The 57,671-nt window shown below is 51.5% G+C and carries 51 protein-coding genes, 7 tRNA genes and 3 pseudogenes (2 of these 61 only partly in view); 19 read left to right on the top strand and 42 right to left on the bottom strand.

The features are described from left to right. On the bottom strand, nucleotides 1–1,569 hold the 5' portion of the coding sequence (leuS, locus tag C3D30_RS05560) for a leucine--tRNA ligase (protein WP_105284732.1). 1,014 nt of this gene lie to the left of the window's left edge; 1,569 of the gene's 2,583 nt are visible here — the first part of the coding sequence; the start codon lies at nucleotides 1,567–1,569; its stop codon lies off the left edge, out of view. A gap of 234 nt (nucleotides 1,570–1,803) precedes the next feature. On the opposite strand from leuS, the gene C3D30_RS05565 reads away from it, so the two are divergent. Beyond that, entirely contained in the window at nucleotides 1,804–2,286 is a 483-nt protein-coding gene (locus C3D30_RS05565; RefSeq protein WP_001044880.1) for a zinc ribbon-containing protein, read from the top strand. 74 nt (nucleotides 2,287–2,360) lie between these two features. Here C3D30_RS05565 and C3D30_RS05570 read toward each other — a convergent pair. Further along, nucleotides 2,361–2,606: pseudogene (locus C3D30_RS05570) on the bottom strand (hypothetical protein); the annotation flags it as partial. A 4-nt stretch (nucleotides 2,607–2,610) separates the two neighbouring features. Here C3D30_RS05570 and C3D30_RS05575 point away from each other — a divergent pair. After that, nucleotides 2,611–2,880: pseudogene (locus C3D30_RS05575) on the top strand (J domain-containing protein); the annotation flags it as partial. Nucleotides 2,881–2,889: 9 nt separating this feature from the next. Here the strand turns inward: C3D30_RS05575 and C3D30_RS05580 are convergent. After that, complete coding sequence (locus C3D30_RS05580; RefSeq protein ID WP_016159093.1) at nucleotides 2,890–3,444, bottom strand: tetratricopeptide repeat protein; 555 nt, start codon at nucleotides 3,442–3,444, stop codon at nucleotides 2,890–2,892. 101 nt (nucleotides 3,445–3,545) lie between these two features. Here C3D30_RS05580 and C3D30_RS05585 point away from each other — a divergent pair, with 101 nt between their 5' ends. Together C3D30_RS05585 and C3D30_RS05590 are read left to right on the top strand one after the other, a co-directional pair. Continuing rightward, a complete protein-coding gene (locus C3D30_RS05585; RefSeq protein ID WP_105286576.1) occupies nucleotides 3,546–4,253 on the top strand; it encodes a DUF1266 domain-containing protein in 708 nt (235 codons plus the stop codon). Then, on the top strand, nucleotides 4,250–5,701 hold the full coding sequence (locus C3D30_RS05590) for a molecular chaperone DnaJ (RefSeq protein WP_105286577.1): 1,452 nt from the start codon (nucleotides 4,250–4,252) through the stop codon (nucleotides 5,699–5,701). The genes C3D30_RS05585 and C3D30_RS05590 overlap by 4 nt, the downstream gene beginning before the upstream one ends. Nucleotides 5,702–5,810: 109 nt before the next feature. Here the strand turns inward: C3D30_RS05590 and hscC are convergent, their stop codons facing one another. The 11 genes from hscC to miaB all read right to left on the bottom strand — a co-directional run bounded on the left by hscC (nucleotide 5,811) and on the right by miaB (nucleotide 17,844). Beyond that, nucleotides 5,811–7,481: a molecular chaperone HscC gene (gene hscC, locus C3D30_RS05595; protein WP_105286578.1), complete on the bottom strand. Its 1,671-nt coding sequence runs from the start codon at nucleotides 7,479–7,481 to the stop codon at nucleotides 5,811–5,813. Between the two features lie 83 nt (nucleotides 7,482–7,564). Then, nucleotides 7,565–8,500, bottom strand: a complete 936-nt coding sequence (gene rihA, locus C3D30_RS05600; protein ID WP_016231628.1) for a pyrimidine-specific ribonucleoside hydrolase RihA — start codon at nucleotides 8,498–8,500, stop codon at nucleotides 7,565–7,567. Between the two features lie 117 nt (nucleotides 8,501–8,617). Next, nucleotides 8,618–9,343, bottom strand: coding sequence for a glutamate/aspartate ABC transporter ATP-binding protein GltL (gene gltL / locus C3D30_RS05605; protein WP_000631384.1), 726 nt, complete (start codon nucleotides 9,341–9,343; stop codon nucleotides 8,618–8,620). Next, nucleotides 9,343–10,017 carry a glutamate/aspartate ABC transporter permease GltK gene (gene gltK / locus C3D30_RS05610; protein ID WP_000272811.1) on the bottom strand — a complete coding sequence of 225 codons (675 nt, stop codon included), beginning with the start codon at nucleotides 10,015–10,017 and terminating at the stop codon, nucleotides 9,343–9,345. The genes gltL and gltK overlap by 1 nt, the downstream gene beginning before the upstream one ends. Then, complete coding sequence (gltJ, locus tag C3D30_RS05615; RefSeq protein ID WP_000020950.1) at nucleotides 10,017–10,757, bottom strand: glutamate/aspartate ABC transporter permease GltJ; 741 nt, start codon at nucleotides 10,755–10,757, stop codon at nucleotides 10,017–10,019. Before gltJ ends, gltK begins: the two co-directional genes overlap by 1 nt. Before the next feature lie 169 nt (nucleotides 10,758–10,926). Continuing rightward, the gene (gene gltI, locus C3D30_RS05620; RefSeq protein WP_016159089.1) at nucleotides 10,927–11,835 is read right to left on the bottom strand and encodes a glutamate/aspartate ABC transporter substrate-binding protein GltI; all 909 of its coding nucleotides are present in this window, start codon (nucleotides 11,833–11,835) and stop codon (nucleotides 10,927–10,929) included. A gap of 396 nt (nucleotides 11,836–12,231) precedes the next feature. After that, nucleotides 12,232–13,770 (bottom strand): apolipoprotein N-acyltransferase, encoded by a 1,539-nt coding sequence (lnt, locus tag C3D30_RS05625; protein WP_105286579.1) that lies wholly within the window; start codon nucleotides 13,768–13,770, stop codon nucleotides 12,232–12,234. Nucleotides 13,771–13,794: 24 nt separating this feature from the next. Beyond that, a complete protein-coding gene (corC, locus tag C3D30_RS05630) occupies nucleotides 13,795–14,673 on the bottom strand; it encodes a CNNM family magnesium/cobalt transport protein CorC (RefSeq protein WP_001278605.1) in 879 nt (292 codons plus the stop codon). An 89-nt stretch (nucleotides 14,674–14,762) separates the two neighbouring features. Then, nucleotides 14,763–15,230 carry an rRNA maturation RNase YbeY gene (ybeY, locus tag C3D30_RS05635; protein ID WP_000084457.1) on the bottom strand — a complete coding sequence of 156 codons (468 nt, stop codon included), beginning with the start codon at nucleotides 15,228–15,230 and terminating at the stop codon, nucleotides 14,763–14,765. After that, nucleotides 15,227–16,267, bottom strand: a complete 1,041-nt coding sequence (locus C3D30_RS05640; protein WP_001018040.1) for a PhoH family protein — start codon at nucleotides 16,265–16,267, stop codon at nucleotides 15,227–15,229. The genes ybeY and C3D30_RS05640 overlap by 4 nt, the downstream gene beginning before the upstream one ends. A gap of 152 nt (nucleotides 16,268–16,419) precedes the next feature. After that, nucleotides 16,420–17,844, bottom strand: coding sequence for a tRNA (N6-isopentenyl adenosine(37)-C2)-methylthiotransferase MiaB (miaB, locus tag C3D30_RS05645; RefSeq protein ID WP_000162741.1), 1,425 nt, complete (start codon nucleotides 17,842–17,844; stop codon nucleotides 16,420–16,422). A gap of 145 nt (nucleotides 17,845–17,989) precedes the next feature. Here miaB and ubiF point away from each other — a divergent pair, with 145 nt between their 5' ends. Beyond that, nucleotides 17,990–19,165, top strand: coding sequence for a 3-demethoxyubiquinol 3-hydroxylase (ubiF, locus tag C3D30_RS05650; protein WP_105286580.1), 1,176 nt, complete (start codon nucleotides 17,990–17,992; stop codon nucleotides 19,163–19,165). 222 nt (nucleotides 19,166–19,387) lie between these two features. Here ubiF and C3D30_RS05655 read toward each other — a convergent pair. The 7 genes from C3D30_RS05655 to C3D30_RS05685 all read right to left on the bottom strand — a co-directional run bounded on the left by C3D30_RS05655 (nucleotide 19,388) and on the right by C3D30_RS05685 (nucleotide 20,091). Beyond that, nucleotides 19,388–19,462 (bottom strand) — tRNA-Gln (locus C3D30_RS05655). Nucleotides 19,463–19,499: 37 nt separating this feature from the next. Then, nucleotides 19,500–19,574 (bottom strand) — tRNA-Gln (locus C3D30_RS05660). Nucleotides 19,575–19,620: 46 nt separating this feature from the next. Next, nucleotides 19,621–19,697: transfer RNA gene (locus tag C3D30_RS05665), tRNA-Met, on the bottom strand. 15 nt (nucleotides 19,698–19,712) lie between these two features. Further along, nucleotides 19,713–19,787, bottom strand: a tRNA-Gln gene (locus C3D30_RS05670). Between the two features lie 34 nt (nucleotides 19,788–19,821). Then, a tRNA-Gln gene (locus tag C3D30_RS05675) sits at nucleotides 19,822–19,896 on the bottom strand. Between the two features lie 23 nt (nucleotides 19,897–19,919). Beyond that, nucleotides 19,920–20,004, bottom strand: a tRNA-Leu gene (locus C3D30_RS05680). A 10-nt stretch (nucleotides 20,005–20,014) separates the two neighbouring features. Further along, a tRNA-Met gene (locus C3D30_RS05685) sits at nucleotides 20,015–20,091 on the bottom strand. Nucleotides 20,092–20,411: 320 nt separating this feature from the next. Here C3D30_RS05685 and C3D30_RS20290 point away from each other — a divergent pair. After that, nucleotides 20,412–20,849 (top strand): hypothetical protein, encoded by a 438-nt coding sequence (locus tag C3D30_RS20290; protein ID WP_123058515.1) that lies wholly within the window; start codon nucleotides 20,412–20,414, stop codon nucleotides 20,847–20,849. Between the two features lie 41 nt (nucleotides 20,850–20,890). On the opposite strand, the gene asnB is transcribed toward C3D30_RS20290, so the two are convergent. The 5 genes from asnB to nagB all read right to left on the bottom strand — a co-directional run bounded on the left by asnB (nucleotide 20,891) and on the right by nagB (nucleotide 26,851). Then, entirely contained in the window at nucleotides 20,891–22,555 is a 1,665-nt protein-coding gene (asnB, locus tag C3D30_RS05695) for an asparagine synthase B (RefSeq protein ID WP_000337055.1), read from the bottom strand. A 256-nt stretch (nucleotides 22,556–22,811) separates the two neighbouring features. Next, nucleotides 22,812–23,564, bottom strand: coding sequence for a ribonucleotide monophosphatase NagD (gene nagD / locus C3D30_RS05705; RefSeq protein WP_000153129.1), 753 nt, complete (start codon nucleotides 23,562–23,564; stop codon nucleotides 22,812–22,814). Between the two features lie 47 nt (nucleotides 23,565–23,611). Then, nucleotides 23,612–24,832 carry a DNA-binding transcriptional regulator NagC gene (nagC, locus tag C3D30_RS05710; protein ID WP_000187570.1) on the bottom strand — a complete coding sequence of 407 codons (1,221 nt, stop codon included), beginning with the start codon at nucleotides 24,830–24,832 and terminating at the stop codon, nucleotides 23,612–23,614. 8 nt (nucleotides 24,833–24,840) lie between these two features. Further along, nucleotides 24,841–25,989 (bottom strand): N-acetylglucosamine-6-phosphate deacetylase, encoded by a 1,149-nt coding sequence (gene nagA, locus C3D30_RS05715; protein ID WP_000271177.1) that lies wholly within the window; start codon nucleotides 25,987–25,989, stop codon nucleotides 24,841–24,843. A 61-nt stretch (nucleotides 25,990–26,050) separates the two neighbouring features. Further along, nucleotides 26,051–26,851 (bottom strand): glucosamine-6-phosphate deaminase, encoded by an 801-nt coding sequence (nagB, locus tag C3D30_RS05720; protein WP_001237072.1) that lies wholly within the window; start codon nucleotides 26,849–26,851, stop codon nucleotides 26,051–26,053. 331 nt (nucleotides 26,852–27,182) lie between these two features. Between nagB and nagE the strand changes: the two genes are divergently transcribed. The 4 genes from nagE to C3D30_RS05740 all read left to right on the top strand — a co-directional run bounded on the left by nagE (nucleotide 27,183) and on the right by C3D30_RS05740 (nucleotide 33,408). Further along, the gene (nagE, locus tag C3D30_RS05725; RefSeq protein WP_105286581.1) at nucleotides 27,183–29,129 is read left to right on the top strand and encodes a PTS N-acetyl glucosamine transporter subunit IIABC; all 1,947 of its coding nucleotides are present in this window, start codon (nucleotides 27,183–27,185) and stop codon (nucleotides 29,127–29,129) included. Nucleotides 29,130–29,382: 253 nt separating this feature from the next. After that, on the top strand, nucleotides 29,383–31,047 hold the full coding sequence (gene glnS, locus C3D30_RS05730) for a glutamine--tRNA ligase (protein ID WP_001287167.1): 1,665 nt from the start codon (nucleotides 29,383–29,385) through the stop codon (nucleotides 31,045–31,047). Between the two features lie 578 nt (nucleotides 31,048–31,625). After that, on the top strand, nucleotides 31,626–33,032 hold the full coding sequence (chiP, locus tag C3D30_RS05735) for a chitoporin ChiP (RefSeq protein WP_001201181.1): 1,407 nt from the start codon (nucleotides 31,626–31,628) through the stop codon (nucleotides 33,030–33,032). A 49-nt stretch (nucleotides 33,033–33,081) separates the two neighbouring features. Continuing rightward, entirely contained in the window at nucleotides 33,082–33,408 is a 327-nt protein-coding gene (locus C3D30_RS05740; protein WP_000733592.1) for a ChiQ/YbfN family lipoprotein, read from the top strand. Nucleotides 33,409–33,491: 83 nt separating this feature from the next. Here the strand turns inward: C3D30_RS05740 and fur are convergent, their stop codons facing one another. From fur to ybfF, 5 genes are all read right to left on the bottom strand, one after another. Next, nucleotides 33,492–33,938, bottom strand: coding sequence for a ferric iron uptake transcriptional regulator (fur, locus tag C3D30_RS05745; RefSeq protein ID WP_000131706.1), 447 nt, complete (start codon nucleotides 33,936–33,938; stop codon nucleotides 33,492–33,494). After that, on the bottom strand, nucleotides 33,931–34,017 hold the full coding sequence (gene uof / locus C3D30_RS05750) for a fur leader peptide (protein WP_001406816.1): 87 nt from the start codon (nucleotides 34,015–34,017) through the stop codon (nucleotides 33,931–33,933). Before uof ends, fur begins: the two co-directional genes overlap by 8 nt. A 209-nt stretch (nucleotides 34,018–34,226) precedes the next feature. Next, nucleotides 34,227–34,757, bottom strand: coding sequence for a flavodoxin FldA (fldA, locus tag C3D30_RS05755; protein WP_001018618.1), 531 nt, complete (start codon nucleotides 34,755–34,757; stop codon nucleotides 34,227–34,229). A 139-nt stretch (nucleotides 34,758–34,896) separates the two neighbouring features. Beyond that, nucleotides 34,897–35,190 (bottom strand): LexA regulated protein, encoded by a 294-nt coding sequence (ybfE, locus tag C3D30_RS05760; RefSeq protein ID WP_024165168.1) that lies wholly within the window; start codon nucleotides 35,188–35,190, stop codon nucleotides 34,897–34,899. Between the two features lie 139 nt (nucleotides 35,191–35,329). Continuing rightward, nucleotides 35,330–36,094 (bottom strand): esterase, encoded by a 765-nt coding sequence (gene ybfF / locus C3D30_RS05765; RefSeq protein WP_105286582.1) that lies wholly within the window; start codon nucleotides 36,092–36,094, stop codon nucleotides 35,330–35,332. A gap of 184 nt (nucleotides 36,095–36,278) precedes the next feature. On the opposite strand from ybfF, the gene seqA reads away from it, so the two are divergent. Then, on the top strand, nucleotides 36,279–36,824 hold the full coding sequence (gene seqA / locus C3D30_RS05770) for a replication initiation negative regulator SeqA (protein WP_001515978.1): 546 nt from the start codon (nucleotides 36,279–36,281) through the stop codon (nucleotides 36,822–36,824). Between the two features lie 28 nt (nucleotides 36,825–36,852). Next, nucleotides 36,853–38,493: a phosphoglucomutase (alpha-D-glucose-1,6-bisphosphate-dependent) gene (gene pgm / locus C3D30_RS05775; RefSeq protein WP_001297249.1), complete on the top strand. Its 1,641-nt coding sequence runs from the start codon at nucleotides 36,853–36,855 to the stop codon at nucleotides 38,491–38,493. A 222-nt stretch (nucleotides 38,494–38,715) separates the two neighbouring features. Here the strand turns inward: pgm and potE are convergent, their stop codons facing one another. The 10 genes and pseudogenes from potE to kdpF form a co-directional block, all read right to left on the bottom strand. Next, nucleotides 38,716–40,035 carry a putrescine-ornithine antiporter gene (potE, locus tag C3D30_RS05780; RefSeq protein ID WP_000075810.1) on the bottom strand — a complete coding sequence of 440 codons (1,320 nt, stop codon included), beginning with the start codon at nucleotides 40,033–40,035 and terminating at the stop codon, nucleotides 38,716–38,718. Next, nucleotides 40,032–42,230: an ornithine decarboxylase SpeF gene (speF, locus tag C3D30_RS05785; protein ID WP_105286652.1), complete on the bottom strand. Its 2,199-nt coding sequence runs from the start codon at nucleotides 42,228–42,230 to the stop codon at nucleotides 40,032–40,034. Before speF ends, potE begins: the two co-directional genes overlap by 4 nt. Before the next feature lie 303 nt (nucleotides 42,231–42,533). Beyond that, complete coding sequence (speFL, locus tag C3D30_RS20295) at nucleotides 42,534–42,638, bottom strand: leader peptide SpeFL (protein ID WP_107164369.1); 105 nt, start codon at nucleotides 42,636–42,638, stop codon at nucleotides 42,534–42,536. Further along, a pseudogene (locus tag C3D30_RS20820) lies at nucleotides 42,605–42,724 on the bottom strand (TonB-dependent receptor). Before C3D30_RS20820 ends, speFL begins: the two are co-directional and overlap by 34 nt. A gap of 187 nt (nucleotides 42,725–42,911) precedes the next feature. After that, the gene (gene kdpE / locus C3D30_RS05795) at nucleotides 42,912–43,589 is read right to left on the bottom strand and encodes a two-component system response regulator KdpE (RefSeq protein WP_000186091.1); all 678 of its coding nucleotides are present in this window, start codon (nucleotides 43,587–43,589) and stop codon (nucleotides 42,912–42,914) included. Next, complete coding sequence (gene kdpD, locus C3D30_RS05800) at nucleotides 43,586–46,270, bottom strand: two-component system sensor histidine kinase KdpD (RefSeq protein ID WP_105286583.1); 2,685 nt, start codon at nucleotides 46,268–46,270, stop codon at nucleotides 43,586–43,588. Before kdpD ends, kdpE begins: the two co-directional genes overlap by 4 nt. Further along, nucleotides 46,263–46,835 (bottom strand): K(+)-transporting ATPase subunit C, encoded by a 573-nt coding sequence (kdpC, locus tag C3D30_RS05805; RefSeq protein ID WP_105286584.1) that lies wholly within the window; start codon nucleotides 46,833–46,835, stop codon nucleotides 46,263–46,265. The genes kdpD and kdpC overlap by 8 nt, the downstream gene beginning before the upstream one ends. 8 nt (nucleotides 46,836–46,843) lie before the next feature. Beyond that, nucleotides 46,844–48,892, bottom strand: coding sequence for a potassium-transporting ATPase subunit KdpB (gene kdpB / locus C3D30_RS05810; protein WP_016231631.1), 2,049 nt, complete (start codon nucleotides 48,890–48,892; stop codon nucleotides 46,844–46,846). A 22-nt stretch (nucleotides 48,893–48,914) separates the two neighbouring features. Further along, the gene (kdpA, locus tag C3D30_RS05815; RefSeq protein WP_105286585.1) at nucleotides 48,915–50,588 is read right to left on the bottom strand and encodes a potassium-transporting ATPase subunit KdpA; all 1,674 of its coding nucleotides are present in this window, start codon (nucleotides 50,586–50,588) and stop codon (nucleotides 48,915–48,917) included. Next, entirely contained in the window at nucleotides 50,588–50,677 is a 90-nt protein-coding gene (gene kdpF, locus C3D30_RS05820) for a K(+)-transporting ATPase subunit F (protein WP_001272653.1), read from the bottom strand. Before kdpF ends, kdpA begins: the two co-directional genes overlap by 1 nt. Before the next feature lie 312 nt (nucleotides 50,678–50,989). Here kdpF and C3D30_RS05825 point away from each other — a divergent pair, with 312 nt between their 5' ends. From C3D30_RS05825 to phrB, 3 genes are all read left to right on the top strand, one after another. Continuing rightward, nucleotides 50,990–51,196: a YbfA family protein gene (locus tag C3D30_RS05825; protein WP_105286586.1), complete on the top strand. Its 207-nt coding sequence runs from the start codon at nucleotides 50,990–50,992 to the stop codon at nucleotides 51,194–51,196. Nucleotides 51,197–51,297: 101 nt separating this feature from the next. Beyond that, a complete protein-coding gene (locus C3D30_RS05830) occupies nucleotides 51,298–51,807 on the top strand; it encodes a YbgA family protein (RefSeq protein WP_001075791.1) in 510 nt (169 codons plus the stop codon). Beyond that, nucleotides 51,804–53,222: a deoxyribodipyrimidine photo-lyase gene (phrB, locus tag C3D30_RS05835; protein WP_105286587.1), complete on the top strand. Its 1,419-nt coding sequence runs from the start codon at nucleotides 51,804–51,806 to the stop codon at nucleotides 53,220–53,222. The genes C3D30_RS05830 and phrB overlap by 4 nt, the downstream gene beginning before the upstream one ends. A gap of 129 nt (nucleotides 53,223–53,351) precedes the next feature. Here phrB and dtpD read toward each other — a convergent pair whose 3' ends face one another. Next, a complete protein-coding gene (gene dtpD, locus C3D30_RS05840) occupies nucleotides 53,352–54,833 on the bottom strand; it encodes a dipeptide permease DtpD (protein ID WP_001032671.1) in 1,482 nt (493 codons plus the stop codon). A gap of 270 nt (nucleotides 54,834–55,103) precedes the next feature. Here dtpD and ybgI point away from each other — a divergent pair, with 270 nt between their 5' ends. The 4 genes in view from ybgI to pxpA are tightly spaced (at most 22 nt apart) and all read left to right on the top strand, a layout consistent with a single transcriptional unit that may run on beyond the window. Next, nucleotides 55,104–55,847 (top strand): radiation resistance protein YbgI, encoded by a 744-nt coding sequence (ybgI, locus tag C3D30_RS05845; protein WP_105286588.1) that lies wholly within the window; start codon nucleotides 55,104–55,106, stop codon nucleotides 55,845–55,847. Between the two features lie 22 nt (nucleotides 55,848–55,869). After that, entirely contained in the window at nucleotides 55,870–56,526 is a 657-nt protein-coding gene (gene pxpB, locus C3D30_RS05850; protein WP_105286589.1) for a 5-oxoprolinase subunit PxpB, read from the top strand. Then, the gene (pxpC, locus tag C3D30_RS05855) at nucleotides 56,520–57,452 is read left to right on the top strand and encodes a 5-oxoprolinase subunit PxpC (RefSeq protein ID WP_105286590.1); all 933 of its coding nucleotides are present in this window, start codon (nucleotides 56,520–56,522) and stop codon (nucleotides 57,450–57,452) included. Before pxpB ends, pxpC begins: the two co-directional genes overlap by 7 nt. Further along, nucleotides 57,442–57,671, top strand: the 5' end (the start) of a protein-coding gene (pxpA, locus tag C3D30_RS05860; RefSeq protein WP_105284760.1) for a 5-oxoprolinase subunit PxpA. 505 nt of this gene lie beyond the right edge of the window; only the first 230 of its 735 coding nucleotides appear in the window; its start codon is at nucleotides 57,442–57,444; its stop codon lies off the right edge, out of view. The genes pxpC and pxpA overlap by 11 nt, the downstream gene beginning before the upstream one ends.

Below are 57,671 nucleotides of genomic sequence, written 5' to 3' on the forward strand. Positions count from 1 at the left end.
CGGCAGCCAGTAGTTAGCCGCTTTGGAATCCAGCATACCCTCTTTGTACTCTGGGCAAGTGTAGCGCGCATAGTACCAGGAGGACTCCATAAAGGTGTCGAAAGTATCGGTTTCACGCAGCGCCGGCATACCGTTAACGGTGGTTTTCGCCCACTCAGGATCTGCTTTGATCGGGCTGGTAATACCGTCCATTACCACATCTTCCGGCAGGATCACCGGCAGTTGGTCGTCCGGGGTAGGCATCACCGTGCCGTCTTCCAGCGTCACCATCGGAATCGGCGCACCCCAGTAACGTTGACGGGAAACACCCCAGTCGCGCAGGCGATAGTTTACTTTACGCTCGCCAACACCCATTGCCGTCAGTTTGTCGGCAATGGCGTTAAAGGCTGCTTCATGGTCAAGACCGTTGAACTCGCCAGAGTTGAACAGCACGCCTTTTTCCGTCAGCGCCTGCTGGGAGAGATCCGGTTCAGAACCGTCAGCCGCCAGGATAACCGGCTTGATGTTCAGGCCGTATTTAGAGGCAAACTCGTAGTCGCGCTGGTCGTGACCCGGAACCGCCATTACTGCGCCAGTGCCGTACTCCATCAATACGAAGTTTGCTGCCCAAACCGGAATTTCTTCGCCCGTTAATGGGTGAACCGCTTTAAAGCCAGTATCGACACCTTTTTTCTCCATCGTTGCCATTTCAGCTTCAGCAACTTTGGTGTTACGACATTCGTCAACGAAAGCCGCCAGTTCAGGATTATTTCCTGCCGCTTTCTGCGCCAGCGGGTGACCCGCCGCTACCGCCAGATAAGTACAACCCATAAAGGTGTCCGGGCGGGTAGTGTAAACGGTCAGCGTGTTGTCATAGTCGTTAACGTTGAAGGTGATTTCCACGCCTTCGGAACGACCGATCCAGTTACGCTGCATGGTTTTAACGGTGTCTGGCCAGTGATCCAGTTTATCCAGATCGTTGAGCAGTTCGTCAGCGTAAGCGGTGATTTTGATAAACCACTGCGGGATCTCTTTACGTTCAACTTTGGTATCGCAGCGCCAGCAGCAGCCGTCAATAACCTGTTCGTTAGCCAGTACGGTCTGGTCGTTCGGACACCAGTTGACCGCAGAAGTCTTCTTATATACCAGACCTTTTTTATACAGCTCGGTGAAGAATTTCTGTTCCCAACGGTAGTATTCCGGCGTACAGGTCGCCAGCTCGCGGCTCCAGTCATAACCAAAGCCCAGCATTTTGAGCTGGTTTTTCATATACGCGATGTTGTCGTACGTCCACGGTGCCGGTGCGGTGTTGTTTTTCACCGCCGCGCCCTCCGCAGGCAGACCAAACGCGTCCCAGCCGATCGGCTGCAGGACGTTTTTGCCCAGCATACGCTGGTAGCGGGCGATCACGTCACCGATGGTGTAGTTACGTACGTGGCCCATGTGTAGTCGACCAGAAGGATAGGGAAGCATAGACAGGCAGTAATACTTCTCTTTGCTCTCGTCTTCGGTTACTTCAAATGTGCGCTTCTCATCCCAGTGAAGCTGTACTTTGGATTCTATCTCTTCCGGGCGGTATTGCTCTTGCATGGCAGCCAGTGGTCCTGTTTTCAATACGGCTACAAATGTAGCGTTGAGGTGGTTTTTCAGATCCGCATAGCATAGCCCAAACGTCCGCGTCAAAACAGCCTTTCGCGCACTCGACGTTGAAATGATGCCCGGATTATTCATACATTAATTTACAGAGTTTGTGGGCGTATTAGCAAAGCAAGGAACAAAGAACGTCTATTATTATAGTCAGTTAACGACCCGGGAGATGAAACGATGAACAAGGTTGCTCAATATTACCGTGAACTGGTCGCGTCACTGAGCGAACGCCTGCGCAATGGCGAACGTGATATCGACGCACTGGTGGAACAGGCGCGCGAGCGCGTAATAAAAACAGGGGAGTTAACGCGAACCGAGGTCGATGAGTTGACGCGAGCTGTCAGGCGTGACCTGGAAGAGTTCGCCATGAGCTATGAAGAGAGCCTGAAAGAAGAGTCTGACAGTGTTTTTATGCGGGTGATTAAAGAAAGCCTCTGGCAGGAACTGGCGGACATCACCGATAAAACGCAGCTTGAATGGCGCGAAGTTTTCCAGGATCTCAACCATCACGGGGTTTATCACAGCGGAGAAGTGGTAGGGCTGGGGAATCTGGTCTGCGAGAAATGTCACTTCCATCTCCCGATCTACACGCCGGAAGTCCTAACGCTATGCCCGAAATGTGGTCATGACCAGTTCCAGAGACGCCCGTTCGAGCCGTAATAGTCTGATTTCGCACAGCAATAAAGATAATTGGGGTCGAATGAAAATCGTCCGGCCCTTATTTGTTTTTATCTCTACAGTAAATCTTCAACCTCACGGATTTCTTGATCGACATCTCTTGTACCGGATGACTGAACCTTACGGTATAAGTCGAGAGCCTGTCGGAGATCGGCGGATCTTCCTTCGCCATAGTGGTACATAATGGCCAGGCTATACCAGGCGGTGGCATCATTGAATTCAGCGGCTTTCGTAAACCATTCAAAGGCAGCTTTCAGATACCAGTACATCGCTTGCTTATAGTTCTGCTCTACCCCTTCGCCTGGTGCTGGCGAACCAACTACGGAAGAATCATTAATGCCGATTGTGAGTCGTCTTGATGTGGAAGATCGTTGTCCGCTGGAAGCATTAATTATTCGGCGATTATTAATTCAGTCGGCGAATTTTGCCGGGCAGAAAATCGTCGAACCAGCGCCACAACCCCAGCCAATGCCCGCTGATGATGGTGGTCCTGGTTGCCTCGGGGTTATTAAAATTATCTTCTACATTTTTATCTTTGCCGGTTTGATAGGGAAAATACTCCATCTACTGGGTTGAAACTCAACCTTAATGTGCGGGAAGTTCAGCCAGTAATCTTTCCGCATTTTTATAATGTTGATCCGCTGCCAGTTTTAGCCATTTGCGTGCTTCATAATTGTTGATGTTAATTCCAGTGCCGTTTCTGTAGATCAAACCCAAAGTGTATTGAGCATGGGCATATCCTTTTTCCGCAGCTTGTTTATACCACTGGATTGCCATTCGACTATCGGGCTTTACACCCAATCCTTTCAGGTAGATCCACCCTAGTTTGCTCTGCGCGCGCGGATTTTCCTGTTCTGCCGATTGCTCATACCAGTATCTCGCCATCGTGTAATCCAGAGGCTTACCATTGCTGCCATGAAGATAAAATCCGCCAAGGCTATATTGTGACGTCGAGTGACCATGAATGGCGGAAAGCTCCGTTGCTGCCGTGGTAAACGGAAGACTGCCCGGTGCGCTTAAATAATCAAAGACATAATTCGCCATAGCTTTATCGCGCAAGGTCGTTTTCTTAGGTTGGCTAATACAAGTGATTGCCGCAACTATAAATATTGCGAATATAAAATATATTTTTTTGTTCATTTATCAATGCTTCGATTTTCTTTTTATTTTGAAAGCGTCAAGTTTATACTCATCATTAATAAAAAAGTAGTCAGTTAATGTACTTAAAGGATTGTTAATAAATGGATAAGGAAGAACAACACCTTCTATTTGCGCTTTCTACGCCAATGGAAATTCTTAATCAGGGATGCAAGCCCGCACATGACTCGCCAAAAATGTATACCGGAATAAAAGAATTTGATCTCTCATCATCCTGGGGAATAAATAATCGTGATGATTTAATTCAGACTATTTACCAGATGACTGATGATGGTCACGCAAATAATTTAGCTGGTTTATATCTGGCATGGCATCGATCTTCCCCTGATGAGTGGAAAACATTAATTTCTGGCGGCTCCGAACGCGGGTTGATTTATACCCAATTTGTTGCCGAAACAGCCCTGTGTTGTGGGGAAGCAGGAATCAAAGCCTGGGATTATGTTCGTATGGGCTTTTTATCGCGCGTCGGTGTACTCAACAAGTGGCTGACGGAAGACGAGAGTTTATGGCTGCAATCGCGCGTTTATGTACGAGCCCACCATTACTATCACAGCTGGATGCACTATTTTTCCGCCTATTCGTTAGGACGTCTCTACTGGCAATCCTCTCAGTGTGAAGACAACGCTTCGCTACGCGAGGCGCTAACCCTGTACAAATACGATAGCGCCGGGAGCCGGATGTTTGAAGAGCTGGTGGCAGGAAGCGATCGTTTCTATGCCACGCTTCCCTGGCGGCCGTTAACTGTCCAACCAGAATGTCCGGCAACGCTTAAGGATGTGAGCGACCTATGAAAACATGTTGGCAAATTCTCGAAATTGAAAGCACGACGCAAACAGAGATTATCCGTCAGGCTTATCTTGCTCGCTTACCGTTGTGTCACCCCGAAACCGATCCGCAGGGGTTTAAAGCATTACGCCAGGCCTATGAAGAGGCGCTGCGACTGGCGGTAAATCCTGTAGAAGAATCAGTTGATGGAAAGAGTAACGCCGCTGTTGAACATGAAGCACTGGGCGCATTAAGGGCATTACTGGATTCGGAAAGTGATCGTTTTCAGCCCTCCGCTTGGCAGAAATTTATTCAGCAATTAAATACCTGGAACATGGAAGAGGTGGATCAATTACGCTGGCCGCTGTGTGCAATCGCTATAGAAGCGCGATATCTTTCATTAAATTGTGCTTCTTTGCTGGCAGAGCGTTTGAACTGGCATTCGTTTAATGACAGCGAAGGAATGGATGAGGAAGAACGGGAGGCTTTTCTTGAGGCCATTCAGGCTGGTGATTGTTTCGATTTCCTTAGCCTTCTGGAATATCCCGTTGCGTTGCAGAACCAGACTGTTGAGTATTACTTCGCGCTGGAACGTTGCTGCCGTTACCATCCTGACTATGTCACTGCGTTTTTGGCGATGGAAGGTCCGTGGTTCATTCCTGATGATGCAAAGTTACATCGCAAACTGTTGCGCTGGTACAGCTCGGTGCAAACAGGTATGGCGGAACTCATTCCTGTTGCCCAACAATGGCAAACGGAAGAACCAGAAAGCGAAGATGCCCGGTATTACCAGTGTGCACAACGTTTGTACTGCGGCGAGGGGGAAAGCCTGCTTGCCGATCTCTGCGCGAACTGGGAAAGTTACCCATCTACACAAGCTGATAATTTGTTGTTGCAGTGGAGCAAGCGTCATTGCCCGGATTATTTCGCGTTATTAGTGATGGTTATCGAAGCGCGGAGCATGGTAGATGCGCAAGGTCAACCGCTGAAATATGTTCCTGGTGAGAGTGCCCGGACGCGGCTGTTATGGGCGGAAATTTTACATAGCGGAAAATTATCGCCGTTAGGTCAATCGTTTGTTGAGTCGTTATTCTTCAAGCGCAAAGCATGGGCGTGGTGGAAATCGAGAGTCGGTAGCGAGACAGATCAAGATTCACCATTACTGGATCTGTATCGGGTGGCGGAACAGGTTGTGCTGGAAGCGTTTCCGAAACAAGAGATGCTGGCCCGTCTGAACGCGCGGCTGGAACGCGGAGATGCTCATCCATTAGAGGCCATTATCACCCGAATGTTGTTGACGAAAGTGAAACTCGAGCCGGTGGATGAAGATGTCGATGAGCCAATACCTGAAAAACATGAAGAGAAGAATGATGAGGTTGAAAAACCACAGAGCATTTCCAGCATTATCAAAATCAGCTTAACGGTGCTGGTGATAGGTTATGCACTCGGCAAAATTGCGATGTTGTTTAGTTAGATGCGATGCTGCGCATCTTATCCTTCAATGTCGGATGCGATGCTGACGCATCTTATCCGACCTACGAGTAGGCGGGATAAGGCGTTTACGCCGCATCCGGCAGTCGTGTTCAGGGGATCTCAATTGCCAGATAATCGCTCGCCCGCTGACGAACTTCATCGACGCGGGCCATATCGTTTGACTGCAACGCCGCATCAAAATCGGTGATCACCCGACCAATATCTTCTCGCTCGTCACCCAGCGCCCGCGCCCACAACTCTTCCAGTTTGGCTTTAAAGGTGCGATTGATGAGCATATCGCGCGGATAAATTTTCAATGCGGATAACCGCGCCCGACTCTCTTCAATCTGCTGCGCGCTCAATGTTACCGGGCTGTGGTTAATGACTCTGGACTTAACGCTACCGTCTTCCAGAAGTACGTCAACTTCAAGCAAGCCGTTGATATCATAGCTAAATCTAATATCTATAGACTGGTAATCCCCGTTTTTTTTCAACGGCACATCGAAGGATTCCACCAGAATGTTATTTTTAACTTTGTGGTTTTCTCCCTGATAGACGTTAACCGTAATTGAATCCTGTTCCGGGTGCATGGTCGAGTAAGTTTCTACACGCGACACAGGCACAGTGGTGTTTCGTTCAATAATCGGCGAGAAAATGCCGGAAACGCCCTGGCGGTTAACTTCAACGCCCAACGAGTAAGGGCAAATATCAGTGAGGATCACCTCTTCAATATCTTCGCTACGTAAGCGGCAGGCGGCCTGGATTGCTGCGCCTAGCGCGACAATGGTGCTCGGGTCGTAACTTTGATACGGTAATTTGCCAAACAGACGCACGGCGATTCGCTGTACCAGCGGCATTTGCGACGCGCCGCCAACAAGTACCAGGCTGTCGATTTGGCTCGGTTTCAGACGCGCATCGCGCAATGCTTGTTCGATTGGCACACGCAAGCGGTTGAGCAGCGGCAACCACAAATCTTCCAGTTCGTTCTCGTAAAATTCGCACTCACGCGTTTCTTCCTGATACTGCCAGCTAATTTGCAGCGGTAATTGATTGCCACATTTTGCCGCTTCCACGCTGGTGTACAGGGCTGCCAGTTCACTTTCGTTGAGCATGTTTTTAGCCACTGTGGCGCGTTTTAAAACTTTATCCACCAGCATATGAGTAAAATCTTCGCCACCAAGAACGTTGTCGCCAGCGGAGGCGTGAACTTCAATCACCGGCGTGGCGTATTCGAGCACCGTGACGTCAAACGTGCCGCCACCGAGATCAAAAACCAGCGAGCGGGTGTTTTGCTGCGTATGCAGGCCATAAGCCATCGCGGCTGCCGTGGGTTCATTAATTAAGCGTACCGCATTTAACCCTGCCAACTCTGCTGCTAAACGGGTATGTTTGCGTTGTTCATCACTGAAATAAGCCGGAACGGAGATCACCACATCTTTAATTGTGCGTTGCAGAAATTCTTCGGCATCTTCTTTTAATGAACGTAATACCAAAGAAGACAATTCCGGCGCGTTAAATGTGCCATTGCCTAAGCGCCAGTTGGTATTACTGCCCATTGCACGTTTAAATAACGCAGCGGTTTTATCAGGATGTGAAGTACGCCGTGATACAGCCGGTTTTCCGACCAGAATATGATTATTTTCATCCATGCTAATTATAGATGGTGTTAAATATTCACCGAATTTATTTGGAATTAATTGCGCGGCACCGTCTTTCCAGACGGCAATTAAACTATTGGTAGTACCGAGATCGATACCAATGGCGAGTTCTGCATTATCCATTGCATTTATATCTTGAAGGAAAAAGAGAGCGTCAGAGTAAGACCACCACATTTTTACATGGTGATCTTAATCAATGACGTGTATTAAGCGTAAAATTTCAGACGATCTGCCAGTAAATCAACAAAGCCCTGACGATCAACATCGACCATGACGGTGGCATTCGGTTTATTGCCGGTCAGATAGTAATAATCAACAACTGTCATGCCCTGGGTATATTTCCCTTGCGTTTCGACGCCAACCCAGCGTTCAACGGTGGTGAACAGTTCAGGTTTCAGCAGCCAGGCGATGGTGCATGGGTCATGCAGCGGTGCGCCAACAAATCCCCATTTTTCATCTTTATGATATTCGAGGAAGAAATCCAGCAGTTCGGCGACGATGGTTGAAATCGGGTTGCCAATCGCGCGGAAACGCTCGGTGTCCTCAACGTGAATTTGCGCTTTGTGAGTGACATCCAGACCTGCCATTACCACAGGAATTCCAGACTGGAAGACAATTTCTGCCGCTTCCGGGTCAACGTAAATATTAAATTCAGCCGCAGGCGTCCAGTTACCAAGCCCCATTGCGCCGCCCATAATCACGATACGGGCAATTTTGCTATGCAGTTCCGGATGGCTATTGAGCAGCAAGGCGACGTTAGTTTGCGGCCCGGTAGAAACAATGGTGACGGGGTCCACACTTTCACGCAGCGTTTTCGCCATCAGCTCCACCGCCGTGCAGTTTTGCGGTGCGAATGCGGGTTCCGGTAATGCCGGGCCGTCCAGTCCACTTTCGCCGTGCACGTTGTCTGCGATAATCAACTCACGCATTAACGGTTTCACCGCGCCGCCTGCCACCGGAATATCGGTGCGATTAAGCAGGGTCAGCATACGCAGAACATTACGTAATGTTTTTTCTGGTGTCTGGTTTCCGGCGGAAGAAGTAATCGCTTTGACATCAAGCTCTGGTGAGGCGAGGGCGAGAACTATTGCGATAGCGTCATCATGACCTGGGTCGCAATCTAACAGAATTGGCAGTGCCATTGTTGCTCCTTGTTGTGTGCTTCTTTGCGACAAGGGTAACGCCAGGATGTAACAGATACGAGAGGCGAAATGATAAAGCGTGAGATGGCGCGCACTTGGCTATGCGCGCCAGAGTGATTAATGCAGTATTTTCGCGAGGAAGTCTTTTGCACGGTCCGATTTCGGATCATCAAAGAAAGCGTCTTTCGGCGAATCTTCGACAATTTTACCTTCATCCATAAAGATCACCCGATTCGCCACTTTGCGGGCAAAGCCCATTTCGTGGGTCACCACCATCATGGTCATCCCCTCGTTCGCCAGTTCCACCATCACGTCCAGCACTTCGTTGATCATCTCCGGATCGAGCGCCGATGTCGGTTCGTCGAACAGCATGGCGATGGGGTCCATACATAACGCGCGAGCGATTGCCACACGCTGCTGCTGACCACCGGAAAGCTGCGCCGGAAACTTATTGGCGTGAGCAGAAAGCCCGACTCGCTCCAGCAGTTTCAGTGCTTTTTCACGAGCCGGCGCTTTATCGCGTTTAAGTACTTTCACCTGCGCCAGCGTCAGGTTTTCGATAATCGACAGATGGGGGAACAGCTCGAAGTGCTGGAACACCATTCCGACGCGGGAACGCAGCTTTGCCAGATCGGTTTTCTTATCGTTAACCACGATGCCATCAACGGTGATTTCGCCTTGCTGCACCGGTTCGAGGCCGTTGACGGTTTTTATCAGCGTTGATTTACCGGAACCAGACGGGCCGCAAACCACCACTACTTCACCTTTTTTCACTTCGGTTGAGCAGTCGGTCAGCACCTGAAAGTGACCATACCATTTTGAAACATTTTTCAGGGTAATCATTATGCTGTCCTTCTTTTCAAGTAGCTGACCAACAACGATGCGCTAAGGCTAATAACGAAATAAACAAATCCGGCAAACAGGATCATCTCGACCTGCGTACCATCACGCTCACCAATGGTTGAGGCGGTACGGAAGAAATCGGCCAGAGATAACACATACACCAGCGAGGTATCCTGGAACAGAACGATGCCCTGAGTGAGCAGCAGCGGCACCATTGCACGAAACGCCTGCGGCAGAATAATCAGTTTCATCGACTGCCAGTGAGTCATCCCCAACGCCAGCGCGGCGCTCGACTGACCACGGGAAATACTTTGAATACCGGCACGGATAATCTCTGAATAGTAGGCCGCTTCAAACATCGAAAACGCCACCATCGCCGAAATTAAGCGGATATCGGTTTTGGGCGATAACCCCAGCACGTTTTGCAGAAAACCCGGCACAATCAGGTAAAACCATAGCAAAACCATGACTAAAGGAATTGAGCGGAATACGTTAACGTAGGCTTTGGCAAACCAGGCAATCGGCGCAAAGCTGGACAGGCGCATCACTGCCAGCATGGTGCCCCACAAAATACCAATCACGACTGCCGTGACAGTGATTTTCAGGGTGATCACCAGCCCATCCAGCAGATACGGCAGGGAAGGAACGATTGAACTCCAGTCAAACTCGTACATTACTTGCCTCCCATGTTGCCGGGCAGGCGAACTTTACGTTCAACCAGTGTCATCACCAGCATGATAACCGCGTTAATCAACACATACGCCAGCGTAATAGCAGTGAACGATTCCCAGGCGTGAGCGGAGTAATCGAGCAATTTACCGGCCTGCGCCGCCATATCCACCAGCCCGATGGTCGAGGCGATGGCGGAGTTTTTCACCAGGTTCATCATCTCGGACGTCATCGGCGGGACGATAACGCGATAAGCGTTAGGCAGTAGTACGTAGCGGTAAGCCTGCGGTAGCGTCAGACCCATTGCCAGCGCGGCATTTTTTTGCCCACGCGGTAACGACTGGATCGCGGCGCGTACCTGTTCGCAAACACGGGCGGCGGTAAACAGCCCCAGGCAAAGCATGGAGGAGAGGAAAAACTGAATATTAGGATCCAGCTCCGCCTTAAACCACATGCCAATTTTCTCCGGCAGTAGCTCCGGGATCACCAGATACCAGGTAAAGAACTGCACAATCAGTGGCACGTTGCGGAACAGTTCGACATACAACGTACCCAGACCGGAGAGAAAACGGTTAGGAACGGTACGCAAAATGCCGAATAACGAGCCGACGAGGAAAGCGATAATCCAGGCGCAGATCGACAGAGCGATCGTCACCTGAAAGCCGCTCCAGATCCAGCCGAGATAGGTGGTGTTGCCGAACGGGGCTTGTTGTAAAAAAATACCCCAGTTCCAGTCTATAGACATAAATCTACTCCAGAAAAAAGAGGGTAGCAGCGTTAACTGCTACCCTCGAAGATTGTTACCCAGCGTATTGCGGTTTTCAGGCCCGATGGGGAACGACCATCAGGCGTATAGTCTGTCCGTGCTACGTAACAATCGAGAGGGCTGGAATTTCCGCCCCTGGTTCTTGTAATTAGTTCAGTGCCTTGTCATTCGGTTCTTTGAACAGAGCTTTCATTTCGTCTGACAGTTCGAAATTCATGTTCAGGTTTTTCGGCGGAATTGGATTTTTGAACCACTTATCAAACCATTTTTCCGCTTCACCGGAGGTCTGCACCTGAGCGATAGTGTCATCCATCAGCTTTTTGAACTGCGGATCGTCTTTACGCAACATGCAGCCGTAAGCTTCCTGAGACTGCGGTTTGCCGACGATTTCCCAGTTGTCTGGTTTCTTCGCTTTCGCACGTTCACCGGCCAGCAGGGCATCGTCCATCATAAAGGCAACGGCACGACCGCTTTCCAGGGTGCGGAAAGAGTCACCGTGATCTTTGGCGCTGATGATGCGCATATTCATTTTTTGCTCTTCATTCAGTTTGTTGAGCAAAACTTCAGAGGTGGTGCCGGAAGTGACGACTACGGCTTTATCTTTCAGATCGGCAAAATCTTTAACATCGCCGCCTTTTTTGGTCAGCAGGCGCGTACCGACCACGAAAATGGTGTCAGAGAAAGCCGCCTGTTTCTGGCGTTCGAGGTTGTTGGTGGTTGAACCGCATTCAAAATCGAAAGTGCCGTTTTGCAGCAGCGGAATACGATTTTGTGAGGTGATCGGAATTAGTTTCACCTGTAAGTCCGGTTTGTTGAGTTTCTTTTTCACTGCTTCAACGATGGCGTTGGAGTAATCCTGTGAGTAACCCACCACTTTTTGCTGATTGTCGTAATAAGAGAAAGGTACTGAAGATTCACGGTGACCGACGACAATCACGCCGTTTTTGGCGATTTTGTCCAGCGTACTGCCCGCTGCCGGGGCAGCGTCTTCTGCCTGTGCCAGTCCTGCAGAAAGCGCCAGGGCCAGGATTGCTGTGGCAGGTTTACGTAATTGCATATCCAACTCCTTTATCTCCTGCGTTAAAAACGCATGGATACCCGTTGTGAGTGTTTGTGTTGTTATCATCTGCAACTTTATTGTGCAGTGTTGTGCTTGTTAGGTAACATTTAGTTTGGCTAAATGTAAAGATATTGCTGTTTTATTGTTTGTTTTTGCGAGATGTACCGCACCATTCCGAAGCAAAATTCTTAAAATGCACTCTTTTGGTGCTGCCCGTGGATTGCTGTGGTGCAACCGGGTTGTACTGACGCCGGTTCAAGGTTTGCCTTGTATAACAAAGCAATAGATGTGCCAAAGTTGGAGGGACGTATTTTGTCATCCGGATAACGCATTGACGCTGCATCCGGTGAATGTGCCGAAATACGGGATGTATTCCGGCACGATAAGAAGGGATTATTTACGTCGTTGACGCAGACTCATCAGCACAGCGGCAAAACCAAACAGTGCTGTCAGTACCCACAGCGGCCAGTTGCCGGTACGTGCGTACGGTGTGAGTCCGGTGGTTGGCGTCACGTGAGTGGTCAACACCTCGCGGGTGAATTGCGGGATCATCGCCTGAATCTCACCTTGCGGACCAATTACCGCCGTAATGCCGTTGTTGGTGCTACGCAGCAGCGGGCGCGCCAGCTCCAGCGCACGCATTCGCGCCATCTGGAAGTGCTGCCACGGACCAATAGACTTACCAAACCACGCATCGTTTGAGATGGTCAGCAGATAGTCGGTATCCGGGCGGAAGTTATCGCGCACCTGCTCGCCGAGAATGATCTCGTAGCAAATAGCCGCAGTAAGCTCAATACCATTTACCGACAGCGGCGGCTGGATATATGGCCCACGGCTGAACGACGACATCGGCAGATCAAAGAACGGTGCTAACGGACGCAGAATCGATTCCAGCGGGACAAACTCGCCAAACGGCACCAGATGGTTTTTGTTATAGCGATCGGCTGATTCGTAGCTGTACGGCGCACCTTTACCCAGCGTAATGATGGTGTTGTAGGTATCGTAGCGGTTCTGCTTATTGAGGCGCGCGTCGACAATCCCGGTTACCAGCGAACTACCTTTATCGCGCAACTCACTGTCCAGTGCTTTGAGGAACGGTTGCTGATTAATTTCCAGATCGGTTATCGCCGACTCCGGCCAGATAATCAGTGAAGATTTGCCCATCAGCGGCGCCGTCGCGTTGTAATAAATTTTCAGCGTATTAAGAAGCTGGCTTTCATCCCATTTCAGCGATTGCGGAATATCGCCCTGAACCATCGAAACCTGAATGGTTTTCTCCGGTTGCGGGGTAAACCACTGGATGTAACGCAGCGGGAAGGGAAGGGCAAACAGCACGACGGCCACTACCAGCGGACGCCAGTTGCGTTTGAACAACGCCAGTGCCAGCAGACCGCTAACCATCATCAGCAGGAAGTTAATGGCTTCCACGCCCATTATCGGTGCCAGTCCTTTTACCGGGCCGTCAATCTGGCTATAGCCGAACTGTAACCACGGGAAGCCGGTCAGCACCCAACCGCGCAGAAACTCGGTCACTTGCCAGAGAGCAGGGGCGGCAATCGCCACGCGCAGCCAGGTTGTTTTTGGCCACAGACGCGACAGCACGCCAGCAAATAGTCCGGTATACAGCGACAAATACGCCGCCAGCAGCACCACCAGGAAGATGTTAACCGGGCCAGGCATTCCACCAAAGGTCGCGATGCTGACATAGACCCAGTTAATACCGCTACCAAAGAGACCAAATCCCCAGCAAAAGCCAATAGCGGCAGACTGGAGTGGACGGCGGTTAAAAGTCAGCGCCTGAAGCCCCATCAGCGAAATAATCGCCGCAGGCCAGACATCGTAAGGAGAGAAGGCCAGCGTTCCGCAGGCACCGAATAATAACGCCAGCAGCAGGCGAATGCGCTGGCGTTCAATTAATGAGGCAAAAGCCATGTAGTTATCTATCCAGTTTCGGTTTTATTCATCCAGCTTCGGCTGGGGTGAGTCATCCGGGATTTTGACATGAACCTGAATAATACGCCGACTATCGGCCATCGCCACTTTGAACTGGTAACCGTCGATGTCGATGGTTTCGCCACGCGCCGGGAGATGTCCAAACGCCTGCATCACCAGACCACCGATAGTGTCGACCTCTTCATCGCTGAAGTGGGTGCCGAACGCTTCGTTGAAATCTTCAATAGAAGCCAGCGCGCGCACGGTCCAGGTATGACGACTCAGCTGACGGAAGTCGATATCATCTTCTTCGTCATACTCGTCTTCAATCTCACCAACAATCAGTTCCAGGATGTCTTCAATGGTCACCAGACCGGAAACACCACCGAATTCGTCAATGACGATCGCCATGTGGTAACGCTGAGAGCGAAACTCTTTCAGCATCCGGTCTACGCGCTTACTTTCAGGAACGACAACCGCCTGACGTAACACTTTGTCCATGCTGAAGGCTTCAGCATCGCTACGCATAAACGGCAGCAAGTCTTTCGCCATCAGAATCCCTTCAATGTGATCTTTGTCTTCGCTAATCACCGGGAAACGTGAGTGGGCGGACTCGATGATGACATCAAGGCATTCGTCCAGCGTCTGGTTGCGTTTCAGGGTAATCATCTGGGAGCGGGGGATCATGATGTCGCGAACGCGTTGGTCTGCGATGTCCATTACCCCTTCGAGCATATCGCGCGTATCTTCGTCGATAAGGTCGTTCTGCCCGGAATCACGGATCAGCGCCAGCAGTTCGTCACGGTTTTTCGGTTCACCGTGGAAAAGTTGGCTGAGTAACAGGGAGAAAAATCCCTTCTTGTTGCTTATCGTGTCACTACTGTGTGAATTGTCGTCGCTCATGGCGTCGTATGGGTTCTCATGTTAGTTAATCAAAACGCCGTCGTTAATCGCCAACGGCGGGGACGTTTGCCAGTCAAATGCCTGGCAAATTACTCTTTCTCGGCAATGTACGGATCCTCATAGCCCAGAGCAAGCATAATCTCTGTTTCGAGGGCTTCCATCTCTTCTGCTTCGTCATCTTCGATGTGATCGTAACCTAACAAATGCAGACTGCCGTGCACCACCATATGCGCCCAGTGCGCCTCCAGTGGTTTGCCTTGCTCCTGTGCTTCCTTCTCAACCACCTGACGGCAGATAACCAGATCGCCCAGTAGCGACATCTCCATGCCAGGCGGCACTTCAAACGGGAAGGAGAGCACGTTGGTCGGCTTATCCTTACCGCGATAGGTCAGATTCAGACTGTGGCTTTCGGCGGTATCGACCAGGCGAATAGTCACTTCCGATTCTTCCTGAAACTGCGGGATCACCGCATTCAGCCATGTTTGAAACTGGCTCTCTTCCGGCAACCCGGAATTATCTTCACATGCCAGTTGTAAATCGAGGATCACCTGACTCATTTTTGTTCCTGTTCTTCGCGCTTGCGTTCTGCCGCCAGCGCCGCTTTTCGTTTTTGTTCGGCTTCTTCCCAGGCTTCATAGGCGTTAACGATACGCGCCACCACCGGGTGACGAACCACGTCTTCGCTGTGGAAGAAGTTAAAGCTGATCTCTTCGACATCGGCCAGCACTTCGATGGCATGACGCAAACCTGATTTAGTATTACGCGGCAGGTCGATCTGTGTGACGTCGCCGGTGATAACCGCTTTTGAGTTAAAACCGATACGGGTCAGGAACATCTTCATCTGTTCGATGGTAGTGTTCTGGCTCTCATCGAGAATGATAAATGCGTCGTTCAGCGTACGACCACGCATATAGGCCAGCGGTGCGACTTCAATAACGTTGCGCTCAATCAGCTTCTCGACTTTCTCAAAGCCAAGCATTTCGAACAGCGCGTCGTACAGCGGACGCAGATACGGGTCCACTTTCTGACTTAAATCGCCAGGCAGGAAGCCCAGCTTCTCACCGGCTTCTACTGCCGGACGAGTCAGCAGAATACGGCGAATTTCCTGACGCTCCAGGGCATCAACTGCCGCAGCCACTGCCAGGTAGGTTTTACCCGTACCCGCCGGGCCAACGCCGAAGGTAATGTCATGGTCGAGAATATTGGCGATGTACTGCGCCTGGTTTGGCGTGCGCGGCTTAATTACGCCGCGTTTGGTTTTGATATTGACCGCTTTGCCGTACTCCGGCACGCTCTCCGCGCTTTGCTCCAGTACCCGCGCTTCTTTAATCGCAAGGTGGATCTGTTCCGGTTCGATATCCTGAATCTGACCGCGCATCGGGGCAGTATCGACATACAGGCTACGCAGAATGTCTGCCGCAGCGGTGACGCAAATCGGACGGCCGGTCAGTTTAAAGTGGTTATCGCGGCGATTGATCTCGATGCCGAGACGGCGTTCGAGTTGCTTGATGTTGTCATCAAACGGGCCGCACAGGCTCAACAGACGCGCATTGTCTGCTGGCTCCAGGGTGATTTCGCGAGTGTCTATGTTCAAACCGTTCCTCTTATCTGTATGCCGCCGGAAGCTGAACATTCACCGGCCTATAAGGAAATTATTCACGCCACAGGAAAAAGGCGCAAGCATTGCGATAAAGATGGGGATAAAGAGAGAGAAAACAAGGCCCACCGGAACGGCGGGCCTGAGAATTACGGCTGATAATAACCCACGCCCAGGTCATTTTCTTTGCGGGTACGGGCAATCACTGATTCCGGGGTTTCTGCCACGCGCAGACCCATTTCCTCTTCGGTACGTACCACTTTACCGCGCAGGGAGTTCGGGTAGACGTCGGTAATTTCTACATCAACGAATTTACCGATCATATCCGGCGTGCCTTCGAAGTTAACCACGCGGTTATTTTCAGTACGACCAGAAAGCTCCATGATGCTCTTACGCGATGTCCCTTCTACCAGAATACGCTGGGTGGTGCCGAGCATCCGGCGGCTCCATGCCATCGCCTGCTGATTAATGCGCTCTTGCAGAATATACAGACGCTGCTTCTTCTCTTCTTCCGGAACATCATCAACCATATCGGCGGCTGGCGTACCCGGACGTGCGGAGAAGATAAAGCTGTAGCTCATGTCGAAATTGACGTCGGCAATCAGCTTCATCGTTTTCTCGAAGTCTTCGGTGGTTTCGCCAGGGAAGCCAACGATGAAGTCAGAACTGATCTGAATATCGGGACGCGCCGCACGCAGTTTACGGATGATCGCTTTGTACTCCAGCGCCGTGTGGGTACGCCCCATCAGGTTCAGAATGCGATCGGAACCGCTCTGTACCGGCAGGTGCAGGAAACTCACCAACTCCGGCGTGTCGCGATACACTTCGATAATATCGTCGGTGAATTCGATCGGATGGCTGGTGGTAAAGCGAATACGATCGATCCCGTCGATCGCAGCAACCAGACGCAGCAGATCGGCAAACGATCCGGTGGTGCCGTCGTAGTTTTCACCACGCCAGGCGTTCACGTTCTGACCGAGCAGGTTGACTTCACGCACGCCCTGCGCGGCAAGCTGGGCAATCTCAAACAGAATATCGTCGGACGGACGGCTTACCTCTTCACCACGGGTGTAAGGCACCACGCAGTAGGTGCAATATTTATTGCAGCCTTCCATGATGGAGACAAACGCGGTCGGCCCTTCGGCACGCGGTTCCGGCAGACGGTCAAACTTCTCGATTTCCGGGAAGCTGATATCTACAACCGGGCTGCGGTCGCCGCGCACGGAGTTAATCATCTCCGGCAGGCGGTGCAGCGTTTGCGGCCCAAAAATAATATCGACATAGTGGGCGCGCTGGCGAATGTGCTCGCCTTCTTGCGATGCCACGCAGCCGCCGACGCCGATAATCAGGTCTGGATTCTTCTCTTTTAACAGTTTCCAGCGACCCAACTGATGGAAGACTTTTTCCTGAGCCTTCTCGCGGATTGAGCAGGTGTTCAGCAGCAGCACATCCGCTTCTTCCGCCACGTCGGTCAGTTGATAGCCGTGGGTGGCATCCAGCAGATCGGCCATCTTCGATGAATCGTACTCGTTCATCTGACAGCCCCAGGTTTTAATATGGAGTTTTTTGGTCATCGACTTGCTCTTGCGAAATAGTAGCCAGGAATGCAGGGCGCATAGTGTAATGCTTTGCTGCCGTTGTGACCAGTATGAGCGTTATCAGCCCTTGGGGGTAAAAATCCTGTAAACTTAAAGCATATTGCTAACAGGATGATTGACCATGACAAATCAACCAACGGAAATTGCCATTGTCGGCGGAGGAATGGTCGGTGGCGCACTGGCGCTGGGACTGGCACAGCACGGATTTACGGTAACGGTGATCGAGCACGCAGAACCTGCACCGTTTGTCGCTGACAGCCAACCGGACGTTCGGATCTCAGCGATCAGCGCGGCTTCGGTATCATTGCTTAAAGGTTTAGGCGTCTGGGATGCGGTACAGGCCATGCGTTGCCATCCTTACCGCAGACTGGAAACGTGGGAGTGGGAAACGGCGCATGTGGTGTTTGACGCCGCTGAACTTAAGCTACCGTTGCTTGGCTATATGGTGGAAAACACGGTCCTGCAACAGGCGCTGTGGCAGGCGCTGGAAGCGCATCCGAAAGTAACGCTACGTGTGCCAGCCTCGCTGATTGCGCTGCATCGCCATAATGATCTTCAGGAGCTGGAACTGAAGGGCGGCGACGTGATCCGCGCGAAGCTGGTCATTGGTGCTGATGGCGCAAATTCGCAGGTGCGGCAGATGGCGGGAATCGGTGTTCATGCCTGGCAGTATGCGCAGTCGTGTATGTTGATTAGCGTACAGTGCGAGAACGATCCCGGCGACAGCACCTGGCAGCAGTTTACCCCGGACGGCCCACGCGCGTTTCTGCCGCTGTTTGATAACTGGGCGTCGCTGGTGTGGTATGACTCTCCGGCGCGCATTCGCCAGTTGCAGAATATGAATATGGTGCAGTTGCAGGCGGAGATAGCGAAACATTTCCCGTCGCGTCTGGGTTATGTGACGCCGCTTGCCGCAGGCGCTTTTCCGCTGACGCGCCGTCATGCATTGCAGTATGTTCAGCCGGGGCTGGCGCTGGTGGGCGATGCCGCGCACACCATCCATCCGCTGGCGGGGCAGGGGGTGAATCTTGGTTATCGTGATGTCGATGCCCTGATTGACGTTCTGGTAAACGCGCGCAGTCATGGTGAAGCATGGGCCAGTTATCCCATTCTCAAGCGTTACCAGATGCGGCGCATGGCGGATAACTTTATTATGCAGAGCGGTATGGATCTGTTTTATGCCGGATTCAGCAATAATCTGCCGCCGCTGCGTTTTATGCGTAATCTCGGATTAATGGCGGCGGAGCGTGCTGGCGTGTTGAAACGTCAGGCGCTGAAATATGCGTTAGGGTTGTAGCGTAACGGTTGATACCAAAGCTACAAAAGCGTGCGGACGATCCCCTCGCCCCTCGTGGAGAGGGTTAGGGTGAGGGTGAGGGGGAAAGCCGCGCCTGAGTGTGCTTCCAGGCTGGTTTGCCCTGAACCGTGAGCCAAATTCAAATTAGCTGTATCAACATCGCATTCGACATTGAATATATGCAGAAAAGCAAAAAGCTCGCCGAAGCGAGCTTTTCTAATGTGGCTGGGGTACGAGGATTCGAACCTCGGAATGCCGGAATCAGAATCCGGTGCCTTACCGCTTGGCGATACCCCAACTGGGTGCACTTACGATGTAAGCGTCTTGAATAAATTGGCTGGGGTACGAGGATTCGAACCTCGGAATGCCGGAATCAGAATCCGGTGCCTTACCGCTTGGCGATACCCCAACAAAATTTTTCGAATTTGCCGAACATATTCGACACATTCAGAATTTGGTGGCTACGACGGGATTCGAACCTGTGACCCCATCATTATGAGTGATGTGCTCTAACCAACTGAGCTACGTAGCCAGATTATTTCTTCGATGGCTGGGGTACCTGGATTCGAACCAGGGAATGCCGGTATCAAAAACCGGTGCCTTACCGCTTGGCGATACCCCAATAACCGGGCGGTGAACCGCTTACTCGAAGAAGATGGCTGGGGTACCTGGATTCGAACCAGGGAATGCCGGTATCAAAAACCGGTGCCTTACCGCTTGGCGATACCCCATCCGTACAACGCTTTCTGGTGAATGGTGCGGGAGGCGAGACTTGAACTCGCACACCTTGCGGCGCCAGAACCTAAATCTGGTGCGTCTACCAATTTCGCCACTCCCGCAAAAAAAAGATGGTGGCTACGACGGGATTCGAACCTGTGACCCCATCATTATGAGTGATGTGCTCTAACCAACTGAGCTACGTAGCCATCTTTTTTTTCGCGTTACCTTATCGGCGTTGCGGGGCGCATTATGCGTATAGAGCCTTGCAGCGTCAACCTCTTTTTCAAGGAAAATTGCTCGAAAGTGACTGTTTGGTTAGGTTGCGAACAGCGTGGCGCTATATTCGTCAATTATTGTTTATTTCGTGTTTTTCTCTGTTGTTTTGCGATGCAGGATGAAATTCGGAATTCAACAATAGCGCCCGAGAATTATCCCATGAAATACTGCACCGTTACGATTGGACAGAGCAGGGATTGCGGTGCCTGCATCTCTGCTACCACTTCAGGCTATTTATTGAGGGAATAATATGCTGCGTTTTATCACGGTGCTGGTCAGTGCTTTATTACTTATGCAATCCGCATTTGCCGACGAAGCCCGATCGGAAATCGGTAAGTATGTCTTTGGTTATCGTGGTCAGGAAGGGGCAGTGGTCTGGATGATGCGAATCGGGCCGAAAGCGGAAAATGAAGCACTCGTTCAGGTATCTCATGTTGATAATGACATCGATGGTCAGATTTTTCGCTGTAAAGTGAAAGCATTACAGGACGGTGAGAAATCCTATACCGCCGTAATTAAGGGCAAATCTTTTGAGTTATTACGCCTGAAAGAGGGAAATGGCAGCCTGCATATCCCGGATGAGCAGGCAACCTGGTCGGTGGCTTACAGTGATGAGTTGTCAAACAGCGATGTAGCAAATCCGGAACATTTCCTCACTGCGTATCAAAATCAACAAGCTCCCCAGTAACTGAAATTGCCCCGGAATTCTCCGGGGCGTTAATACACTTCTTATTTATACGCTGACTGGTGAACGCCAACCGCGCGACCAGAAGGATCATCCATTTTCTTGAACGCTTCATCCCACTCGATCGCTTTGGCGGAAGAACAGGCGACGGAAGGGCCGCCCGGTACGCACTCAGCGGCGCTTGGAAGTGGGAACAATTCTTCAAAGATTTCGCGATACAGATACGCTTCTTTTGAGGTCGGAGTGTTGTACGGGAAGCGGAAGCGGGCAGTTTCGAGTTGCTGATCAGAAACCTGCTGCGCCGCCACTTCTTTCAGAGTGTCGATCCAGCTATAACCGACGCCATCAGAGAACTGCTCTTTCTGCCGCCAGGCCACGCTTGCGGGCAGATACGACTCAAAACATTCACGCAGGATGTGTTTTTCCATTTTGCCGTTGCCGCACATTTTATCCTGCGGGTTAATGCGCATCGCCACATCGAGGAATTTTTTGTCGAGGAACGGAACGCGTGCTTCCACGCCCCAGGCTGACATCGCTTTGTTGGCGCGTGCGCAGTCATACATATGCAGGGCCAGCAGTTTACGTACCGTCTCTTCATGCAGCTCTTTGGCATTTGGCGCTTTGTGGAAGTAGAGATAACCACCAAATACTTCGTCAGAACCTTCGCCTGACAACACCATTTTAATACCCATCGCCTTGATCTTACGCGACATTAAATACATCGGCGTCGAAGCGCGAATAGTCGTCACATCATAGGTTTCGATGTGGTAAATCACGTCGCGGATGGCATCCAGACCTTCCTGTACGGTGAAGTGAATTTCGTGATGCACAGTACCCAGATGGTTTGCCACTTCCTGTGCCGCTTTCAGATCCGGTGAACCTGGCAGACCTACAGCAAACGAGTGTAACTGCGGCCACCAGGCTTCAGAGCGTTCCTGATCTTCCACGCGACGGGCGGCGTATTTCTTGGTGATCGCGGAAATAATTGAGGAATCCAGACCACCGGAAAGCAGCACACCGTAAGGCACATCGGACATCAGATGGCTTTTTACGGAATCTTCCAGTGCCTGACGCAATTCATTTTTATCGGTCACGTTATCTTTCACCGCATCGTAGTCGAACCAGTCGCGATGATAATAAGAACGGATTTCGCCGTCCTGACTCCACAAATAGCTCCCTGCCGGGAACTCTTTAATCGTGCGGCATACCGGCACCAGGGCTTTCATTTCTGAGGCCACATACAGCTGACCATGTTCGTCATAGCCCATATACAGTGGGATGATCCCCAGATGGTCGCGACCAATCAGATATGCATCTTTTTCGCTGTCGTACAGGGCAAAGGCGAACATGCCTTGCAAGTCGTCGAGAAATTCCGCCCCTTTTTCCTGATACAGCGCGAGGATCACTTCGCAGTCAGATCCAGTCTGGAACTGGTAACGATCGCCATACTCGGCGCGCAATGCCTGGTGGTTGTAGATTTCACCGTTTACCGCCAGTACGTGGGTTTTTTGTTGGTTGTAGAGAGGTTGCGCGCCTGCGTTAACGTCAACAATTGACAGACGTTCGTGGGCGAGAATGGCGTTATCGCTGGCATAAATACCGGACCAGTCCGGGCCACGATGACGCATCAGGCGTGACAGCTCGAGTGCCTTCTTGCGCAGCTCAACTGCGTCTGTTTTGATATCGAATACGCCAAAAATTGAACACATAACCTTCTCCGTTAACCTGGTGTTTGTTGCTTGTTGTGTTTGCTTGTTTAAAAAAATGCCGCAAAGCAGCACTGTGCGCAAGCGATTTGGCGGTGTAAAAATAAAAAACGTAATGGTGATTGCTGATTGATGAAAAAGGGTAGGGTGTAGTGGCGTGTTTATTGATGAATCGATAATTTTTGACGTGTTTTATTGAATGGATGAGTTTTGGCGAGCGGTGAAAATAAAAAACCACGTCCTGAGACGTGGTTGATATTCAGATAACGTCGATTTCAGCGACTGACGGGTAAATCCAGCTGGGGCGGAACGGCATACTGTCGATATCGTCGAGCGATGAAACGCCAGAGAGCACCAGAATCGTCTCCAGACCCGCCTGGAAGCCCGCCAGAATATCGGTACGCAGGTTATCGCCGACAATCACCGTTTCTTCCGAATGCGCCTGCATTTTGTTTAATGCCGCGCGGATGATCCACGGACTTGGCTTACCGACATAAAAAGGTTTACGCCCGGAGATTTTCTCAATACCTGCGCACAGCGCGCCACAGGCGGGATAAAAACCGCGCCCGTGGGTATCCGGGTTAGTGGCGATAAAGCGTGCACCATTAGCGACGAAATACGCCGCTTTATGCATCATGTCCCAGTTGTATGAACGCGTTTCGCCAACAATCACAAAATCAGGATTCACGTCCGTAATAGTGAAACCGGCTTTGTACAGCTCATGGATCAGCGCGCCTTCGCCCACCACATACGCTTTTTTACCTTCCTGACGGCGCAGGAAATCGGCGGTTGCCATCGCGGAGGTATAAAACACGCTGTCCGGCACATCGACACCCGCAGTGGCAAAGCGGTTCGCCAGATCTTGCCCGGTCTGCGAAGGATAGTTGGTCAGCAACACCAGCGGCAGGCCTTTATCCATAATCCCGTGCAAAAATTCCGCTGCACCCGGTACGGCGACGTTATCGTGCATCAGCACGCCGTCGATATCGCAAATTACATTTTTAATGGTCATGGACTACCCAGAATATTGACAACAATAAGCGCCACTATAAAAGCACATTAATTTTCCAGCAAATGCTGGAGCAAAATACCGTTGAGCATGGCGCGTTTTACCAGCGCAAAAGCGCCGATTGCTGAGCGGTGATCCAGCTCAGAACGTACCACCGGCAGATTGGTGCGAAATGCCTTCAATGCCTGGGTATTAATGCAGCTTTCAATAGCAGGGAGCAGCACTTTATCGGCTTCGGTGATCTCACCTGCGATAACAATTTTTTGCGGATTAAATAAGTTGATAGCAATGGCGATGGTTTTACCCAGATGACGACCGACATACTCAATCACTTCCGACGCCAGACCGTCGCCTTTGTTCGCGGCTTTGCAGATAGTTTTGATAGTGCAGTCATCCAGCGGCACACGGCTCTGGTAGCCCTGCTTTAACAGATTCAACACCCGCTGTTCAATGGCGGCGTTGGCAGCGATAGTTTCCAGACAACCGAAGTTGCCGCAGTGGCAGCGTTCACCCAGCGGTTCGACCTGAATATGACCAATTTCACCGACGTTGCCGTTGCGACCGATAAAAATGCGCCCGTTAGAGATAATACCGGCCCCGGTTCCGCGATGTACTCGCACCAGAATAGAGTCTTCGCAATCCTGACTTGCACCGAAGTAGTGCTCTGCCAGCGCCAGACTGCGGATATCGTGACCGACAAAACAGGTCACTTTAAAACGCTCTTCCAGTGCCTCTACCAGCCCCCAGTTTTCCACCTGAATATGCGGCATGTAATGAATTTTACCGCTGTCAGGGTCAACAAGCCCTGGCAGGATCACCGAAATCGCGATCAGCTCGCGCAGTTTGCGCTGGTAGCTATCAATAAACTGAGCAATGGCATTCAGCAGGGCATGTTCCAGCGTCTGCTGGGTACGTTCTGGTAGCGGATAATGTTCTTCTGCCAGCACTTTGCTGCTGAGATCAAACAGAGTGATGGTGGCATCGTGACGACCGAGTCGTACGCCGATAGCGTGGAAATTACGAGTTTCAGTAACGATGGAGATAGCGCGGCGGCCCCCGGTGGAGGCCTGCTGATCGACTTCTTTGATCAGCCCGCGTTCGATAAGCTGACGTGTAATTTTGGTTACGCTGGCGGGGGCAAGCTGGCTTTGCTCAGCAATCTGAATCCGCGAGATTGGCCCGAACTGGTCAATCAGGCGATAAACCGCCGCGCTGTTAAGCTGTTTTACGAGATCAACATTACCTATCTGAGCTTGTCCGCCTGGTGTCATACTTTCTCTTATTGAGTTACGACCTCGTTACCATTAACGATGGTCCTGGTGATTTTAAAATCAGGTGTGAATGCGGTCAGGTTGGCCACTTTACCTGCGGCGAGCGTGCCGAGACGTTTTTCAACGCCAATTGCACGTGCCGGGTAGAGCGTCGCCATACGCAGCACTTCATCCAGTGCGATACCGCAATGTTCGACCAGATTACGCACGCCTTCAATCATGGTTAATGATGAACCACTTAACGTACCATTTTCATCCACACAAAGTCCGTTGCGGTAGTATATTGTTTTACCCGCAAAAATGAACTGTTCAATATTGGCGCCTGCTGGTGCAGTAGCGTCGGTGACCAGACACAGTTTGTCGCCTTTCAGACGTTTGGCGTTGCGGATGTTAGCGTAATCAACGTGCAGGCCATCGGCAATAATACCGCAATAAATGTCTGCTTCGTCGAGAATTGCACCTGCCAGTCCCGGTTCGCGACCAGTAATATACGGCATCGCGTTATACAGATGGGTGGCAAAAGTAATACCTGCGCGGAAACCGGCTTTCGCTTCTTTCAACGTCGCGTTGGAGTGACCAGCAGAAACCACAATCCCGGCATTTGCCAGTTTGCTGATGACTTCCGCAGGAACCATTTCCGGTGCCAGGGTAACTTTAGTAATCACATCAGCGTTTTCGCACAGGAAATCAACCAGCGCAGCATCGGGTTTACGCACGAAATTCGGGTTATGAGTGCCTTTTTTCACCAGGTTCAGCCACGGACCTTCCAGATGCAGACCTAATGCCTGATTCGGATGTTTTGCCAGGTACTCGCGCATTACGCGCACACCCTGTTTCATCAGGTCATCGCTGGTAGTGATAAGCGTTGGCAGATAGTTAGTACAGCCTGATTTCTCATTGGCTTTCTGCATGATTTCCAGCGTTTCAACGCTTACCGCTTCCGCAGTGTCGTTAAACTGCACGCCGCCGCAGCCGTTTAACTGCACATCAATAAAACCGGGGGAGAGAATGGCTCCGTTCAGTGAACGTTGTTCAATCTCTGACGGCAGTTCCGCAACCGGACAGACGCTTTTAATCAGGCCATCAGCGATAACAACCGCGTGGTCATCAAGAAATTCGTGACCGGTAAAGATCCGGCCCTGGGTTAATGCATACATTCCGACCCCCGATTTTAAAGATAATATTGCCCTGAACAAGGTGTCAGGGCAGGGATAATAATTACAGACCTTTGATATTTTCTGCTTCTAATTCATTGAAATATCTTAAAGTCTTAACTTTCAGCTCCATGGTGGAAGGTTCATCGCACACCATGATCGCTTTCGGATGCAGTTGCAGGCAGCTGATGGTCCACATATGGTTAACGCAACCTTCAACTGCGGCTTGCAGCGCCAGTGCTTTCTGGCTACCCAGAACCAGAATCATCACTTCTTCGGCATCCAGCAATGTACCAACACCGACAGTCAGGGCATATTTTGGCACCTGATTAACATCGTTATCAAAGAAACGAGAGTTCGCGACGCGAGTGTCGTGGGTCAGGGTTTTGATACGGGTGCGAGAAGCCAGAGAAGAGGCCGGTTCGTTAAATGCGATGTGACCGTCGTTACCTACGCCGCCCATAAACAGATGAATTTTACCGTAAGAGCGGATTTTTTCTTCATACTGGCGGCACTCGGCGTCGATATCCGGGGCGTTACCGTTGAGAAGGTTGATATTTTCTGCTGGAATATCAACGTGATCGAAGAAATTACGGTGCATAAAGCTGTAGTAACTTTCCGGATGCTCTTTCGGCAGACCGACATATTCATCCATGTTGAAGGTGACAACGTGCTTAAAGCTGACCTGGCCTGCTTTATGCATTTCGACTAACGCTTTATAGGTGGTCATCGGTGTGCCGCCAGTCGGCAGACCGAGCACGAACGGACGATCGGCAGTCGGTTTGAACGCGTTGATACGATTAACGATATGGCGAGCAGCCCATTTGCCGACCTGTTCAGCGGTAGTCAGGGGGATCAGTCTCATTATTCACCTCAATAAGTAAAATGTAAGCCGTTGGCGGATTAGGCATCTTTAAGCGTAACCTGGATTTGCGCAGAGAGGCGTCAATCCGACCTGATTTTTTGAATGATAAAATAAGTTTTCTGGTTTAGCCAGTAAAAGGGAGTAATGATAACGATATTTGGTGACAAAACTCACAAAAGATACGCGTTTAATTTGCGGTACGAATTAATTTTTTACACACTCTGTAGCAGATGATCTAACAATATGATTACAGAACATCGGCAGTACAGTTTGCAGCAAAATAAAAAACGGCTTTAAACGAGCCAAATAGGGTTCTCGTAGGGGGAATAAGATGAATATTTTAGGGTTTTTTCAGCGACTCGGTAGGGCGTTACAGCTCCCTATCGCAGTACTGCCGGTGGCGGCACTGTTGCTGCGATTCGGTCAGCCAGATTTACTTAACGTTGCGTTTATTGCCCAGGCGGGCGGCGCGATTTTTGATAACCTCGCATTAATCTTCGCCATCGGCGTGGCATCCAGCTGGTCCAAAGACAGCGCAGGTGCGGCGGCGCTGGCAGGTGCGGTAGGTTACTTTGTGTTAACCAAAGCGATGGTGACCATCAACCCGGAAATCAACATGGGTGTACTGGCGGGTATCATTACCGGTCTGGTCGGTGGTGCAGCCTATAATCGCTGGTCCGATATTAAACTGCCGGACTTCCTGAGCTTCTTCGGTGGTAAACGTTTTGTGCCGATTGCCACTGGCTTCTTCTGCCTGGTATTGGCGGCTATTTTTGGTTATGTCTGGCCACCGGTGCAGCACGCTATTCATGCTGGTGGTGAATGGATCGTGTCTGCGGGCGCGCTGGGTTCCGGTATCTTTGGTTTCATTAACCGTCTGCTGATCCCAACCGGTCTGCATCAGGTGCTGAACACCATCGCCTGGTTCCAGATTGGTGAATTCACCAACGCGGCGGGGACGGTTTTCCACGGCGACATCAACCGCTTCTATGCCGGTGATGGCACTGCGGGGATGTTCATGTCCGGCTTCTTCCCGATCATGATGTTTGGTCTGCCGGGTGCGGCACTGGCGATGTACTTCGCAGCACCGAAAGAGCGTCGTCCGATGGTTGGCGGGATGCTGCTTTCCGTTGCTATCACCGCGTTCCTGACTGGTGTTACCGAGCCGCTGGAATTCCTGTTCATGTTCCTTGCTCCGTTGCTGTACCTTCTGCACGCACTGCTGACCGGTATCAGCCTGTTTGTGGCAACGCTGCTGGGTATTCATGCGGGCTTCTCCTTCTCTGCGGGCGCCATCGACTATGCGTTGATGTATAACCTGCCGGCAGCCAGCCAGAACGTCTGGATGCTGCTGGTGATGGGCGTTATCTTCTTCGTTATCTACTTTGTGGTGTTCAGTGCAGTTATCCGCATGTTCAACCTGAAAACGCCAGGTCGTGAAGATAAAGAAGACGAAATTGTTACTGAAGAAGCCAACAGCAACACTGAAGAAGGTCTGACTCAACTGGCGACCAACTATATTGCTGCGGTTGGCGGTAGCGACAACCTGAAAGCGATTGACGCCTGTATTACCCGTCTGCGTCTGACGGTGGGTGACTCATCCCGCGTCAACGATGCGATGTGTAAACGTCTGGGTGCTTCTGGGGTGGTGAAACTAAACAAACAGACCATCCAGGTGATTGTTGGTGCAAAAGCGGAATCTATCGGTGATGCGATGAAGAAAGTCGTTGCCCGTGGTCCGGTAGCTGCTGCTTCTGCTGAAGCTGCTCCAGCAACTGCCGCTCCGGTTGCGAAACCACAGGCTGTACCAAATGCAGTGTCTATCGCTGAGCTGGTATCGCCGATCACTGGTGATGTTGTCGCACTGGATCAGGTGCCAGACGAAGCGTTCGCCAGCAAAGCGGTGGGCGACGGTGTGGCGGTGAAACCGACGGATAAAATCGTTGTATCACCAGCCGCAGGGACTATCGTGAAAATCTTTAACACCAACCACGCGTTCTGCCTGGAAACCGAAAAAGGCGCGGAGATCGTCGTCCACATGGGTATCGACACCGTGGCGCTGGAAGGTAAAGGCTTTAAGCGTCTGGTGGAAGAGGGCGCGCAGGTAAGCGCAGGGCAACCGGTTCTGGAAATGGATCTGGATTACCTGAACGCTAACGCCCGCTCGATGATTAGCCCAGTGGTTTGCAGCAATATCGACGATTTCAGCGGCCTGAACATTCAAGCTCAGGGTCATGTTGTGGCGGGTCAAACGCCGCTGTATGAAATCAAAAAGTAATCTGTTTCATGCCTGATGCGACGCTTGACGCGTCTTATCAGGCCTACAAAGCTCAGTGTAGGTTGGATAAGACGCTTTAGCGTCGCATCCAACTATGACAAGCGGTGGAGATCTTCTCTGCCGCTTTTTTTTTCATCAATCATCCCCATAATCTCTGTTAGATTATCAATTTTAAAAAACTAACAGTTGTCAGCCTGTCCCGCTTATAAGATCATACGCCGTTATACGTTGTTTACGCTTTGAGGAATCCACGATGAGTGAGGCAGAAGCCCGCCCGACTAACTTTATTCGTCAGATCATTGATGAAGATCTGGCCAGTGGCAAGCACACCACAGTACACACCCGTTTCCCGCCAGAACCAAATGGCTATCTGCATATTGGTCATGCGAAATCTATCTGCCTGAACTTCGGGATCGCCCAGGACTATAAAGGCCAGTGCAACCTGCGTTTCGACGACACTAACCCGGTAAAAGAAGATATCGAGTACGTAGAGTCGATCAAAAACGACGTTGAATGGTTAGGTTTTCACTGGTCTGGTAACGTTCGTTACTCCTCCGACTATTTTGATCAGCTCCATGCCTATGCGATCGAATTGATCAATAAAGGCCTGGCGTATGTCGATGAACTGACGCCGGAACAGATCCGCGAATACCGTGGCACCCTGACGCAGCCAGGTAAAAACAGCCCGTACCGCGACCGCAGCGTTGAAGAGAACCTGGCGCTGTTCGAAAAAATGCGTACCGGCGGTTTTGAAGAAGGTAAAGCCTGCCTGCGAGCGAAAATCGACATGGCTTCGCCGTTTATCGTGATGCGCGATCCTGTGCTGTATCGTATTAAATTTGCGGAACACCACCAGACCGGCAACAAGTGGTGCATCTACCCGATGTACGACTTCACCCACTGCATCAGCGATGCGCTGGAAGGCATTACGCACTCTCTGTGTACGCTGGAGTTCCAGGACAACCGTCGTCTGTATGACTGGGTTCTGGACAACATCACCATTCCTGTTCATCCGCGCCAGTACGAATTCTCGCGCCTGAATCTGGAATACACCGTGATGTCCAAGCGTAAGCTGAACCAGTTGGTGACCGACAAGCATGTAGAAGGCTGGGACGATCCGCGTATGCCGACCATTTCTGGTCTGCGTCGTCGTGGTTATACCGCAGCTTCTATTCGTGAGTTCTGCAAACGCATCGGCGTGACCAAACAGGACAACACCATTGAGATGGCATCTCTGGAATCCTGCATTCGTGAAGATCTCAACGAAAACGCGCCGCGTGCAATGGCGGTTATCGATCCAGTGAAACTGGTTATCGAAAACTATCAGGGCGAAGGCGAAATGGTCACCATGCCGAACCATCCGAACAAACCGGAAATGGGTAGCCGTCAGGTGCCGTTTAGCGGTGAGATTTGGATCGATCGCGCTGATTTCCGCGAAGAAGCTAACAAGCAGTACAAGCGTCTGGTGCTGGGTAAAGAAGTGCGTCTGCGTAATGCTTACGTGATTAAAGCAGAACGAGTGGAGAAAGATGCCGAAGGCAATATCACCACCATCTTCTGTACTTACGATGCCGACACCTTAAGCAAAGATCCGGCTGATGGTCGCAAAGTGAAAGGCGTTATCCACTGGGTAAGCGCGGCACATGCGCTGCCGGTTGAAATCCGCCTGTACGATCGCCTGTTCAGCGTGCCGAATCCAGGCGCTGCGGATGATTTCCTGTCGGTGATTAACCCGGAATCGCTGGTCATCAAACAGGGCTTTGCTGAACCGTCTCTGAAAGACGCAGTAGCGGGTAAAGCGTTCCAGTTTGAGCGTGAAGGTTACTTCTGCCTCGACAGCCGCCATTCCACGGCGGAAAAACCGGTATTTAACCGCACCGTTGGGCTGCGTGATACCTGGGCGAAGGTTGGCGAGTAATTTTAAGTTTCACCATGCAGGATGCGGCGTAAATGCCGCATCCTGCAAGAAACACACAAACAGTTTCAAACACTAAATTGCCTGATGCGCTACGCTTATCAGACCTACGAGATCTCTGCAATATATTGAATTTGCGTGCTTTTGTAGGTCGGATAAGGCGTTTACGCCGCATCCGGCATGAAACATACAAACAATCCCAAACGCCGCGCTCTGCGGCGTTTTTTCTGCTTATCATCGCGAATTAATTCCGCTTCGCAATTTATCCGTAAAATAAATTTAAAACCACAAATCATAATTCAATAAAATGTAACCGTTTTCATCCTACTGGAAAGCCACATATTTTTTCTTCTACAAGCTCTTCTGCTGCAAACTTAAATCCTGTAACAAAAATCATCAAAATATGTGCGGTTGCTCATGTTCTTACATTCTCGTTACAGAAAGAGATTGATAATTCGCGTCGCGAAAAATAGTCTGTTCCTGTAGTCAGCGAGACTTTTCTCAACGCTACTTTTTTAATTTTTATTTTTTTCGCTGTTCACCTGTGGTGCAGCAATTTATACGTCAAAGAGGATTAACCCATGCGTGCGTTTAGTGGCAAACGTAGTACGCTGGCGCTGGCTATCGCCGGTGTTACAGCAATGTCGGGCTTTATGGCAATACCGGAGGCTCGCGCCGAAGGATTCATCGACGATTCAACCTTAACCGGCGGTATCTATTACTGGCAGCGTGAACGTGACCGTAAAGATGTTACCGACGGCGACAAATACAAAACCAACCTTTCTCACTCCACCTGGAACGCCAACCTCGATTTTCAGTCTGGTTATGCTGCTGATATGTTCGGCCTCGATATTGCTGCGTTTACGGCGATTGAAATGGCGGAAAACGGCGACAGCTCCCACCCGAACGAAATCGCGTTTTCAAAAAGTAATAAAGCCTATGACGAAGACTGGTCCGGCGATAAAAGCGGTATAAGCCTGTATAAAGCAGCTGCAAAATTTAAATACGGTCCGGTGTGGGCGAGGGCAGGTTATATTCAGCCAACGGGTCAAACACTGTTAGCGCCGCACTGGAGTTTTATGCCGGGTACTTATCAGGGCGCGGAAGCCGGGGCTAATTTTGATTACGGCGATGCCGGCGCATTGAGTTTCTCCTATATGTGGACGAACGAATATAAAGCGCCGTGGCATCTGGAAATGGATGAGTTTTATCAGAACGATAAAACTACCAAAGTTGATTATCTGCACTCCCTCGGGGCGAAGTACGACTTCAAAAATAACTTCGTACTGGAAGCGGCGTTTGGGCAGGCTGAAGGTTATATCGATCAATATTTTGCCAAAGCCAGCTATAAATTTGATATCGCTGGTAGCCCATTAACTACCAGCTATCAGTTCTATGGTACGCGCGACAAAGTTGACGATCGCAGCGTCAACGATCTTTACGACGGCACCGCCTGGCTGCAGGCGTTGACCTTTGGCTACCGGGCGGCTGACGTAGTGGATTTGCGCCTCGAAGGCACCTGGGTTAAAGCTGACGGTCAGCAGGGATACTTCCTGCAGCGTATGACCCCAACCTATGCTTCCTCGAACGGTCGCCTGGATATCTGGTGGGATAACCGTTCTGACTTCAACGCCAACGGCGAAAAAGCGGTCTTCTTCGGCGCGATGTATGACCTGAAAAACTGGAATCTTCCCGGCTTCGCTATCGGTGCTTCTTACGTGTACGCCTGGGATGCCAAACCTGCAACCTGGCAGAGCAGCCCGGATGCGTACTACGACAAGAACCGGACTATCGAAGAATCTGCATACAGCCTGGATGCGGTCTACACCATTCAGGACGGCCGCGCCAAAGGCACGATGTTCAAACTGCATTTCACCGAATACGACAACCACTCCGACATCCCAAGCTGGGGCGGTGGTTACGGTAACATCTTCCAGGATGAGCGCGACGTGAAATTTATGGTAATCGCACCATTCACCATCTTCTGATGCCCGACGCGGCAGGTTTTGTGCCTGCTGCACGTTTGAGGAATTTGCTATGAAAAAACTGATTCTCATCGCCATGATGGCATCGGGGCTGGTAGCTTGTGCGCAATCAACCGCGCCACAGGAAGACAGTCGTCTGAAAGAGGCATACAGCGCCTGTATCAACACCGCACAAGGTTCGCCAGAAAAAATTGAAGCCTGCCAGAGCGTGTTAAACGTGCTGAAGAAAGAAAAACAACATCAGCAGTTTGCCGACCAGGAAAGTGTACGCGTACTGGATTATCAGCAGTGTCTGCGTGCAACGCAAACCGGTAATGACCAGGCGGTGAAAGCCGATTGTGATAAAGTCTGGCAGGAAATACGCAGTAATAACAAATAAGTGAGAGCTGTAACTCTCGCTTTTCTTATTTCCCTTGCATAAAAAAGCCAACCCGCAGGTTGGCTTTTCTCGTTCAGGCTGACTTATTTGCCTTCGTGCGCGTGCTCATCTTCGCGGCAATCGCCTTCGGCACAGTGACCGTAAAGATAGAGACTATGGTTAGTCAGGCGAATGCCATGTTTCGCGGCGATTTCACGCTGACGCGCTTCGATAGATTCATCACTAAATTCAATAACCTTGCCGCAGTCGAGGCAGATCAGGTGATCGTGGTGATGTTGTTGGGTCAGTTCAAATACGGATTTACCGCCTTCAAAATTGTGGCGGGTGACGATACCGGCATCGTCAAACTGGTTCAGTACGCGATATACCGTAGCCAGACCAATTTCTTCACCCATATCGATCAGACGTTTATATAAATCTTCCGCACTGACGTGATGGTTGTCCGGCTCCTGAAGAACTTCCAGGATTTTTAAACGAGGAAGCGTTACTTTCAGGCCAGCTTTCTTTAGGGCGGTATTGTTATCAGTCATGCGGAATCTGTCCTGTTACTAAGCGGTTCACTTCATTAGAAGAAGTGACAGAATTTGCTCTTGAGATAATGCGTATCATTATAGAATTGCCACGCCTAAATGAAAACCACAAGTCCCTGGCAAATATTGTTAATAAAAACGTGGCTTAGCTTACATTTACATCGGTAAGGCCACTTCAATACTGGAACATTGTACAGGTACTACGGCAAAAGTTACAAATTTGTAGCAATTATTTTGATTGGCGTTATCTATTAATACGGCGTAGACATTAGCCTACACCGCATCACATCAGGCATTGAGAATTTCGTCGAGATGCAACTCTTCAGAAATCTGTTTAACCCATTTTTCTACACGTTCAGCGGTCAGTTCCGGCTGACGGTCTTCGTCAATAGCCAGGCCGACAAAATGGTCGTCATCTGCCAGACCTTTTGACGCTTCGAAATGGTAGCCCGCAGTTGGCCAGTGACCCACGATAGTCGCGCCGCGCGGTTCGATGATGTCACGGATAGTGCCTAATGCATCACAGAAATATTCGGCGTAATCTTCCTGGTCGCCACAGCCAAACAGGGCAACCAGTTTACCATTGAAATCAATCTCTTCGAGAGTCGGGAAGAAGTCGTCCCAGTCACACTGCGCTTCGCCGTAATACCAGGTTGGGATACCCAGCAGCAGAATGTCATAAGCTTCCAGATCTTCTTTGCTGCTTTTTGCAATGTCATGGACATCGGCAACGTCTTTACCAAGCTGTTTTTGAATCATTTTTGCGATATTTTCGGTATTACCGGTGTCGCTGCCGAAAAAGATGCCAGTGATAGCCATGAGTGAAATAACCTCTTGAAACTTATTGAAATGGGGGTGGCAAATTGCCCACGGATAAAGGCAATCATAGCAGAACAGGCAGTCTTGCGGAATCAGCAAACGGGCAGGACTGCACACTGTGCTACATGAAAGTGGAAATTTAAACGATGCCCTGACTACGCAGTGCCGCCAACTGCTGCATCAAAATCTCTTCGATCAGTTCGCTACGGCTCATATTGCGCGACTCTGCCAGCTCATTCAGCGCCTCGACAGCTTCCGCGTTCAGCTTCAATTCGACACGCTTAAGACCACGTACTTTGTCGCGTTTTAGCTGGTTGCGTTTATTAATACGCAGCTGTTCATCGCGCGAAAGCGGATTGGTTTTCGGTCGTCCCGGTCGACGCTCGTGCGCGAACAGATCTAATGTCGTACGGTCCGTTTGTTCTTTGGCCATGATCTTGGTGACTTCGGGGGAAACAATCAGCCGGGCGTCTGCCCGGATGGATAGCGCGCCATAATACATCAGCGCGATGAGTCACGCCAACGCCCACGCGCGGAAAGCGACGCAGACGCTGGGTTTTTAATCAGTTGCGTTAATCATTAAGATAGCGACGGATGGCGCGCAGTACCGCATCAGGTTTTTCTGCGTGTACCCAGTGACCCGCACCCGCAATCACATGCGCCCGTGCCTGCGGGAATTGCGCCAGTAAATCATCACGATATTGTTCAGTGACATACGGTGAATTACCGCCGGGAATAAACAGGGCTGGGTGATCCCATGCCGGAATTTTCGACCAGCCAACAATATGCGGATACTGATCCCACAACACTGGCACGTTAAAACGCCATTCACCATCAACGTAAGATTTCAGCAGAAACTGAATCACTCCTTCTTCATTCAGATGCTGGCGCATCACCGCTGCTGCCTGCTGTCGCGTTTGCGCGTTGGATTTACTGACGGCGTTGATGGCTGCGAAAATCTCATCATGACGACGTACGTGATAATCGACGGGGGCAATATCAATAGCCACGAGTTTATCAATGCGATCGGGTGCCAGTGCGGTTAGCGCCATAACGGCTTTACCGCCCATCGAGTGACCGATAAACGTCGCTTTTTCGATCTGCTGTGCATCCAGCGTATCCAACAGGTCTTGCGCCATTGCTGGATAATTCATCACAGGATCGCGCGGTGAAAGTCCGTGGTTACGCATATCTACCTGGATGATATCGTGGTCGCTCACCAGGTCGCGCGCCAGCACGCCGAGGTTGTCGAGACTACCAAACAAACCGTGGACGAGGACGATGGGAGAATTATTATGCTGGTTTTGTGCAGATTGCGCGCGGATATTCAATTTCATGGCAAAGTTCTTTTTTTCGCGAAGTCGGGTTAGGGTATTATGTTGACCATTGTGCCACAGGGCTGCAACAAATAAGGTTTAATCCGAGTTTTTCTGCAAGCCAGGCTTGACGCTATCCGCTGCCGGGATTTATTCATATACTCCTGGCGACTTGTATTCAGCTAAGACACCGCACTGGATTAAGATGAAAACGATTGAAGTTGATGATGAACTCTACAGCTATATTGCCAGCCACACTAAGCATATCGGCGAGAGCGCATCCGACATTTTACGGCGCATGTTGAAATTTTCCGCCGCATCACAGCCTGCTGCTCCGGTGACGAAAGAGGTTCGCATTGCGTCGCCTGCTATCGTCGAAGCGAAGCCGATCAAAACGATTAAAGACAAAGTACGCGCGATGCGTGAACTTCTGCTTTCCGATGAATACGCAGAGCAGAAGCGCGCGGTCAACCGCTTTATGCTGCTGTTGTCTACACTATATTCTCTTGACGCCCAGGCGTTTGCCGAGGCAACGGAATCGTTGCACGGTCGCACGCGCGTTTACTTTGCGGCAGATGAACAAACGCTGCTGAAAAATGGTAATCAGACCAAGCCGAAACATGTGCCAGGCACGCCGTATTGGGTGATCACCAACACTAACACTGGCCGTAAATGCAGCATGATTGAACACATCATGCAGTCGATGCAATTCCCGGCGGAATTGATTGAGAAGGTTTGCGGGACAATTTAAAACAACGTTGCAGATAAAGGACAAAGCAATGGCAATCCACAATCGTGCAGGTCAACCTGCACAACAGAGTGATTTGATTAACGTCGCCCAACTGACGGCGCAATATTATGTACTGAAACCAGAAGCAGGGAATGCGGAGCACGCGGTGAAATTCGGTACTTCCGGTCACCGTGGCAGTGCAGCGCGCCACAGCTTTAACGAGCCGCATATTCTGGCGATCGCTCAGGCAATTGCTGAAGAACGTGCGAAAAACGGCATCACTGGCCCTTGCTATGTGGGTAAAGATACTCACGCCCTGTCCGAACCTGCGTTCATTTCCGTACTGGAAGTGCTGGCTGCGAACGGTGTAGACGTTATTGTGCAGGAAAACAATGGCTTCACCCCGACGCCTGCCGTTTCCAATGCCATTCTGGTTCACAACAAAAAAGGTGGCCCGCTGGCAGATGGTATCGTGATTACGCCGTCCCATAACCCGCCGGAAGATGGTGGTATCAAATACAACCCGCCAAATGGTGGCCCGGCTGATACCAACGTCACCAAAGTGGTGGAAGACCGCGCCAACGCACTGCTGGCCGATGGCCTGAAAGGCGTGAAGCGTATCTCCCTCGACGAAGCGATGGCATCTGGTCATGTGAAAGAGCAGGATCTGGTGCAGCCGTTTGTGGAAGGTCTGGCCGATATCGTTGATATGGCGGCGATTCAGAAAGCTGGCCTGACGCTGGGTGTCGATCCGCTGGGCGGTTCCGGTATCGAATACTGGAAGCGCATTGGCGAGTATTACAACCTCAACCTGACCATCGTTAACGATCAGGTCGATCAAACCTTCCGCTTTATGCACCTCGATAAAGACGGCGCGATCCGTATGGACTGCTCCTCCGAGTGTGCGATGGCGGGCTTGCTGGCACTGCGTGATAAGTTTGATCTGGCGTTTGCTAACGACCCAGATTATGACCGTCACGGCATAGTAACTCCGGCTGGTTTGATGAATCCGAACCATTACTTGGCAGTGGCGATCAACTACCTGTTCCAGCATCGTCCGCAGTGGGGCAAAGATGTTGCCGTGGGTAAAACGCTGGTTTCTTCTGCGATGATCGACCGCGTGGTCAACGATTTGGGTCGCAAGCTGGTGGAAGTACCGGTAGGCTTCAAATGGTTTGTTGATGGTCTGTTCGACGGCAGCTTCGGCTTTGGCGGTGAAGAGAGCGCAGGGGCTTCCTTCCTGCGTTTCGACGGCACGCCGTGGTCAACCGATAAAGACGGTATCATCATGTGTCTGCTGGCTGCGGAAATTACCGCAGTCACCGGTAAGAACCCGCAGGAACACTACAACGAACTGGCGAAACGCTTTGGTGCGCCGAGCTACAACCGTTTGCAGGCAGCTGCGACTTCCGCGCAAAAAGCGGCGCTGTCTAAGCTGTCTCCGGAAATGGTGAGCGCCAGCACCCTGGCAGGTGACCCGATCACCGCGCGTCTGACCGCAGCGCCTGGCAACGGTGCTTCTATTGGCGGTCTGAAAGTGATGACTGACAACGGATGGTTCGCCGCGCGCCCGTCAGGCACGGAAGACGCATACAAGATCTACTGCGAAAGCTTCCTTGGTGAAGAACATCGCAAGCAGATCGAGAAAGAAGCAGTTGAGATTGTTAGCGAAGTTCTGAAAAACGCGTAAACATATTAAATAAGAAAAAGGGCGGTCGGAAGAGCGCCCTTTTTACTTATGACTACCTGATAAGCTACGCTTATCAGGCCTACGAGGATGGTTCAATATATTGAATTTGCGCGATTTTGTGGGCTGGATAAGGCGCTTGCGCCGCCTCCGGCATGAACAACGAGCACTTTGTTAATAATCCCAAAGGGCGATCATTCGATCGCCCTTTTTTACTTCGCTTTATTAACCGTGTTTATTTTTCAGTTCAAAGCGGGGTGATACCAGACCATACAGTGTCCAGCCGAGGAAGGTCACGATGGAGCCATACAGCATGGCCTCTTCCCCAGACGAGTACAGTGCATAGAAGCTGTACATTGCACCAATAAAGGCAACAAAGTTAGCCACTTTCGCTTTAGCAGCCGGAACATTAGCTGCTTTCTGAATGATCACCAGTGCCGCCATCGACAGAATATACGGGATGATATTGGTCACCACGGCCAGGTTAACCAACACGTTGAACTGGCTGTTCAGCGACGGGCTAATGGTCATCAGCGATAACCCACTCTGGATAATCACAATGGTCAACATTCCCTGAACCGGTGCATCCACTTTGGTTACACGAGAGAAAATTTTCGGGAAGTACCCTTCATCGGCAGAAGATTTAAACACCTGGGCAATGGTGAACTGCCAGCCGAGCAATGAACCGCAGCAGGACATCACCATCAACGCCATAATCACTTTACCGACTTCCGGTGTGAACATCTGCGCGAAGGCCAGACCAAACGGTGCCGTTGAATTTGCCAGCTCCATATTTGGCACAATTCCGGCAATCACGTTAGTAGAGACGATATAAATTACTGCCGCACCCAATGTACCGCCAAGAACAGCAATTGGCACGTTACGTTCCGGGTTTTCTACCACTTCAGCGTTCGCACAGGCCGATTCCAGACCGAGAAAAGCCCACAATGTCATGGCAATGGAAGAACCAACCGCGCTAAAGAAGGGCGCATGATGCGGGTTCCAGGAGTCAGCGTAAAGCGTCGGGCTGAACCAGAACCAGCCGATAATGCACAGGCCAATTACCGGAATAATGACACCCCACACGGTAATGCTACTGATCTGCCCGGTAATGCGTGCACCACCAAAGTTAGCCACGGTACATACCCACAGCACAGCAATAGTGGCAAGACCAATCTGAACAGGCGAAAGGGTTGTGTCAAACAACTCAGTACCGTAGCCAACGGCGGAAATAGCGATGGCGACATTGGCAATCAGCAGTGACACACCGTAGGTATAGTTCGCCATGAAGTTACCGGATTTACCGAAGGCATATTCGGCATAACCCCCCATACCACCTGATTTACGGCTATACATACCGCATTTTGCAAAGGCCCAGGCCAGCGCCATTGATCCTACAGCCGTCACTAGCCAGGAGATAATCGAGATCGTCCCGACTTCGGCTAGTTTGGTCGGCAGCATAATGATGCCGGAACCCATCATGTTGACCATCGTCAGTATGGTTAACTGCACGACGCCCATTTTATTCGCTTTAGCCTGACTCATAATTTTTCTCCCTTCAGCAGGGCGCTTTGTGCTTCGCTTGATTTGATGACATAGCACCAGACCTGTTTGCGACCGTCATGTTCTTCGATATAGACACCCTGTAATTCCGGCGCAAAACCTGGCAGCAGGTTAATGCCTTCTTCCAGGGCAATGAAGTAACGCAGAACTGCACCGCCCCAGACTTCACCCGGAACAACACACAGCACGCCCGGAGGATAAGGCAGGGCACCTTCGGCTGCGATACGCCCTTCTGCATCCGGCAGACGAACCAGTTCCACCTCACCGCGTAAGTAGGCGTAGTTAGCTTCTTGTGGGTTCATGCTGACGCGAGGGAAGTGTTCCTTACGGAACATCTCTTTTTGCAGTTGTTTCACGTTATGACGGGCATACAGGTCGTGCATTTCCTGGCACAACTGACGCAGGGTATAACCGGCGTAACGGGCTTCATGCTGTTTGTAAATGGAAGGCAGTACGTCCGCCAGAGGCGCATCATCTTCCAGCAGTTTTTCGAAACGTACCAGCAGGGCGACAAGCTGCTGTAGTTTGGCCATATCTTCTGCCGGAGTCAGCAGGAATAAAATGGAGTTAAGGTCGCATTTTTCTGGAACGACACCATTTTCACGCAGGAAGTTAGCGAGAATGGTTGCAGGAACACCGAATGCCTCATATTCGCCGTTACGTGCATCAATGCCTGGGGTAGTCAGTAGCAGCTTGCACGGATCGACAAAATATTGGTTTTCTGCGTAGCCTTCAAAAGAGTGCCAGTGTTCTCCTGGTACAAACTGGAAGAAACGCAGGTCATTGGCAATTTCAGCGGTGGGATATGACTGCCATGGCTTGCCATCCACCAGTTCAGGAACGAACGGACGAATATGATGACAGTTTTCAAGGATCAGTTTGCGGGCATCAATGCCATTCGCCACGCAGTCCATCCACATATTGCGACCGCTTACGCCTTCATGCATTTTAGCGTTGACGTCCAGTGCCGCGAACAGCGGATAGAACGGACTTGTGGAGGCATGCATCATAAAGGCATTGTTCATGCGTTTATGCGGTACATAACGCGGTTGACCTTTGATATGGCGGTCTTTTTTATGAATTTGTGATGTCTGGGAAAAACCCGCCTGCTGTTTATGGACTGACTGTGTAACCAGAATGCCCGGATCGTTTTCATTAAGCTCCAGCAGCAGCGGCGAACAGTCAGCCATCATCGGGATAAACTGCTCGTAGCCGACCCATGCGGAGTCAAACAGAATGTAGTCACACAGATGACCAATTTTATCCACTACCTGACGAGCGTTATAAATTGTACCGTCGTAGGTGCCTAACTGAATAACCGCGAGGCGGAACGGACGCGCCTCTTTTGCCCGCTGCGGTGCGACTTCTGCAATCAGTTCGCGCAGGTAATTTTCTTCGAAGCAGTGCGCATCAATGCCACCGATAAAGCCATACGGGTTGCGTGCTGTTTCCAGATAAACCGGTGTTGCACCAGCTTGTAGCAACGCCCCGTGGTGATTAGATTTATGGTTATTGCGGTCAAACAGCACCAGATCGCCCGGTGTCAGCAGTGCGTTTAATACCACTTTGTTTGAAGAGGAGGTGCCGTTTAAAACGAAGTAGGTTTTATCGGCATTAAACACTTTTGACGCATGTTGTTGTGCGATACACGGTGCGCCTTCATGAATCAGCAGGTCACCCATTGCCACGTCGGCGTTGCACAAGTCAGAACGGAAAAGAGTTTCACCAAAATACTCTACAAACTGGTTACCTGCCGGATGGCGACGGAAAAATTCGCCGCCCTGATGACCGGGGCAATCAAATGCGCTGTTACCCTGATTGACATAATCGACCAGTGCGCGGAAGAAAGGTGGGCGTAACTGGGTTTCATAATGGCTGGCAGCGGTTTCTAACTGGCGACCGTAAAACGTTTTCCGCGCTTCGCAATGTTCGAAGACACCCGAAATACGTGACAGGTATTTTGCTGGCACATGATCTTCATTTTCCGTGGCAATAAATACAGGAATGCCATAGCCAGTAGCGTCTATTTCATCGAGTTTTCCACGTTCAACATCATCGACCGATAAAACAATGGCAGCAACGTCAATATAATTACTTTCGTCAATGTTCACGCATACACGATGAGTGGAAAAGTAATTCTGGCAAGAACGACTAACGGCAATTTTTAATTCTGACATTTTTCATCTCTTTATTTCAGGTAATAGCAGGTCCTCAATTTCTCAAAAGAGAAATTGATAACGCCGGAAAAAAGCAAAACATCACCCCTGATAAATAAATCAGTAGTTTGCTTTTTGTAGATGCAATAACCCGACCAGCCCGGTAACTGGCAATACTCTACCTGTCCAGATTGCGACGTAGCGATCTGAATTAATAAGGGTATAAAAGGGTTAGCAATGTATGAGCACCAGGGATACAGGTATTAACCTGTGATGCTTAAAGACAGGGAGACCTGTATTTTGAGGTGCCCTTTAGTCAGAAGACTAGCGGGCATTAAAGAAATGAAAGTCAAAGCTATTGCGATGGGAAAACTTCATAATATGAGTTGTTCGCCTTATATGGGGCATTGCACGGTTATTATTTTCCATTTTCCTTTACCTTTTTCTGTATCAGTTGAAGGTAAAATTATTCTATCCAGGAAATGTCTCTAATCTATGAAGAAGATCAAAAAAATGGTCAAACTAAAAGTTGTTAATCATAAAGTATGGATGGTGCAAAACAGAATATTGCTTTGTTTTTTTGATTTTGTAATTTAATTGTTTGTGTTTTGTTAGCGCATTAATCCTGCTGAATAATAATGTTTCAGCAGGGCTAATTTTAAAATAATAATTCTTTTAAAAGTGCAAAAAATGAATAAATATTCAAAGCATAAACCGATACCCAATACCGGTTTCAGTAATGAAATGGCGGGGGCGGGCGGGATCCTGTTCCAGTTTTTGTCGCAGATGTCCCATATAAATACGCAAATAATGACTGTGTTCGACCGCGTTTGGCCCCCACACCTGGTTAAGGAGTTGGCGCTGGGTGAGCACTTTTCCCGCATTATTGAGCAACACTGCCAGCAGGCGAAACTCAATCGGGGTGAGATGCACCTCTTCCTCACCGCGATGGATCACACGAGCCGCTAAATCGACGGTAACATCAGAAAACTTCACTACCGGATCGGGTGCGGCGGTAGCTGAGTGGCGGCGTAAAGCGACGCGCAGACGCGCCTGCAATTCGCCAATGCCAAACGGTTTACTCAGGTAATCATCAGCTCCGGCATCCAGCGCGGCGATTTTGTCGCTCTCTTCACTACGTGCGGAAAGCACAATCACCGGCACTACGCTCCACTGGCGCAGGTCGCGGATAAACTCAATTCCATCGCCATCGGGCAGACCGAGATCGAGAATAATCAAATCCGGCTTGCGGGTTGCCGCTTCCAGCAAGCCGCGTTGCAGCGTTTCGGCCTCAAAGACACGCATACCGTCGCCCTCCAGCGCCGTGCGCAGAAAGCGACGAATAGCTTGTTCATCTTCAACAATCAGAACGTTTGTCACATATCCTCATGAAATTCTTCAAGTTCAGGGGCAGTTTGCTGGGGAAGTGTAACACGAAAACAGGCACCACCTTCCGGTCGGTTGAACGCGGTAATGGTGCCGCCGTGTACATCCACAATCGCCCGACAAATTGCCAGCCCAAGCCCGACGCCCGGTACTGCCGACTCCTTATTTCCGCGAGCAAACTTATCGAATATCGTCTGCTCCTGGCCTGGCGGAAGACCGGGGCCGTTATCCCAGACATCCAGTTGTAGATTTTCGCCCTCAACGTGGGCATCGATACCAATTTCGGCCTGTGCGCCCGCGTATTTCACCGCGTTCTCCAGCAGATTAATCAGCAACCGTTCAAAGAGTGGCCCGTCAACGTGGATTAAAGTCAGTGGTTCTGGCAATGACAGGTTGATGGGCGATGATAAACCCGGTTCCAGCATTTGCAGCGCACTGCCGACCACTTCTTCCAGCGTTAACCACTCTTTCTTCAAATTAAAGCCGCCGGACTGAATTCGCGCCATATCGAGTAAATTATTCACCAGGCGGGTGGTGTTCAGCACATGTTGGCGAATTTCGCTGGCCTGGCGAGCGTGCGGAGAACCTTCACTCGCCAGATCGAGCGTTAAGATTTCTGCCTGACCGAATAGCACCGTGAGCGGAGTGCGTAAATCATGCGAAAGTGCCGCCAGCAGAGCGTTGCGGATCTGTTCACGTTCGCTTGCCATCCGCGCCTGTTCTTCGCTGGCGGTCAGCGTCAGCCGCTCAAGGGCATTGGCGACTAACAGCGTAAACGTTTCCAGCAGGCGCTGCTGTTCCGGGATCATCAACTGGCGCAGATTCCCCGGTTCCACCACCACCAGCCCGTAGGTTTTCTCGCCGCTTTTTAACGGCAAAATCTGGTACGGTACGCCGGGTAACGTGTCGGTGCCCGCGCCCGCTGGCAGGCCTTTATCAAAACTCCACTGCGCGATGGCATCGTCCCACGGCGTCATTCCCTGCGGATGCGTCAACGGCTGCAATTTACCATTGTCATCAGGTAGCAACACCTGGCTGCGAGCATGAAACGTGGAGGCAATAAATTGTTCGCTGGTGGCGGCGATATCCTGCGGACTGCGGCCTACCGCCAGAGCTTTCGACATTTCATATAAGTGCCGTGTGCGTTGCTCGCGGTAACGGGCTACCCGCGCCTGATAACGCACGCCAGCAGTAAGGTTCCCGATCACCAGCCCGACGGTTAACATCACCGCGAAGGTCAGCAGATATTGCACATCAGAGACGGCGAGCGTGCCGCGTGGGGCGATAAAAAAGAGATCGAAACTCACTACATTAATGACGGTGGCGACCACCGAAGGCCAGCGCCCATAAAATAGCGCCACCACCACCACGCCAAGCAGATACAGCATCACCAGGTTGGCGGCATCAAACGCCATCAGCCACTGCATGGCAATTAGGGTGATAACGGCGCATAACGCGGCGGCAACCACGCATCCCTGAATCTGTACCCGCCACTTGTCTTTAAAAGAGCGGCTATCCGGCGCGTTATTAAGTGTGCGGGCAGGCGGTTCATCAAGCGCGACCAGCACCTGATCGAGATCGGGGGCGATGCGCGCCAGCCGATCAGCAAACGTTTCCCGACGCCACCAGCGGCGCGAGGCCGGACGACCGAGAATAATCTTGCCGAGATTATGTTCACGGGCATAACGCACTACTGCTTTTTCTTCTGCCGGATCAGAAAGCGTTGCCGTCTCTGCACCTAACTCCTGCGCCAGACGTAAGGCGCTGAGAATTGCCCGACGTTTTTTCTCCGGTAAACGGTGCAAGGCAGGGGTTTCAACATACACCGCGTGCCAGATGCTCCCCAGCCTTGACGCCAGCCGCGCCGCCGCGCGAACCAGTTTTTCGCTGCCGGTGTTATGCCCGATGCATAAAAGGATCGCGTCGCGCGTGTGCCAGACTTTCTCTTCGCCAGGATGCCCCCGCCAGGCGCGCATTTGCTCATCAACGCGATCGGCAGTGCGGCGCAGTGCCAGTTCGCGCAGGGCGATCAGATTGCCTTTGCGGAAAAAATGTTCAATGGCGCGCTCCGCCTGCCCGGCAATATAGACTTTGCCTTCTTTCAGCCGCTGGCGCAGATCGTCCGGGGGCAGGTCCACCAGCACCACGTCGTCGGCGGCATCGAAAAAAGGATCGGGCACGGTTTCCCGTACCTGAATTCCGGTGACGCCGCTGACCACATCATTCAGACTTTCCAGATGCTGAACGTTGACGGTTGTGAAAACATCAATGCCAGCTTCCAGCAGTTCTTCGATATCCTGCCAGCGTTTAGGATGACGAGAACCTGGCGCATTACTGTGCGCCAGTTCGTCCATTAAGATCAGCGCCGGACGGCGGGCGAGGGCGGCATCGAGATCAAACTCGCTGATATGCCGCCCACGGTACGCCTGGCGTTTCAGCGGCAGAACAGCCAGACCTTCCAGCATGGCGGCGGTATCTTTCCGCCCGTGGGTTTCTACCACGCCAACCACAATATCCAGCCCTTGCGCCCGCAGTCGCTGGGCTTCTGCCAGCATCGCCCAGGTCTTCCCGACGCCTGCGCAGGCACCGAAGAAAACTTTTAGCTTCCCCCGATGCGGCGCAGCAGTTTGTTCCAGCAGACGGTCGGGATCGGGACGTAAGGGTTCGTTATTCATCAAGCTTATCCAGCGCCAGATTGAGTTCGACAATATTGACGACCGGCTGGCCGATATATTTCACCAGCGGTTGTTGGCTGTATTTTGCGATCAGCTGCGTGAGCTGTTCAACGCTGAGATTACGCGCTTTCGCCACGCGTGGGATCTGCCAGGCCGCCGCTTGCGGGGTAATGTTATTGTCCAGCCCGCTTGCCGACGCCGTCACCAGTTCAACCGGAACGCTCGTGCTGGCATCAGGGTTAGCGGCCCGTAATGCAGCAACGCGTGCAGCTATCTGTTTATCCAGCTCCGGGTTACTGACCGCCAGATTGCTCCCGCCAGAAGCCTGTGGATTATAGGGCATTTCTGCCGTTGCTGATGGGCGACCATGAAAATAGCCGTTGCCGGTAAAACTCTGCCCGATTAATGCCGAGCCGCGCACCATATCTCCTTCACGAATCAACGAACCGTTGGCCTGCCAGGGAAACCACCATTGCCCCAGCGCGGTGGTCAGTAGCGGATAAACACCGCCAGTGATCAATAACAGAAAGAGAAATGTCGATAATGCCGGACGTAATCCACTCATGGTAACCCTCACACCAGACCGCAAACGGTCAGCAGTAAATCAATCACTTTGATACCGATAAACGGCACCAGCAGCCCACCCAGACCGTAAATCCATAAGTTACGGCGCAACATGGCAGAAGCGGTAAGCGGTTTATAACTCACGCCTTTTAACGCCAGAGGAATTAAAAAGACGATAATCAAGGCGTTGAAAATCACCGCACTGAGAATGGCGGAGTCGGGCGAATGCAGGCGCATGATGTTCAGTGCATTTAACTGCGGATACGTTGCCGCGAACGCCGCCGGAATAATGGCGAAGTATTTCGCTACATCGTTGGCAATGCTGAAGGTGGTGAGCGAGCCACGGGTCATCAGCATCTGTTTGCCAATGTGCACCACCTCGATCAACTTGGTCGGGTTGGAGTCGAGATCCACCATATTGCCCGCTTCTTTCGCCGCCTGAGTGCCGGAGTTCATCGCCACCGCGACATCTGCCTGCGCCAGCGCCGGAGCATCGTTGGTGCCGTCGCCTGTCATCGCCACTAAACGGCCTTCCGCCTGATACTGACGAATCAACGCCAGTTTGGCCTCTGGTGTCGCTTCGGCGAGGAAATCATCGACGCCCGCTTCCGCAGCAATCGCGGCGGCAGTCAGACGGTTATCTCCGGTAATCATCACCGTTTTAATGCCCATTTGGCGCAGTTGTGCGAAACGCTCTTTGATACCGCCTTTGACGATGTCTTTCAGCGCAATAACGCCCAGCACGCGGGAACCTTCTACTACTACCAGCGGCGTGGCACCCTGACGCGCAACGTTATCAACTTTTTGATCGACATCGGCAGGGAAGTGACCACCGTTAGCTTCAACATGGCGGCGAATGGCATCGACAGAACCTTTACGGATCATCCGGTTGTCGATGTTGATCCCACTCATCCGGCTTTGCGCAGTAAACGGCACAAAAGTAGCGTGAAGCGACTGCACATCGCGCTCGCGCAGGTTAAAACGCTGCTTGGCGAGGATCACAATACTGCGGCCTTCCGGCGTTTCGTCGGCCAGCGAAGCCAGTTGTGCGGCATCGGCCAGCGTTTTTTCCTCTACGCCCTGCGCGGGGATAAACTCCGACGCCTGACGGTTCCCGAGTGTGATGGTGCCGGTTTTATCCAGCAGCAGAACGTCAACGTCGCCCGCCGCTTCAACGGCACGTCCGCTGGTGGCGATCACATTGGCGCCCAGCATTCGGCTCATCCCGGCGACGCCGATCGCTGAAAGCAGGCCGCCGATGGTGGTTGGGATCAGACAGACCAGCAGCGCCACCAGTACCGTTACGCTGACCGCGTTACCGCCCCAGGCAGAAAATGGCCATAGCGTTGCGGTTGCCAGTAAAAAGACGATGGTCAGGGCAATCAGCAGGATGGTCAGGGCAATCTCGTTCGGCGTTTTGCGTCGCTGCGCGCCTTCCACCATCGCGATCATCCGATCCAGAAACGTCTCGCCGGGGTTAACGCTGCACTCAATTACCAGCCAGTCAGAAAGAATACGTGTACCGCCAGTGACGGAGGCAAAATCGCCGCCGGATTCACGGATCACCGGTGCTGATTCCCCGGTGATGGCGCTCTCATCGACCGACGCGCCACCTTCAATGACTTCACCATCGCAGGGGATGATATCGCCTGCCTCTACCAGCACGATGTCGCCTTTACGCAGTTGATCGGCAGGAATTTTGTCCGCCGCAGCGCCATATTTCGGCTCACGTAGCTTACGGGCAAAGGCGGTTTTTTTGACCCCTTTCAGACTGTTGGCCTGCGCTTTACTGCGGCCTTCTGCCAGCGCCTCGGCGAAATTAGCGAACAGCACAGTGATCCACAGCCAGCCACTAATTGCCGCACTAAACAGCGCATTGCCAGGCATCGCACCGCTTGCCATCGCGATGCTAATAGCGGTGGTCAGCAGACTGCCGATCCAGACGATAAACATCACCGGATTGCGCCATTGCGCCTGTGGGCTTAATTTTTTAACCGCTTCTTTCAGCGCCTGAACGACAAGTGTTGGTTCGAATAGCGCCAGTTGTTTACGACTCATATTCAGTGCTCACTCAATATCATCAAGAGAGATACTCCGCCACCGGACCAAGCGCCAGGGCAGGGATAAAGGTCAGTGCGCCAACCAGCAACACGGTGCCGATTAACAGGCCAACAAACAGCGGGCCGTGCGTTGGCAATGTGCCGGAGCTGGCGGGTTGGCTCTTTTTACTCACCAGCGAACCAGCAATCGCCATCACCGGGATAATCACCCCGAAGCGACCGACAAACATGCAGAACGCCAGTAAACAGTTCCAGAACGGTGAGTTGGCGCTTAATCCGGCAAAGGCGCTGCCGTTGTTATTAGCGGCGGACGACACGGCATACAGCACTTCGCTAAAACCATGCGGGCCAGGGTTGAGCATGGCGCTACGTCCGGCGTCGGTCATCATCGCCAGCGCCGCGCCCATCAGCACCAGCGTCGGGGTGACCAGAATCGCCAGCGCGGTCAGTTTCATCTCGCGCACGTCGATTTTTTTACCCAGATATTCCGGCGTGCGACCAATCATCAGTCCGGCAATAAACACCGCCAGCAGGACGAACAGCATCATGCCGTAAAGGCCAGAACCAACGCCGCCGAATACCACTTCACCAATTTGCATCAACCACATCGGCACCATGCCGCCAGGGGCGGTAAACGAATCATGCATCGCAATCACCGCACCGCAGGAAGCCGCCGTGGTCACAACCGCAAACAGGCTACTGACCAGCACGCCAAAACGGCTCTCTTTACCTTCCATATTGATGTTACTGTCTGCGCCGAGCGCCAGCAGATGCGGATTACCCTGAACTTCTGCCCACATCACCACGCCTACGCAGATGACAAAAATCACCGACATCGCCCACAACAACATGCGTCCCTGGCGGCGATCGCCCTCCACTTCGCCAAAGGCAAAGCACAGCGCCGTTGGGATCAAGAAGATCGCCAGCATTTGCACGAAGTTGGTCAGTGCGGTCGGGTTTTCAAACGGATGCGACGAGTTGGCATTAAAGAAACCACCGCCATTAGTGCCGAGCATCTTAATCGCTTCCTGAGAAGCCACCGGCCCCATCGGTAACAGTTGTTGTGCTCCTTCAACGGTCGTCACAGCCTGATAGGGCAGAAAGTTTTGCAGCGCACCTTGTTGAATAAAAAACAGTGCGATCAACAACGCCACAGGGGCTAACACCCACAACGTGATGCGTAGCAGATCGACCCAGGCATTACCGAGCGTGCTCATGCTCTGGCGGGTAAACGCGCGGATAAGGGCAAAAATCACCGCAATCCCGCTGGCGGCAGAAAGAAAGTTTTGTACCGTTAAGCCCGCCATTTGGCTGAAATAACTCAACGTGGTTTCACCGCTGTAAGATTGCCAGTTGGTATTAGTCACAAAGCTGACGGCAGTATTCAGCGCCAGATCCCACGACAGCCCCGGCAGCTGCTGCGGATTAAGCGGCAGATAGTGCTGACCGAGCAACATAAAAAAAAGTACCGCCAGCCCCAGCATATTCAGACAGAGAATGGCAGAGAGATATTGCTTCCAGTTCATCTCGCGACCAGAGACGCCAAGTGCGCGAAAGAGTACGCGCTCAACGCCCGCCGTACCGGGAAGAGGAATATCATTAATCAGCCGCGCCAGCCCGCTGCCTAAAGGGCGCGCCAGCACCATCAGTACCAGTAAAAACGTGGCGATCAGTAACAACCCTTGCGCAGCCATCAAAACGCCTCCGCATTGATCAGGGCATAAACCAGATACCCCAGTAATAAAAACACCAGCAACACGCCGGTTATCACGCCTGCACTCACAGTGCACCTCCAGTGGCCTAAAAGTGATACCGGAAGGGTAGAATTCTGGCTGCAAAGATTTCGCAAAAATCTGCGGGCGGGGTGTAAAAAAAGTATAAAAATGGCAAAGACCGCAATTTAACTAATGGTTAGTATTGATTTAACTTTTATGTAACTTAATTACAGGGTGAATGTAAATAAACCATCAATAAGCAAAAATAAGTGGTCGGATGAGTAGTAAAATTACACAAAAGGCGGTACTATTTTCATCAGATAAACAAATTCATTTTCCGGTGCTATTCACCGGGTAGATACAAAAGGGGGGAGAAAAGTATGGAACTCCACAGAGAATATCCTGCATGGCTTATCTTTTTACGCCGTACTTATGCGGTTGCAGCGGGCGTTCTGGCGCTGCCTTTCATGCTTTTCTGGAAAGACCGAGCCCGCTTTTACAGCTACCTACATCGCGTCTGGTCGAAAACCAGCGAGAAACCGGTGTGGATGGATCAGGCCGAAAAGGCGACCGGTGATTTTTATTGATTGCTAAGTTCTGAATACATTGAAAACCGCCAGCGGAAACGCTGGCGGTTTTTTTGTTTTCGCCGTCTACACTTACTCCTGTAAACCGTTCAGGAGCAGTAATGAATCAACAACTTTTTGATGAAAGCACCCTAATCCGTATCTCCGCGCTTCACGAGTTATACCGTCTTAAAGAGCGAGGCTTAACGCGCGGTATGCTCAACGATTATCACAGCCGCTATAAACTCGTATTTCTGGCGCATTCTCAGCCGGAGTACCGCAAACTTGGCCCGTTCGTGGCAGATATTCATCAGTGGCAAAATCTGGACGATTTTTACAATGAATACCGCCAGCGCGTAATCGTTTTGCTATCTCACCCCGCCAACCCGCGCGATCACACCAACGTTTTGATGCACGTTCAGGGGTATTTTCGTCCGCATCTTGATTCCACAGAACGTCAGCAACTGGCGGCGCTTATCGACAGTTATCGATGTGGCGAGCAACCGCTTCTTGCGCCGCTGATGCGTATCAAACACTATATGGCGCTTTATCCTAATGCCTGGCTTTCAGGGCAACGTTATTTCGAACTTTGGCCGCGTGTTATTAACTTGCGCCATGCAGGAGTTTTATGACCACCCATCTGGTCTGGTTTCGCCAGGATTTACGTCTGCACGATAATCTCGCGCTGGCTGCCGCCTGCCGCAATTCGTCTGCACGCGTGCTGGCGTTGTATATCGCTACACCACGCCAGTGGGCGGCGCATAGCATGTCGCCGCGTCAGGCTGAATTTATCAATGCTCAACTGAACGGGCTACAGATCGCGCTGGCAGAAAAAGGCATTCCTTTATTGTTCCGTGAAGTGGATGACTTTGCCGACAGCGTTGAAATGGTTAAACAGGTGTGCGTGGAAAACCGCGTTACCCATTTGTTTTATAACTATCAGTATGAAGTGAATGAGCGAGCGCGGGATGCTCTGGTTGAGAGAACGCTGTGTAACGTGGTGTGTGAAGGATTTGATGACAGCGTGATCCTGCCACCTGGCGCGGTGATGGCCGGCAATCACGAGATGTACAAAGTATTTACGCCATTTAAAAATGCCTGGCTGAAACGGCTGCGGGAAGGGATGCCGGAGTGCGTCGCTGCACCAACAGTCCGTAGTAGCGGAGCGATAGATCCCGCGCCATCCATTACGCTGAATTACCCTCGTCAGTCTTTCGATACTGCGCATTTCCCGGTGGAAGAAAAAGCGGCGATTGCGCAATTACGCCATTTTTGCCAGAACGGTGCCGGAGAGTATGAGCAACAGCGTGATTTTCCGGCAGTAGAAGGCACCAGCCGTTTGTCCGCAAGCCTCGCAACGGGAGGATTATCGCCTCGCCAGTGTTTGCATCGCCTGCTGGCGGAACAACCGCAGGCGCTGGACGGTGGAGCGGGTAGCGTCTGGCTTAATGAGTTGATATGGCGCGAGTTTTACCGGCACCTGATAACGTATTACCCCTCGCTGTGTAAACATCGTCCGTTTATTGCCTGGACCGACCGCGTGCAGTGGCAGCGCAATCCCACACATTTAAAGGCCTGGCAGGAAGGCAAAACCGGATACCCGATTGTCGATGCCGCCATGCGTCAGCTTAACAGCACTGGCTGGATGCATAACCGTCTGCGGATGATCACTGCCAGTTTTCTGGTGAAAGATTTGTTGATCGACTGGCGCGAAGGGGAGCGGTATTTCATGTCGCAGCTTATCGATGGTGATTTGGCAGCCAATAACGGCGGCTGGCAGTGGGCGGCTTCTACGGGTACTGATGCCGCGCCGTATTTTCGTATATTCAACCCGACAACCCAGGGCGAGAAATTTGACCGCGAGGGTGGGTTTATCCGTCAGTGGTTACCGGAGCTGCGCGATGTGCCGGGAAAATCGGTGCATGAGCCGTGGAAATGGGCACAGAAAGTGGGTGTAAAGCTGGATTATCCAGAGCCGATTGTCGATCACAAAGAAGCCAGATTACGAACGCTGGCAGCGTATGAGGCGGCGAGGAAAGGGAAATAACAGACGCGTCAGGCAATTGTGCCCAGATGCCGGATGCGAAGTGAACGCCGTATCCGGCCTACCTGATAGTGCAAATTTAATGAGCCATACAGACCTGATAAGACGCGTCAGCGTCGCATCAGGCGCTTATTAAGACTCCAGCGCCAGCGCGCGATTTCTGAACTTCAGCGTCTGGTACAGCCAAATCATCAGCACCAACCCCACACAAGCCAGTGCACCCCAGGTGATTTGATCAAACACTTCAATATACGCATTGATGGAGTAGTTGATCGCTCCGGAAGCATCAAACGAAGCTTGCGATGTCTGATCGGCAATAACGCCCGCCAGATAGTTAGCAATCGCGCCGGAAAGCAGCATATAAATGCCGGTTAATACGCCGGTCACGCCGGGGATTTCAATACGCGTAATTTGCGACATGGCTACCGGATCGATAAACAGTTCGGCAAAGCCCATCACTGCCAGCCCCAGAACCATCAGCGGCAGGGAAGAGTGTCCATACATCGCAGACCAGCGGGCGCTTAAGGTCAGAATGCAGAATCCGGCGCTCATCAGACCGAGGCCAAGAGCAAATTTTCCCCAAATGCGCACGGTACGATTACCCGCCACGCTCTCTTTCACGACCCAGGCAAGGAACACCCCGCACAGCATGACCGCGAAGGCATTAATCGACTGAAACATAGCGGTCGGAACGGTATAACCGAAAATATCGCGGTTAACGAAACGGTCGATATAAAGGCTAATCGAACTGCCGCCCTGTTGTGCGAAGGCCCAGAACAACATACTGAAGAAGGTAAGGGTAACAATCAGCCCCAGTTCTTTACGCTGTTTCTGGTTTTCTGCTTTGCGATAAATTTTTGCCAGCACCGCCAGTCCAATCACCGTGGCAACAACTAAGGCGTATACCGACCATTCTTTCCAGAACAATACAGTAATCAGCGCAGGTGTTGCGACCAGCAGAACCAGCAGCCATCCCCAGTTCGGCAGGAGAAAGTTTTTCGCACACAGCACCTCCTTATTAACGCCCCGGGTATGAGCGAAGTGACGATTGCCGCATAAGAAAATGACCAGCCCGGCGATCATCCCGACCGCAGCCAGGCCAAAGCCCATTGCCCAGCTGTATTCTTCCTGGGCGTAACCACAGGCGATTGGGGCGATAATAGAACCCACGTTACCTGCCGCATACATCAACGAGAAACCGCCATCACGACGCGGATCGGTTGGCTCATAGAGTTCGCCAAGCAGGCAACTGACGTTGGATTTAAACAGGCCATAGCCGCAGACGATAATCGCCAGCGATAAATAGAGGAATGTCGGATGGATCTCGCTGGCGCCCAACACCAGATGTCCGACCGCCATCAACAACGCTCCCAACATTACCGCCATACGGTTGCCGAGCACTTTATCGGCCAGGAAGCCGCCAAGAATTGGCGTGACATATACCAGTGAACAGTAGGCACTGAATAACGCGTAAGCGTGGGTATCGTTGTACTTCAGCTGATTGGTGAGATAGAGAATCAGCAGGGCGCGCATTCCGTAGAAGCTAAAATATTCCCAGATTTGTAGCGCGACAACGTAGTAGATAGCGCGCGGCTGTGATGCGTGTTTATTCATGATAATTCCACAGTTGGATGCGACGCCACGTAATAAAAGCGCGGTGTGCGTGTGTTTCCTTAAAGTTAAAACCTTGATACAGATCTGATTATTTATGCAATATGCTGTCTGTTTGCATAAATATACATGAACTGTAGTGTGATGAGATAAACAATTTGCGCCTTTTGGCCGCCTGTTTGTTTCTTAATATGTCAAAAGATTGGCTATCGACGAACAGGCGAGGTAACGCTATGTTAACGGTGTAGCTATCAGAATACGGAAGGCGCGAAGATGAAAAACACCGAACTGGAACAACTGATTAACGAGAAACTGAACAGCGCGGCGATAAGTGATTACGCGCCGAATGGTTTGCAGGTGGAAGGCAAAGAGACGGTGCAAAAAATTGTTACCGGTGTCACCGCCAGCCAGGCGCTGCTCGATGAAGCGGTGCGTCTGGGCGCGGATGCGGTCATTGTGCATCATGGCTACTTCTGGAAAGGCGAATCTCCGGTAATTCGCGGCATGAAGCGTAACCGTTTAAAAACCTTGCTGGCGAATGATATCAACCTGTATGGCTGGCATCTGCCGCTGGACGCGCATCCGGAGCTTGGCAATAACGCACAACTGGCGGCGTTACTGGGGATCACGGTCATGGGCGAAATTGAGCCGTTGGTGTCGTGGGGCGAACTGACCATGCCTGTGCCGGGGCTGGAACTGGCTTCCTGGATTGAAGCGCGTCTGGGACGCAAGCCGTTATGGTGTGGCGATACCGGACCTGAGGTGGTAAAACGCGTCGCCTGGTGCACGGGCGGCGGACAAAGTTTTATCGATAGCGCCGCGCGTTTTGGCGTGGATGCATTTATTACTGGTGAAGTTTCTGAACAGACCATTCATTCGGCGCGCGAGCAGGGATTGCATTTTTATGCTGCAGGTCACCATGCCACCGAACGCGGTGGTATTCGCGCGTTGAGCGAGTGGTTGAATGAAAATACCGATCTTGAAGTGACTTTTATTGATATTCCTAATCCGGCATAACGAATAATCAGAGGGATCGAAAGTGCAACGAGCGCGTTGTTATCTGATAGGTGAAACGGCGGTAGTGCTGGAACTGGAACCGCCGGTGACGCTGGCTAGCCAGAAACGGATTTGGCGTCTGGCGCAGCGTCTGGTTGATATGCCGAATGTGGTGGAAGCCATTCCTGGCATGAACAATATTACGGTGATTTTGCGTAATCCTGAGTCGCTGGCGCTGGATGCTATAGAGCGTTTGCAACGCTGGTGGGAGGAGAGTGAGGCGCTGGAACCGGATTCACGCCATATCGAAATCCCGGTGGTTTACGGTGGTGCTGGCGGGCCGGATTTAGCGGTGGTCGCGGCACATTGTGGGTTGAGTGAAAAACAGGTCGTTGAATTGCACTCCTCCGTGGAATACGTGGTCTGGTTTTTAGGTTTTCAACCGGGCTTCCCGTATCTCGGTAGTTTGCCGGAACAACTACACACGCCGCGACGCGCGGAACCGCGTTTGCTCGTTCCGGCAGGTTCTGTCGGGATCGGTGGGGCGCAGACTGGTGTTTATCCGCTGGCAACGCCGGGGGGGTGGCAATTAATAGGCCATACCTCGCTCAGTTTATTTGACCCGACGCGGGACGAACCCATCTTATTATGTCCGGGAGACAGCGTGCGCTTTGTGCCGCAGAGGGAGGGAGTATGTTGAAAATTATTCGTGCGGGGATGTATACCTCCGTGCAGGATGGTGGTCGTCACGGTTTTCGCCAGTCGGGTATCAGCCACTGCGGCGCACTGGATATGCCTGCGCTGCGTATTGCTAATCTGCTGGTGGGTAACGATGCCAACGCTCCCGCACTGGAAATCACGCTCGGTCAGTTAACGGTTGAATTTGAACGCGACGGCTGGTTTGCCCTGACTGGTGCAGGTTGCGAAGCGCGGCTGGATGATAATGCCGTCTGGACCGGCTGGCGATTGCCGATGAAAGCAGGCCAGCGTTTAACCCTTAAACGCCCGCAGCACGGGATGCGCAGTTATCTGGCGGTGGCGGGTGGTATTGATGTTCCGCCGGTAATGGGGTCATGCAGCACCGATCTCAAAGTGGGGATTGGCGGGCTGGAAGGCCGTTTACTGAAGGATGGTGACCGCCTCCCGATTGGTAAAGCGAAGCGTGATTTTATGGAAGCGCAGGGCGTTAAACAGCTGCTGTGGGGCAACCGCATTCGCGCCTTGCCGGGGCCGGAATATCATGAGTTCGATCGCGCCTCGCAGGATGCATTCTGGCGTTCGCCATGGCAGCTTAGCCCGCAAAGTAACCGCATGGGCTATCGCTTACAGGGGCAAATTTTAAAACGCACCACCGATCGCGAACTGTTATCTCACGGTTTGCTGCCGGGTGTGGTGCAGGTGCCGCATAACGGGCAGCCCATTGTGTTGATGAACGACGCACAGACCACCGGTGGTTATCCACGTATTGCCTGTATTATTGAAGCCGACATGTACCATCTGGCGCAAATCCCACTCGGACAGCCCATTCATTTTGTCCAGTGTTCGCTGGAAGAGGCACTGAAAGCGCGCCAGGATCAGCAACATTATTTCGAACAATTAGCGTGGCGGCTGCACAATGAAAATTGACCTGAACGCCGATCTGGGCGAAGGCTGCGCCAGCGACGCTGAACTGTTAACGCTGGTTTCCTCAGCCAATATTGCCTGTGGATTTCATGCAGGCGACGCGCAAACCATGCAGGCAAGCGTTCGTGAAGCAATAAAAAATGGTGTCGCAATTGGCGCTCACCCGAGCTTTCCCGACAGGGAAAACTTTGGACGTAGCGCCATGCAGCTGCCGCCGGAAAC

Origin of the sequence: Escherichia sp. MOD1-EC5433 (assembly GCF_002966005.1) — a bacterium.
Lineage (GTDB): Bacteria > Pseudomonadota > Gammaproteobacteria > Enterobacterales > Enterobacteriaceae > Escherichia > Escherichia ruysiae.

Bases quoted from the DNA above. Each gene is read 5' to 3' on its own strand.
- lnt (WP_105286579.1), bottom strand. From the start codon at position 13,770: ATGGCTTTTGCCTCATTAATTGAACGCCAGCGCATTCGCCTGCTGCTG.
- ybfE (WP_024165168.1), bottom strand. From the start codon at position 35,190: ATGGCCAAAGAACAAACGGACCGTACGACATTAGATCTGTTCGCGCAC.
- ybeY (WP_000084457.1), bottom strand. From the start codon at position 15,230: ATGAGTCAGGTGATCCTCGATTTACAACTGGCATGTGAAGATAATTCC.
- kdpA (WP_105286585.1), bottom strand. From the start codon at position 50,588: ATGGCTGCGCAAGGGTTGTTACTGATCGCCACGTTTTTACTGGTACTG.
- gltL (WP_000631384.1), bottom strand. From the start codon at position 9,343: ATGATTACCCTGAAAAATGTTTCAAAATGGTATGGTCACTTTCAGGTG.
- nagD (WP_000153129.1), bottom strand. From the start codon at position 23,564: ATGACCATTAAAAATGTAATTTGCGATATCGACGGCGTGCTGATGCAC.
- C3D30_RS05585 (WP_105286576.1), top strand. From the start codon at position 3,546: ATGGATAAGGAAGAACAACACCTTCTATTTGCGCTTTCTACGCCAATG.
- ybfF (WP_105286582.1), bottom strand. From the start codon at position 36,094: ATGAAATTGAATATCCGCGCGCAATCTGCACAAAACCAGCATAATAAT.
- corC (WP_001278605.1), bottom strand. From the start codon at position 14,673: ATGAGCGACGACAATTCACACAGTAGTGACACGATAAGCAACAAGAAG.
- phrB (WP_105286587.1), top strand. From the start codon at position 51,804: ATGACCACCCATCTGGTCTGGTTTCGCCAGGATTTACGTCTGCACGAT.
- speFL (WP_107164369.1), bottom strand. From the start codon at position 42,638: ATGGAAAATAATAACCGTGCAATGCCCCATATAAGGCGAACAACTCAT.
- kdpC (WP_105286584.1), bottom strand. From the start codon at position 46,835: ATGAGTGGATTACGTCCGGCATTATCGACATTTCTCTTTCTGTTATTG.
- C3D30_RS05580 (WP_016159093.1), bottom strand. From the start codon at position 3,444: ATGAACAAAAAAATATATTTTATATTCGCAATATTTATAGTTGCGGCA.
- potE (WP_000075810.1), bottom strand. From the start codon at position 40,035: ATGAGTCAGGCTAAAGCGAATAAAATGGGCGTCGTGCAGTTAACCATA.
- nagE (WP_105286581.1), top strand. From the start codon at position 27,183: ATGAATATTTTAGGGTTTTTTCAGCGACTCGGTAGGGCGTTACAGCTC.
- nagC (WP_000187570.1), bottom strand. From the start codon at position 24,832: ATGACACCAGGCGGACAAGCTCAGATAGGTAATGTTGATCTCGTAAAA.
- ubiF (WP_105286580.1), top strand. From the start codon at position 17,990: ATGACAAATCAACCAACGGAAATTGCCATTGTCGGCGGAGGAATGGTC.
- hscC (WP_105286578.1), bottom strand. From the start codon at position 7,481: ATGGATAATGCAGAACTCGCCATTGGTATCGATCTCGGTACTACCAAT.
- gltJ (WP_000020950.1), bottom strand. From the start codon at position 10,757: ATGTCTATAGACTGGAACTGGGGTATTTTTTTACAACAAGCCCCGTTC.
- C3D30_RS05565 (WP_001044880.1), top strand. From the start codon at position 1,804: ATGAACAAGGTTGCTCAATATTACCGTGAACTGGTCGCGTCACTGAGC.
- fldA (WP_001018618.1), bottom strand. From the start codon at position 34,757: ATGGCTATCACTGGCATCTTTTTCGGCAGCGACACCGGTAATACCGAA.
- nagB (WP_001237072.1), bottom strand. From the start codon at position 26,851: ATGAGACTGATCCCCCTGACTACCGCTGAACAGGTCGGCAAATGGGCT.
- uof (WP_001406816.1), bottom strand. From the start codon at position 34,017: ATGATACGCATTATCTCAAGAGCAAATTCTGTCACTTCTTCTAATGAA.
- fur (WP_000131706.1), bottom strand. From the start codon at position 33,938: ATGACTGATAACAATACCGCCCTAAAGAAAGCTGGCCTGAAAGTAACG.
- speF (WP_105286652.1), bottom strand. From the start codon at position 42,230: ATGTCAGAATTAAAAATTGCCGTTAGTCGTTCTTGCCAGAATTACTTT.
- kdpB (WP_016231631.1), bottom strand. From the start codon at position 48,892: ATGAGTCGTAAACAACTGGCGCTATTCGAACCAACACTTGTCGTTCAG.
- pxpC (WP_105286590.1), top strand. From the start codon at position 56,520: ATGTTGAAAATTATTCGTGCGGGGATGTATACCTCCGTGCAGGATGGT.
- glnS (WP_001287167.1), top strand. From the start codon at position 29,383: ATGAGTGAGGCAGAAGCCCGCCCGACTAACTTTATTCGTCAGATCATT.
- C3D30_RS05825 (WP_105286586.1), top strand. From the start codon at position 50,990: ATGGAACTCCACAGAGAATATCCTGCATGGCTTATCTTTTTACGCCGT.
- pgm (WP_001297249.1), top strand. From the start codon at position 36,853: ATGGCAATCCACAATCGTGCAGGTCAACCTGCACAACAGAGTGATTTG.
- nagA (WP_000271177.1), bottom strand. From the start codon at position 25,989: ATGTATGCATTAACCCAGGGCCGGATCTTTACCGGTCACGAATTTCTT.
- gltI (WP_016159089.1), bottom strand. From the start codon at position 11,835: ATGCAATTACGTAAACCTGCCACAGCAATCCTGGCCCTGGCGCTTTCT.
- kdpD (WP_105286583.1), bottom strand. From the start codon at position 46,270: ATGAATAACGAACCCTTACGTCCCGATCCCGACCGTCTGCTGGAACAA.
- rihA (WP_016231628.1), bottom strand. From the start codon at position 8,500: ATGGCACTGCCAATTCTGTTAGATTGCGACCCAGGTCATGATGACGCT.
- C3D30_RS20290 (WP_123058515.1), top strand. From the start codon at position 20,412: ATGCTGCGTTTTATCACGGTGCTGGTCAGTGCTTTATTACTTATGCAA.
- dtpD (WP_001032671.1), bottom strand. From the start codon at position 54,833: ATGAATAAACACGCATCACAGCCGCGCGCTATCTACTACGTTGTCGCG.
- ybgI (WP_105286588.1), top strand. From the start codon at position 55,104: ATGAAAAACACCGAACTGGAACAACTGATTAACGAGAAACTGAACAGC.
- chiP (WP_001201181.1), top strand. From the start codon at position 31,626: ATGCGTGCGTTTAGTGGCAAACGTAGTACGCTGGCGCTGGCTATCGCC.
- C3D30_RS05740 (WP_000733592.1), top strand. From the start codon at position 33,082: ATGAAAAAACTGATTCTCATCGCCATGATGGCATCGGGGCTGGTAGCT.
- seqA (WP_001515978.1), top strand. From the start codon at position 36,279: ATGAAAACGATTGAAGTTGATGATGAACTCTACAGCTATATTGCCAGC.
- asnB (WP_000337055.1), bottom strand. From the start codon at position 22,555: ATGTGTTCAATTTTTGGCGTATTCGATATCAAAACAGACGCAGTTGAG.
- C3D30_RS05590 (WP_105286577.1), top strand. From the start codon at position 4,250: ATGAAAACATGTTGGCAAATTCTCGAAATTGAAAGCACGACGCAAACA.
- gltK (WP_000272811.1), bottom strand. From the start codon at position 10,017: ATGTACGAGTTTGACTGGAGTTCAATCGTTCCTTCCCTGCCGTATCTG.
- miaB (WP_000162741.1), bottom strand. From the start codon at position 17,844: ATGACCAAAAAACTCCATATTAAAACCTGGGGCTGTCAGATGAACGAG.
- C3D30_RS05830 (WP_001075791.1), top strand. From the start codon at position 51,298: ATGAATCAACAACTTTTTGATGAAAGCACCCTAATCCGTATCTCCGCG.